Genomic DNA, 57,465 nt, shown 5'->3' on the forward strand with positions numbered 1-57,465 from the left:
GCACGTCGTCGTCCAGGAACGCCACCCACTCGTGCGGCGTGGCCCGCCAGCCGACGTTGCGCGCCGCCGCCGGGCCCCGCGCCGGGCCGGGCAGCACGGTGACGTGCTCGGGCACCGCCAGCGGCTGCCGACGGTCGGCGCGGTCGTCGACGACGAGCACCCGCAGCGCGTCGTCGCGCAGCAGGTTCAGCAGGGGGGTCAGGCTCCGGCGGCCGAGGGTGGGCACCACGACCGTGATGTTCGCGCCGCTCACGCGCCGAACGCCCGGGCCCGGTGCACCGCGAACGGCCCGATCGCCAGCAGGTCGACGGGCGCGGAGCCGAACAGCTCCATCGCCTCACGCGGGGTGTCGACCATCGGACGGCCGGCGGTGTTCAGGGAGGTGTTGACCACCACGGGCAGGCCGGTGAGCTTCTCGAACTCGGCGAGCATCTCGGCGACCACCGGCTCGGTCTCGTGGTGCACCGTCTGCACCCGGGCGGTGCCGTCGACGTGCACGACCGCGGGGATCCGGTCCCGCCAGTCCGGTTTGACGCGGTGCACGAACAGCATGTGCTCGCTCGGGTAGACGCCGTCGAAGATGTCGTGGAAGCGCTCGGCGCGCACCATCGGGGCGATCGGGCGGAACTGCTCGCGGCCCTTGACATCGTTCATCCGGCGCTGGGTGTGCGCGTCGCCGGGGTGCGCGAGCAGGGAGCGGTGGCCGAGAGCGCGCGGGCCGTACTCGCTGCGGCCCTGGTACCACGCGACGATGCCGTTGCGGGCCAGCACCGCGGCGGCCTCGGCGGCGATCGAGGCGGGCCGGGTGTACGGCAGCGCCGCCCGCTTCAGCTCGGCCTCCAGCTCCTCGTCGGACCAGCCGCGGCCCAGCGCGGCGGTGGTGAACGGGATGCTGCGCCCGTGCACGGCCAGCGCGGCGCCGAGCGCGGTGCCCGCGTCGCCGGCCGCCGGCTGCACCCACACCCGGTCGAACGGGCCCTCGGCGGCGACCCGGGCGTTGGCGACGCAGTTCAGCGCGGTGCCGCCGGCCATAGTCAGGGTGCGCAGGCCGCCGGACGCGTCGTACGCCCAGCGGGCCAGGTCGAGGATGACCTCCTCCAGCCGGGTCTGCACGCTGGAGGCCAGGTCGGCGTGCGCGTCGGTGAGCTCGCCGCCCGGGGCGCACGGCTTGGCCAGGGCGTTCCAGTCGATGTGCTCGACGACGAACCCGCCGTCCCCGGTCGGCCGGACCAGCTCGCGCAGCTGGTCGAGGAAGCGTGGCGTGCCGTACGACGCCAGCGCCATCACCTTGTACTCGTCGCTGGAGTGCAGGAACCCCAGGTGCCGGGTCAGGTCCTCGTAGAGCAGGCCGAGCGAGTGCGGCAGCTCCTGGGTACGCAGCACGCTCAGCTCGCCGTCCCGGTACGCCCCGGCCAGGTGCCCGGCGACCTCGCCGCGCCCGTCGAGCACCAGCACCGCGTTGTCGTCGGGCACGGACAGCCCGGCGGACGCGGCGTGCGCGACGTGGTGCGGCACGAACCGCACCTGCTCGGGGTCGAGCCCGGGCAGCACGGTGGCCAGGAACTGCGGGGCCCGGCGGGCGTAGTCGACCCGCAGGTGGTCCCAGGGGTCGTCGAGGCCGAGGTCGGCGGCGTCACGGGTGATCGCCGGATCGAACGAGTAGGCCACCGCGTCCAGGTCCCCGGGGGTCAGCCCGGCCTCCTGCAGGCACCAGGCCGCGGACAGCTCCGGAAGCTCCCAGGCGGCGAACGGCACCGGGCGTTTGCCGTGCTTGCGGCGGCTGAAGCGCTCCTCCTCCGCGGCGGCCACCACCCGACCGTCCACGATCAGCGCGGCAGCCGGATCGTGAAAGATCGCGTTGATTCCCAGGATTCGCATGGGCGGCCGGATACCCATGCGGTCCCGCCTTACGCCCAAGATCGCAAAAAAACTTCGACCGTCGAAGTTTTTTCCTCCGTACGGTGTTTGCCCCGATCGGCACCGGGCAAGCGCGCGCCATGCACGAGGTCACCCAACTCATCTCCGGCGCCTGGGGCGCGGGCGGCTCCGGCCGCGACCTGACCGTTCTCAACCCCACCGACGACACCCCGGTCTCCCGGATCGCGGTCTCCGACGAGGCCGACGTCCACGCGGCCGTCGCCGCCGCCCGCGAGGCCGCGCCGGGCTGGGCACGGACCGCCCCGGCGCAGCGGGCCGCCGCCCTGCACGCGGCGGCCGACGCGGTCGAGGCCGGCGCCGGCGAGCTGGCCGCGCTGATCCACGCGGAGATGGGCAAGCCCGTCGCCGACGCCCGGGACTCGGTGCTGGCCGGCGTCGGCACCCTGCGGCAGTACGCCGAACTGGGCCCGGTCCACCGCGGCCGCACACTCGCCGGCGCCGACCAGGCGATCGACCTGATGGCGTACGGCCCGCGCGGGGTGGTCGCGGTGATCACGCCGTGGAACGACCCGGTCGCGGTGGCCTGCGGGCTGCTCGGCGCCGCCCTGGTCACCGGGAACACCGTGGTGCACAAGCCCAGCGAGCGCACCCCGGCCACCGGTCACCGGCTGGTCGAGCTGTTCGCCCCGCACTTCCCGGACGGCGTGCTCAATCTGGTCAACGGCGACGGCCCGGTCGGCGCCGCGCTGGCCGCCGCGCCCGTCGACGTGGTCGCGCACGTGGGCGCCACGGCCACCGGGCGCTCGATCGCCGCGGCCTGCGCGCGGACCGGCGCGAAGGCGCTGCTGGAGAACGGCGGCAAGGATCCCCTGCTGGTCGACGCCGGGGTGGACCCGGGGTGGGCGGCGGGGCAGGCCGCGCTCGGCGCGTTCGCCAACTCCGGGCAGATCTGCGTGGCGGTCGAGCGGATCTACGTGCACGCGTCGGTGGCCGACGCGTTCCTGGACGCGCTGGTCGCCGAGGCGGACGCCTGGGAGCCACGGATCGGTCCGCTGGTCGACCGGCGGCTGCGCGACGCCGTGGACGAGCAGGTGCAGCAGGCGGTCAAGGACGGCGCCACCGCGCTGCGCGGCGGCGCCGTACCGGCCGGCCCGGGCGCCTTCTACCCGCCGACCGTGCTGGCCGGCTGCACCGACGCGATGACCGTGATGCGCGAGGAGACGTTCGGCCCGGTCGCGCCGGTCGCGGTGGTCGACTCGTTCGAGGAGGGGCTGCGCCGGGCCGCCGACTCGACGTACGGGCTGGCGGCGACCGTGCTGACCGGCTCGATGAGCCACGCCCAGCAGGCCTGGCGCGCCCTGCCCGCCGGCACCGTCAAGATCAACGCGGTGTTCGGCGGCGCTCCGGGCGGCGCCGCGCATCCGCGCGGCCTCAGCGGTTCCGGGTACGGCTACGGCCCCGAACTGCTCGACGAGATGACCTGCACCAAAGCGGTCCACCTGGAGGCCCCGCCGTCGGGCTGGTGAGGCGTCCGGTCGGTTCCCGGCGGCACCCGGCCCACCGGGTGGGCCGCCGGGAAGCCGGCCGCCACGCGCCGCCGGACGGATCACTGCCCCAGGCGCCGCAGGGCGGATTCGACCGCGTCCGGCAGGCGGCGACGGTGCCGTAGCGCCCACGGCAGGTCGCGGGCGATGTCGGTGAGGGCGTCCGGCTGGGAGCGGGCCGCCTCGGCGAGAGCGCGCACGGCCACGGCCGGCGGGCGGCGCAGCAGCGCGGTCAGGACGCGGTTGCGGCACTCCCGGCGGGCACGGGCACGGGTGTCCCGGCCCGCCGGCTCGGGGAAGTGGCGCACGACCAGCTCGCTGACGTACGACAGCTGGTGCCCCGCGGCGGCCAGGTCCATCGCGAGCAGGGCTTCCTCGCCGTACACGAAAAGGCGTGGCTGGAAACCCCCGGCCGCGCGGAAGGCATCCCGCCGGACCACCACCGCGCAGGAGAGGAAGCCCAGCACCGACGGCCCGGCGGCGCCGGGCGGCACGCCGATCGGGGCCTCGGCCATGCCCGCCGAGATCGGGTCGAGGCGGCCCTGCGGGCCGATCAGCACCCGCGCGGTGAGCAGCGCCGCCCGGGGATGGGCGCGCAGGATCTCGGCGGCCCGCGCCAGGGCCCCGGGTTCCCAGTACGAGTCGTCGTCGGCGAACGCGACGAACGGCGTGCCCGCCCGCTCCACACCGACGTTCCGCGCCGCCGCGCCGATGTTCTCGCCGAGCCGGACCACCTCGGCGCCCGGCACCGCCAGCGGCTGATCGGAACCGTTGTCCACCACGATCGTGGCCGCCCGGTGCCGCGGAATCGTCTCGCGCAGCCGGTCCGGGCGGTTGCGGGTGGCGACCACCACGGTCACCTCGTCGGTCTCGACCGCGGCGGGCGCCGGCCTGTTGATCACTGACATGGCGCGCCGTGTACCCGTTCCGTCCGGATTCAGTCACGCCGGCGGCCCGGACGCCTCGAACGACGGAATCCCGCACCCGGCCCGGCCTCCGCCCCGGCAGCCCGACTCCCCCGTTCGGTATTCGCCCCGATGGCCCGACTCCCCCAGCCCCGCGTCCGCCCCGATGGCCCGACTGCCTCGGCCCGGTGGTGCACCCTCATAACCACCAGCAGTGCCAGCCGGACCCATGCGGCTGGCACCCAGCGTGGTTATCCGCCCCCGATAACCACCACCAACACCAGCCCGCCCCGCCCGGCTGGCACCCAACGTCGTTATTCACCTCCTACGACCACCACCAGCACCAGCCCAGCCCGCGCGGCTCGCGGTGAGTGTCGGTGATGAGGGCAATAAGCACCGTCAACACCAGCCGGCACCCGGCGGCTGGTGCGCGGGGTCGATATGCAGGGCGATAACCACCACCAACCCCAGCACCGGCGGCCGGAACTGTAAGAGAAACGGTGTAACTCCTGATCAAGGAGACACCAGCTGACCGTGACTATCGATGCCGCCGTGGATACTTCCGCCGAGGTTCCTGCGCCCTTTCTATGTAGCACAGTCTATTGGGCGCGTCTCGGACCTACCGGACGCCGAAACGGCTACATCCCGCGACTGGACCGTTGCGCTGAATGGCTCACTGGTCACCACGCGACCGGTGCGGAACATTTGGACGGCACCGGCCGCGGGACACCCACCGGTCGAATGAGAAATTAGGACATCGACCGTGCCGCAGCGCGGCCAGCTGCGTGCATCCACCGGCAACGCCCAGATCGCGCGGACGCGGCGTTCGAGCGAGCCGCCACCAAGAAAGAGCCACGCATTACTTCGTGGCTAGAAACGTCGCACCGGTGAGATTCTCGGAGATCTGCCAGATGCGCCGAGCGTCCTCAAGGCTGTGCAGGCGGGTGTAGACGGGCTGCTCAGCAGGGGGGCCGCTGAGGTGTGCCAAGCCACTCGGCCCGTAAAACCGGCCGCCTCGTGCGTTGGGTGAGGTGGCAGCCATCAGGGCCGGCAAAGCTGCCGACTCGGGACTGCCGGTCAGGATGCCACGGCGGGAGAGCGCGCGAATTAATCGCACTGTGACGGTGTCCTTGGTCCTGCCAAGCTCCGGCTGTGCGGCCAGCAGATTGGTCGGAGCGATGCCGGGATGGCAGATGTTGCTGGTGATGCCCCAGCCGCCGGCCTGACTGCGCCGGTCAAGCTCGAGACCAAATAGGCCGAGCGCAATCTTCGACTGGCTGTAGGCGGTGTTTCCGTTGTAAGACTGCTCCCAGTTCAGGTCGTTCCAGTTGATCGCGCCCTGGTTGGCGGACACGCTCAACTGCGATGTCACTCGGGCGCGCCCAGCCTGCAGCAGCGGCAGCACATGAGCCGTTAGCGCGAAGTGTCCGAGATAGTTACTGCCGAACTGAAGCTCGAACCCGTCGGCGGTGGTCATACGCTCGGGCGGAGTCATCACACCGGCGTTATTGATCAGGATATGAATCGGCCGCTGCTCATCGCGCAGCGTGGCCCCCAGAGCGGAGACCGAATCCAGCGACGACAGGTCGAGATCGCGCAACGACACGACAGCCTTCGGGTGCTCCTGCCTGATCCGCGCAATCGCCTTCTCACCCTTAACACGATTCCGTACGGGCATGACGACCTCGGCGCCGGCGCCGGCCAGTTGGGTTGCAATGCCGAGCCCCACACCATCGCTCGCTCCGGTGATCACGGCAATTTTTCCGGCAAGATTCGGAACCGAAAATTCGGTGGTGCTGCGTGTCATCTTCATGCCTCTCCTGCGATATCTGATTACCGTTCTAGTTTGTCTCGGATCTAAGTTCGTATCCACGACTTCCCGATCCCAGGCTGACGATGGACGAGGCGTACGGGCAGTCGAAGTCGTTGCGGGTCTGGCTCGAGGGCCACGACCGGGCGCATGTGGTCGCGACCCGCTGCAACGACTATGTGGTCACCACCAGCATGGGCCGGGCCCGGGTCGACGAGCTGATCGCCTCTCTACCCCGTCGGGCCTGGTCGCGGATCTCCGCTGGTCCAGGCGCTCATGGACCACGGGAGTACCGGGGGGCGCGGGTCCCGATCCGCATCTTCTGGCGACCGGGCCGCGGGCACTGGCTGACGGCCCGGCGCAACATGAGCACCGGCGAGCTGGCCTACTGCGTGTGTTACGGGCCGCGCAAGACGAGGTTGATGGACCTGGCCCGGATCGCCGGGCCCCGCTGGGCGGTCGAGGAATGCTTCCAGCAGGCCAAAGGCCAGGCCGGCTTGGATGAGTACCAGGTCCGCGATTGGCGGGCCTGGTATGCGCATGTCACCTTGTCCATGGCCGCTTACGCCTGGCTCGTCGTCGCCCGGACCCTGACCTCGCCAGAGCAAACAGCAGCAGTGACGACATGATGATCGGCTACACGGTACCGGAGATCCGGCGTCTGCTGGCCGCACTGTTCGTCCGCCGTCACCAGCCCAAACACATCTGGTGGTGGTCACGCTGGCGACGACGACGTCAACACCAGGCCCGCCTCAGCCACTGAGATGCTTCTATAGCTGTCAATTGGTGCTGGGGGCCAGGTTCGCGTCTTGCAGAGTCCGGAAGAGTTGTCTGCTGATGTAGCGCTTGAGGCTGCGCATGATCTCGCGTTTGGTGCGGCCTTCGCTGGTGAGGCACCTCCGTATTCATGGAGCTTCTTGATCATGGTCTGATGACCATGGGGAGGAAGTATCTGTGGCAGCACCGAAGAAGTACCCCGATGAGCTGCGGCAACGCGCCGTTCGACTGTATCGGGACTCGGACCCGAAGCCGTTGGCTGCGCAGGCCCACGGGGTGCGCGACACCGACGACTCGGGCGGCTCTCGTACTCGCGGAGCGGGCGTCGGTGCAGCGTCAATGTGCCGTGCACCTGCTCGACCACCCACCGCTTCGCGATCGGCACGAGCCCCGGCTGCACGGGCCCCGGCTATATGTCGGCGCGTTTGACCACCTCGGCGTCGACGCCCAGCAGCGTGCCGTGGATGCCCAGATCTTGCTTGACTACGGAGTCCCCCCACGCCCGCGTGACCGTCGGGTGTGCTCGTCGGCCTTGTCCAGCAGCCGCACGCCGACCACGGTGTCGGTGACGCTCGCGGCGGTCACCGCCACCGCGATGATCAGCCCGAGTGCGCCGACGGCCAGCCCTCGTTCGCGGCCGGGTACCTTCTTGCGGGTGGTCGCGGCGCGAACGTGGTTGGCGGCACGGATCGACTGGGTGTCCAGCACGACCGCGGGCGGTTCCTCCCGGCGGCATGTTCTGATCACAGCCGTTAGCCGTGCGCAAAGACCATCGGCCCGCAGTCCTGAACCCCGCTGATCTCGATGGCATGCCGGCGGATGGTCTGGGCCGCTTGTTCAGTCGTCACATCGGCCTCTTGCCCATCGCCGTCCACGACCCCGCGGGCCCGTCACCCGTTCGGGGTCAGGAGGGTTTGATTGCCGATGACCGAGAGCAGTTGCAATTTCTCGTAGCTCTCGCTGCCCGGAACGGCGGTGTAGACGAGCAGCAAGTGGGACTGGTCGGGGTCCAGCAGGCGCTGACACTGCAATTCCAGATCGCCCACCTCGGGGTGCACGAAACGTTTTGAATGGTCGTAGCCGATGCCGATTTCATGTTGGTTCCATACCGTACGGAATTCCTCGCTGCTCTCCAGCAGCAGGCCCTGCAGGTGGGCCGCATACGACTTCGGGCCGCGCAGCGTGACGACCCGGCGCAGGCCGGAGGCGAAGACGCGGGCGTGCAGCTCGTGGTCGTCGGGGTGGTAGAGGGCCCGTACGGCCGGGTCGGTGAAGTAGCGATAGCCGATGCTGCGCGATGGGCCGGTGTAGCGCATCATGTCGCCGGTGAGCGCCACGCCCAGTGAGGTCTGGCGCAGCGTCTCGCCGAGCTCAGTGACGATCTCGGCCGGGGTGTCGGTGAGTCGGTCGAAGATGCGCAGCATGCCGGGGCTGATGTGCTCGCTGGGGGTGCCGCGGGTCGGCGCGTTGTGCCCGGCCAGGCGGAACAGATGGTCGCGCTCATCGAGCGAAAGATGCAGGCCCTGGGCGATCGAGGCAATCATCTGCTCGGACGGGTGCGGGCCGCGCTCGCGTTCGAGTCGGCTGTAGTAGTCGGCCGAGATGTGACAGAGCGTGGCGACCTCTTCGCGGCGTAGCCCGGATGTGCGGCGGCGCTGACCGCGCGGGAGCCCGACGTCCTCGGGTTGCAGCGACTCCCGGCGGCGGCGCAGGAACTCGGCCAGTCCGGCTCGATCAATCATTGTTCGGTTCTACCACCGATCGCCGACCGCATCCTCGGCCTGCGGATCCCCCCTTGACGGACCGCGCAGCCTGGAATCGGCGGGCCGTGGTGACCCCCGCGGATCCGGTGCAGCCTGAGATGGTAATCAGGTCCTGCGGGAAAGGGGAGAAAATGACACGCACCACATCCGAGTTCACTATTTTCAACCACACCGTGAATGCGACATAAACCGGCTCAAACGCAACCGCGCCGTCGCCACCCGATACGACAAGCTGGCCGTCCGCTATGAGGCCACCGTAACCATCGCCGCGATCAACGAGTGGCTCTAACCGAATTTGATACAGGCCGTAATCCCCTGGTATGCGCTCGTTATGGACTGCCGGGCCGCTCGTGGTGTTCGCGAAGGGACGGCGAGCGTTCCACCACAGTTGCCAAGATCCTCTCCTTTTCCGTAGATCATCTTCTCACCAGCAAGCCTCTGGGGAGCGGATGGCGAGGGGGACGTTTCTACGGGATCGATATAACTTAAGAACCGGCGTACTGGCACGCGGGCCGGTTCTCAGTACGACATCGCAGGCTCGCTGAGAGTGGACCGCAAGACGTTCCGGCGTTACGTCGAGTCGGCGATGCGCCCACGGTAACGGACGGTGCCCTCCACGCGGGCGCCCACGCCGAGGTCGTTCTCCATCCAAAGTCCGCAGGGAAGCCTACAGGTCGGTTGCCGTCGTGCCGATAGTCATGATGATCGCCGAGGGGCACATTGCGGAGGTGGCCATTGTCCAAGGCGCGGGTGGGTGTACTAGCTGCAGTGGTGGCCGGTGTGCTGTTGCATGCGCTGTTCGAGGTCAACCAGAGCCCGGCTACCGCGACGCCGTTCCGTGTCGCCACGCACCTGTTGTTGGCCGCGGTGGCGTTGGTGGCCGTCCGCGGCTACGTGCGCTGCGCGCGGACCCGCACGGGTCGCAGCCGGGCCGGCTATACGTTCGCCGCAGCGACCAGCCTGCTGTGGGCCGTCAGCGAAGTGATCCGGACGAGTTCCGAGTCTGTCGTCCCCACCAGTTCGGCAGCAGTTGGCGCGGCCCTGCTCTCGCTCATGGCCGTGATATGTGCGATCGTCGGCTTCGGGATGGCTTTCCCGTCGTTCGCCGATACCGCCGTGCGGCTGCGCCGCACGATCGACGGACTGATGATCTTTTTCGCGTTGCTGCTCCTGGGCTGGTACACCGTCCTCGGGCCGACATTTCGTGCCACCGTCAGCCGCGGTGGTGAGGCGGGGCAAGCCATCCTGGTGCTGGCGGCGGTCGCGCTGTTGTGCATCACGATGGCATTGGCGCTGCTGGTGCTCTCCCGCACCGTGTCCGCCGGAATCAATCAGGTCAGCTTGCTCGCTGGCAGCATGTTGGTGTACGCCGCTGTGGGAATCGGCTACGGCTCGAATCTCGCCTTCGGGCGGGACTGGTGGGAACTCGGCGTAGGCGGCGGCCACCTTCTCGCGGGCCTGCTGTCGGCCATGGCCAGCCACATGCGTCCACCGGTGTCCTCTTCGATCGAGGACCAGCAGTCATCGCCTCGCGCGCTGTGGTTCCCGAACGTCCCGGTCCTCATCGCCTTCGGTATCGCCGCCATCCAACAGGCGACCGAGGGCACCATGGGGCCGGTCATCCCGTGGCTGGTACTCGGCGTGGCTGTCCTTGTGTTGGTTCGTCAGTTTCTCAATACCCAAACCAATCAGGCACTGCTGCGTCAGATAAGTTACCAGGCCAATCACGACATGCTCACCGGGTTGGGCAACCGGGCGCTGTTCACCACCAGGACCAATCAGGCCGCCGCGATGGCCGACGAGCACTCCGGGGTCGCCGTTATCCTGCTCGATTTGGACGGCTTCAAGGGGGTCAACGACACGTACGGTCACGCGGCTGGCGACGAACTACTGCGAACCGCCGCTGAGCGTATTCAGGTCAGCGTGCGTGAGGAAGACACCGTGGCCCGTCTCGGCGGCGACGAGTTCGTCATCATGCTTTCCGGACTTTCAACCGTGGAGCACGCCGTCCGTGTTGCCGAACGCACGATCGACGATCTCCGCCAGCCACTGGTCATCGCGGACACCGCGATGACTATTCGCTCCAGCGCTGGAGTGACCATCTCCCATGGTGGTGGTGACGACGTCGACAGCCTGCTCCACCAAGCAGACCTGGCCCTCTACCAGGCGAAGGCAGACGGTAAAGGCGTCGTCCGGCGTTATCACCCGGCCCTCCACCACGCGAACGTGCCCGTTCGCCCTGGGATGCGCCGCGACGATGCTGGGACGATTCTTCAGGCCGGGGCATGAGCGTCCTCAACGGTGGTCATCGCGTGCTGCTCATGAGAGGCCTGGGCGTGTGCTGGTGCGAGGCTGATGATGTCGGCGTTGTCGACCAAGATGTCGACCTGTCTACCAAGGCGGCTCAGCTTGCCGGCCAGGGCAACGGCGGCTCGTTCTTGGCTGAGCTCCTGCACGATGGTGAGGCGGCCACGAACAAAGACAAGGCGATCGGGACGGGGCGTCGGTCCAGCTGGTCTCGTTGCCTTCGATGATGGCGTACACCAGCGACCCGACGGCTACGCAGGTGGTGAGCGCACCGGCGATGTCGAAGCGCCCATGATGCTCTTCCTCGCGGGTGTCGGGCGCCAAGGCGAAGACCACGGTGCCGATGATCAGCACGTTGCGTCGTCCGTAACGGTCGCCGAGCGCGCCAATCGGCAGGATCAGAGCAGCCGAAGCCACGGGTATAACCGTCCGCGATCCAGGTCAGCTCACCGCTGGAGGCGTTGAGTGTAACCGCATGGTCCGCCAGCCCGAGGCCGAGCGCGGTCACCGAGGCCACTACGAGCACGACGGCGAAGACATAGAGATCAGCACACCGCGGGTGCCGGTTCGCCCGGTGGCCACCACGGTTGTCACGCTGTGTCTTGTCATGCGGCCTGTATCGGACGAGCACCACGCCGGCTGAAAATAGCCAAGCGGATCCGATGATTTGATCGGTTGTGGTCGCGTGCTTGTACTATCAGGCCGTGGGAATTGCGGCAGGACCCGCGGGTGCGACACCGCGGCGAGCGGACCGGCGTAAGGCACGCACTCGTGCGGCGCTGGTCAGGGCTGCCCAGGGTTTTCTCGCCGAAGGGCGCACGGGCGTCAGCATCCGTGACATCACGGATGCTGCCGACGTCGGGTTCGGCACCTTCTACGGCCACTTCGAGACCAAGGAACAGCTTCTCGAGGAGGCCGCGGGAGCAGCCCTCGATGGCTATGCCGCCATGCTGGCGACCCTCACCGAGGGGCTGACGGATCCGGCGGAGGTCTTCGCCGTCAGCTTCCGGATGGCGGGGCGCCTGCAGCGCCGCCACCCCGAACTGGTCCGCGTCATCTTGAACAGCGGCACCGCCATTCTGCTCAGCGACAGCGGGATGGTGCGTCACGCCCGGGCCGACATCGCCGCCGCGCAAGCGGCGGGCCGGTTCGACGGGGACGACCCGGACATCGCCCTCATGGCCGCCGGCGGCGCCATGCTCGGCGTGATGCAGATGCTCGACGCCAATCCCGAGCTGGACGCAGGCGCTGTCGCCGACCAGTTCGCCGTCCGGATCCTACGCATGCTCGGGATCTCCGCCGACGAGGCGGCGGCACTCTGCGCCACCGCTCCCCCGATGGTCCCGGAACTCCCCTAACTCGGAAGTAGACCTATTTCCTCCCGATTAGGGCCGCTTCGCGCAGCGTAGCGACAGCGACAGCGACTAACCCTCAGGGGCAGCGTCGGCCGCCGGCGAATCGACGCCACTGACGTGGCGCGATGCCGCACGTGCGCTGGCGTTCAACCCACTCCTCGCTCCTGCCGTCGCAGGCCGCCGTCGCGATCTGCTCACCGAAGGCACGGTGTTCCGCGCCGGCCTGAAACCGATCACATGATCGAAACCGACCGAGCTGTTGACGACTTCTCTTTACAAGCTGATACTTTGATCGGAAACGTTGAAAGGATCGGTTCCATGGCGACGAGCCCGAAGACCGCGCACGAGGGTCTGCACAGTGAGCAGGGCGCGCAGCGTGGTGACCACCCGGACCGAGCCGGTAATCCGGTGATCAAGGTCGAGGATCTGGCCTGGCTGGAGTTCGAGAAGCCGGATCTGGACGCCGCCGAGCGGTTCGCTCACGACTTCGGGTTCGCCACCGCTTTCCGGACCGGTAATGAGCTTCATTTGCGTGGCACGTTGCCCGGTTCGCAGTGCGTGATCATCCGCAAGGGGCCGAGGTCGCGGTTCGTGGCTCCGGCGTTCCGCGCCTCTTCCCGGGCAGATCTGGACCGGCTGACGCGGGCGGCCGACGGTACGGTTCGTGATCGGCGCGGCGCCGGTGGCGGCGCGGTCGTGGACCTGTGCGACCCGTCCGGGATGCCGGTGCGGGTCGTGACCGGCGTCGAGCAGTTGCCGCAGTTGCCGCGGCAGGAGCCGCTGGTGTTGAACTTCGGCCAGGTGCTGCGAACCAACGTGGCGCAGCGTCCGCCGCTAGCGCCGGCCCGCATCGAACGGCTGGGACACGTGGTGCTGGAGACGCCGCGGTTCGAGCGGACCGTGGACTGGTATCAGCAGAACCTGGGGCTGATCGTCAGCGACTTCCTGTTCTTCCCGGGTCAGCGCAAACGCGGTCCGACCATGGCGTTCATCCGCTGCGACCGCGGTGCCACACCCGCCGATCACCACACCCTGGCCATGCACCTGGGACCGTCCCGCCAGTACGTGCACTCGGCGTACCAGGTCGCCGACCTCGACGCGGTCGCCACCGGCGGCGAGTACCTCAAGAAGCGCGGCTATCACCGGGCCTGGGGCATCGGCCGGCACATCCAGGGCAGCCAGATCTTCGACTACTGGCGTGACCCGGACAGCGTGATGGTCGAGCACTTCGCCGACGGCGACATGTTCGACAACACCGTCGAGGCCGGGTGGGCTCAGATGAGCGCGAGCGGCCTTGCCCAGTGGGGTCCGTCGGTCACCCGGGACTTCCTCGGCGCGAAACCGTCGCCGCACCTGATCCGTGACGTCGTCACCGCGCTGCGCGCCGACGACAACGAGTTCGACATCCGGCGCCTGATCGGCCTTCTGAGAGTGGCTTCCGCATGAGCATCAACCTGATCCGCTTCGAATCCGCCGACGGCCCCCGCTGGGCCGTGCTGCGCGACGGCCTGGCGGTGCCGCTTCCCGCCGAGTACGTCAGCACCGCCGACGTGCTGGCCGACCGGGCCAAGACCGCTCGCACCGTGCTGGCCGACACCGCCATCGCCGGCATCCGGATCGACGGTTTGCGGCTGCTGGCGCCGGTCCCGGACGCCAGAATCCTCTGCCAGGGCGCGAACTACCGATCGCACATGATCGAGTCCGGGATGAACCCGGACCGGGCGTTCAACATGTTGTTCACCAAGTCCACCGCCTCCCTGACCGGCCCCGACGGCGAGATCGTACGGCCCGGCCACGTGCGGCTGCTCGACTACGAGGTCGAACTCGGCATCGTGCTCGGCGTCCCGATCACCGGCCCGGTCACCGTGACCGACGACGACCTGCACGCCTACATAGGAGCGTTCGTTCTGGCCAACGACGTCAGCGCCCGCGACGTCCAGCTGCCGCAGGGACAGTGGTACAAGGGCAAGAGCTACCCGACGTTCTGCCCGGCCGGACCGTACCTGTGCGTCCCCGACCCGGGCGAGGTCCGCCGCTGGCGGGAACTGCGGCTCACCCTGTCGGTCAACGGAAAAGTCCGGCAGGACGGCCTGGCCGGAGACATGGTCTTCGGGCCGGCGGCCACACTGACGGAGCTATCCGGCCTGGAGCGACTCGGCACCGGGGACCTGATCCTGACCGGCACACCGGGCGGCTGCGCGTTGCAACCGCCGGGCGCCGCCGCCCAGCGCATCGCCGGCCTGCTGCCGGAAGAGAAACGGTGGGACCTGTTCGTCAAGACTCAGTCCCGCAGCAGCGCCTACCTGCAACCGGGCGACCTCGTGGAGGCGTCCATCCGGACCGCTGACGGAAGGCTGGATCTCGGAGTCCAGCGGCACCGGGTGCACTGATGGACCACGTACCCGTGCTCGTGATCGGCGCCGGTCCGACCGGCGCCACGGCGGCGATCATGCTGGCTCAGCGGGGTGTCACCTGCCTGGTCCTCGACCGCTGGCCGCAGGTGTACCCGTTGCCGCGGGCGGTGCACTTCGACGACGAGGTGTTCCGCGCCCTAGCCGGGCTGGGCATCGAGGATCGCCTCCGGGAGATCTCCCGGCCGGCACCGGGAATGCAACTGGTCGACAACCAGTTGCGGGTGCTGGCCGAGTTCACCCGCGACCCGGTCGGCCTCCTCAACGGCTACCCGCAGGCCAACATGTTCGACCAGCCGGACCTCGAACAGGTCCTGCGCGATCGGCTGGCCGAACTCGCCGGCGTTCAGCTGCGCGGCGGCGTCGAGGTGTACGCCATCGACCAGGTTCCCGGCGGCCCGGGAGCGGTGCGGGTCCGCTACCGCGAGCTGGCCACCGGCGCCGAGCATGAGGTGTGGGCCGATGCGGTCCTCGGCTGCGACGGCGCCAACAGCTTCACCCGCACCAGCATCGGCGCCGGCCTGCACGACCTGGGGTTCGTCCAGCAGTGGCTGATCGTGGACGTCCACAGCCCGCAGCCGCTGAACGCCTACGCGGGCGCGCAGCAGGTCTGCGACCACGACCGCGCCGCCTCGTACATGATGGTCACCCCGGGTCGCTATCGGTGGGAGTTCCGGCTGCGCCCGGGCGAGCAGGCCGACGACGTCACCGAGGCGCAGGTCATCGGCCTGATCCGGCCCTGGCTCGGCCCGATCGACCCGGCGACTCTGACGATCCTGCGCCGCACCTGGTACACCTTCCGCGGCGCGGTCGCCGACCGGTGGCAGGACCGACGGGTGTTCCTGCTCGGCGACGCCGCGCACCTGACCCCACCGTTCATCGGCCAGGGCATGGGCGCCGGCATCCGCGACGCCGCGAACCTGACCTGGAAACTCGCGCTCGTGCTCGCCGGCCGAGCTGATGACCGGCTCCTGGACACCTACGAAGCCGAGCGCCTTCCGTACGCCCGCCGCATGATCCAAATGGCCATGCTGATCGGCTGGATCATGACCGGAGGCAGCGCCCGGACCGCCCGGCTACGGCGAGCGGCACTGGCCGCCATCGCCCGCCTGCCGGGCGTGGAACGCAAAGTCGTGGAATCGGCCTGGCCCGCCTACCGCTGCGGCCCGCTGGTCGCGGCCCGTGACCGGGCGGCCGGACGGCTCTGCCCGCAGCCGCGCCTCGACGGAGAACTGCTCGACCGGTCGCTGGGCACCGGATTCGCGATCATCACCAGAGGCCCGGGCCTGCCCGCCTATGAGCCGGCGATCCGCGCCTGGTTCGACGCGCTGGGCCTGACCCTCGCCGACGCCAGCACCGATCCCAGCGGCGTCCTCACCCGGCTACTCGACCAGCACGCCGCGGACGCCCTGCTGATACGACCTGACCGGATCATCGCGGCCAGCGGCGACCGCCCGGACCTACGGGCATGGCAACGCCTCCTGCAAGCCGCGGGGATCAAGGCCCTCAGCGAAAGGCAGATCGCATGAGCACCGCCACCACCACAGCGACGTCGGTCGGCGCGCGGCTTCAGCAACGCTGCGCCCATTTCGGCGACAGCCCCGCCTTCCGCTACCCCGACCCCGGCCTTGACGGGGCCTGGCAGAGCTTGACGTGGACCGAACTCGCCGCCCGGGTCACCGAACTCACCGCAGGTCTGCTGGCCCTCGGCGTGACACCCGGGCAGCGGCTGGCGATCGCCGCCACGACCCGGATCGAATGGGTCCTCGCCGACCTGGCGATCATGAGCGCCGGGGCCGTCACCGTCACCGTCTATCCCAACACCAACGCCGACGACGTCGCGCACATCCTTGACGACAGCGGCGCTGTCCTGGTCTTCGCCGAGAACGCGGCGCAGGTCGCGAAGCTGCGCACCCCCGATGGCGGCTGGATCGCCGGGGTCCGGGACGTCATCACGTTCGACCCTGCCGGGGATCCATCGGTGCGCAGCCTGCGCGAGATCATGACACTTGGGGTCGAGGTCCTCGACCATGATCCCGGCCGGGTGCACCGGGTCTTGGAGACGATCACGCCCGACCAGCTGGCGACGATCGTCTACACCTCCGGTACCACCGGCCGGCCCAAGGGCGTCGAGCTCACCCACGCCAACTGGCTCTACCTGGGCGCAGCCACCGCCGCCGAGGACTTCATGCGCCGCGACCACCTGCACTTCCTGTGGCTACCGCTGTCGCACGTCTTCGGCAAACTGCTGCTGGCCAACCAGTACGAGGTCGGCTACGTCACCGCAATCGACGGCCGCATCGACCGGATCATCGACAACCTTGCCGCCATCCGGCCCACCGCCATGGCCGCCGCACCCCGAATCTTCGAGAAGATCTACGCCCGCGTCACTGCCACCGCCACGGCCGGCGGCGGCTTGAGCGCCGCGCTGTTCCGCTGGGCCATCCGCGTCGGGGCGACCCGGCAAGATCCGTCCCGGCCCTGGTGGCAGCGCCTGCAGTTGGCGGCTGCCGACGCTCTGGTCTTCACGAAGGTCCGAGACCGGCTCGGCGGCCGGCTGGAGCTATTGATCTCCGGCAGCGCCCCGCTCGCCCCGCAGATCAGCAGCTGGTTCGCCGCCGCGGGCTTGCCCATCATCGAAGGCTACGGCCTCACCGAAGCCACCGGTGTCTCGTTCTTCAACCGCCCCGGCCGGCTGCGCATCGGCACCGTCGGCCAGGCCCTGACCGGCACCGAGGTACGCATCGCCGACGACGGCGAGATCCTGCTGCGCGGCCCCAGCATCATGCGCGGGTACCGGCACCTGCCCGACCAGACCGCCGACATCATCGACGCCGACGGCTGGCTCGCCACCGGCGACATCGGCGAACTCGACGCCGACGGCTACCTGCGCATCACCGACCGCAAGAAAGATCTCGTCAAGACCAGCGGCGGCAAATACATCGCCCCGAGCGCCATCGAGTCCGCGGTCAAAGCCGCCTGCCCCCTGGTCAGCGCCGCCATCATGATCGCCGCCGGCCGTAACTTCGCCAGCCTCCTGGTGACCATCGACCCGGACACCAGCCGGGACATGAGCGCCGACCAGGTGCGCGCCACGGTGGCTGCCGCCGTCGCCGAAGTCAACGCCCGCCTCAACCCGTGGGAGACCATCAAACAATTCCGGATCCTGCCGCGCGAGCTCAGCGTCGAAGCCGGCGAAGTCACCCCCAGCCTCAAGGTCAAACGCGCCGCGGTCAACCGGAACTACGCTGACCTCATCGACGCCATATACCGCGGAGAACAAGCAGGACCACCGCCTGCGTGATCCTCAGCGCGCTCGTATTTCACCGGGCTCGGGATAGCCGGGCTCGCCGCCGTCCCGCCGATGCGCGACGCCGCCTGTCGGCGTAAAGGTTCCAGTGGTTCTGGCAAGATTGGCTCGTCGTCTGTACTGCGAGAACAACCTTCGTCACGACGGCCAAGGCGCGCCCCGAGACCTTGGGGCGGCCGTTCACCCGGTGGAGCATCCGCAAACCCGCCGAATACCTGAACTGGCAGCCCGCCCGGTCCATCGAGATCGGGCGGGAACGGCTACGGCAGATCCTGCACGCGTCCTGGGCCAACCCCATCGAGGCGCAGTTCGGGCCGCTACGCACGTTCGTGATCACCGGCTCGAACCACTCGAACCACACCGTCCTGGCCAGCAAACTGCACGCCTACCTGCGCTGGCGCAACACCCACGCCCGTCACCCCGACGTCCTGGCCGCTCAACGCCGCGACCAGGCGTCTGATCTCGGGTACGGTGTAGCCGATCATCTGCCTGTCGTCGCCGCTGGTTCCCCTTCTGACATCCTGGTTTTGGCGACGACGAGCCAGGCGAGAGCGGCCATGGACAGCGTGATGTGGGCGTGCCAGGGCCGCCAGTCACGGACCTGGTACTCGTCGAGACCAGCCTGGCCTTTGGCCTGCTGGAAGCACTCTTCGATCGCCCAGCGGGCGCCGGCGATGCGGGCCAGGTCCATCAGCCGCGTTTTGCGGGGGCCGTAGCAGACGTAGTAGGCCAGCTCGCCGGTGGTGCGGTTGCGGCGGGCCAGCAGCCAGTGCCCGCGGCCGGGCTGCCAGCAGATCCGAATCGGGACCCGGGCCCGGTCGTATTCGCGGGGACCGTGAGCGCCGGGGCCGGCGGAGATGCGCGACCGGGCCCGCCCTGGCAGGGCCGCGATCAGCTCGTCGGCGCGGGCGAAGCCCATGCTGGTGGTGATCATGTCGTCGTTGCGGCGGGTCGCCACCACATACGGCTGATCATGTTTCTCGAGCCAGACCCGCAGCGATTTCGACTGGCCGTAGGCTTCGTCCATGCTCACCCAGCCCGGCCGGATCCCGGCGGCGAACGCCCGGCCTAGCGTGCTGCGGGCGATCTGCACCTTGGTGGCGAACTCGACGTCGTCCGGGACGCCCGCGGCCCGGCACCGGTCGCGGTCGTCGGTCCACGCCGCGGGCAGATACAGCTGCCGGTCGATCAGGGCGTGACCTTTGCCGGAACGGTAGGCCGCGAACACGCCGACCTGGCAGTTCTCGATCCGCCCGGCGGTGCCGGAGCACTGCCGGGCCACACCGGCCGATCTGACGCCCTTCAGGAACCCGGTGTCGTCGATGATCAGCACGGCTTGCGGGTCGTGCAGGTGCTCGACGACGTAGTCACGCACGTCGTCACGCGCCGGGTCGACGTCCCAGTCCGCCCATCGCAGCAGGCGTTGCATGCCGTCGGGTGAGACGTCACCGGCCTGCTCCGCGAGCGTCCACCCGTTCTTACGGTCCAAGCCCGCGACCAGCCCTGCCAGGTACTGGCGGGCCCGCCGCCGCGGCTCCGAACGCGCGAACCGGGCATGAAGACGGTCCAGCTCCGCCGACCAGTCCGACACATCGACGTCCACCATGACCGGCTCAACGAACCGATCATCGATACGTTGTGCCTGCTTGCTGCCGTTGCACCACTAGATCGCTTCTTCCCCATACTGTCCGTGATGCTGGACATCCTCCCGGTGTCTCCACCAAGTCCGGGGCCTGCCACAGACCTGACCACGCAGCAAGCCCCGAGGCTGATATCTCACCGATTGCCCGGTGTCGCGGTGCCGGTGGGCAGGAGTGCGTCGAGTGCCGGGTCCAGCAGGACCAGTTCTCTCCGCAGTGATGCCGAGGTGGAATGGAGGGGCAACAGCTGCCCTTCGGCGGCATCCCGCAGGAGTTGATCGCCGACGGCGGCCCACGCTTCAGGGGTGTCTTGATCAACTCGCACTCTCGGCGCGGCGGCGAACACGGCGCGACCGGCGGAATTGCCGCTGACCTGGAAAGTTTCGCCATGCACCGTGGTGTCCTGATGGGCGAGCCAGGTGACGAAGGCAGCCACAGCGTGTGCAGGCAGGTTCTGCTCCACCGAAGCGCGTACGTCCTCGTGGTCGAACGCTCCGGCGCTCATCGCGGTCCAGGCCGTTGGGTGCAGGGTGCTGACCTGTACCCCGGCTTGGTCGCCCTCGACGCGAATGGCGTTGCCGAGACCCCAGACCGCGGCCTTGGCTGCGGCGTAGGCGGAAGCGAGGGGTTCGCCAAGCATGCCGCTGGAAGAAATGTTGATCAGGCGCCCGGTGCCGGAAGCAACGAGGTGCTTCCAGGCATAGCGGGAGATCTCGACGGTACCCTTCACGTGGGTGTCGAAGACCTGCCACCACTGTACGGGGGCCATCTCGGCGAAGGCGCCGAGCCGGACGATGCCAGCATTGTTCACAACGATGTCGAGCCGGCCGAACGCGTCGATCGCGCTCTGCACGATCTGGGCGGCGGCTGTGACGACATCGTGGACGTCAGCGACAGCGTCCCCATTCTGTCGACGGATGATGTCGACGGTCTCGGTGGCCGCAGCGTCCGCGAGGTCATTGACCACGACACGGGCGCCGCGCGAGGCCAGCATCTTGGCATACTCACGACCTAGGCCCGACCCGGCGCCCGTTACGATCGCCACGCGGCCGGCGAAGTCCAATGTGCTCATGGTCAAGCTCCCTGGTTCGTCAGGGCCGTCAGTAGGACGGCCATATCCTGGGCGTCGCGGACGGTGCTGTAGCCGCCTCAGAGGATTCGCCCAGGTGCGAAAACGCTACTCAAGTGGTACCTGCGTTTGTCGAGGTCAGCGTACATTCCGGATCCCGGCTCAGCCTGGGATCGTTAGGCCCTGGCAAACCTTGACGCCGTTGGCCACAGTTGACCGAATTCGCGCCGGCGGTCGTGGTCACGGAGTCCGGTGCATCCGTTGCTGATTCCCGGGAGAGCCTGTGAATTCAACTGATGATGTGAGCGACCGCGAGTCGGGTGTCTCACGCCGGACCGTTCTTGGCGGCACCGCGGCCGTCGCGGTGGCTGTACCGTTGGCCGCGAGGGCGGCGGACGCTGCGCTGTCGCCCGGCGCTGCTGCCGGGGTCGTGGTGACGGTGCGGGTCAGGGTGAACGGCGCTGTTCATAGGATGGAGGTCGACCCACGAGTCACCCTGCTCGACACTTTGCGTGAACGGCTGGATCTGACCGGCACGAAAAAGGGTTGCGACCGTGGCCAGTGCGGCGCCTGCACGGTGCACATCGGCGGCCGTCGAGTGCGATCCTGCCTGACCTTGGCCGCTACGACCGATGGGCGGGAAGTAACCACGATCGAAGGTCTCGCCAAGGGTGACCGGCGGCATCCCATGCAGCAAGCGTTCGTCGAACGCGACGGCTTGCAATGCGGTTTCTGCACCCCTGGCCAGATCATGTCGGCGGTCGGCATGGTGAACGAAGGCCACGCAAAATCCGACGATGATATCCGCGAGCGCATGTCCGGAAGCATCTGCCGCTGCAGCTGCTATCCGTTCATCGTCGAGGCGATCAAAGACGCGCAGAAGGTTATGCGCTGATGCACCCGTACACCTACAGCCGACCGCGGTCGGTGCACGATGCCCTCGCCGACGGCGCAGCGGACGCGGCCTTCCTGGCCGGCGGCACCACCCTGGTGGACTTGATGAAGCTTGGGGTGATGGCCCCAGCCGAAGTCGTAGATATCACCCGACTGCCGCTACGCGGAATTACCTTCGACCGCTCCGGTCTGCACATCGGCGCGCTGGAGACGATGAGCGACGTCGCCTCACATCGTATTGTGCGCGAGTCGTATCCGATGGTCGCCAAGGCCTTGGAGCTGAGTGCGTCCGGTCAGCTGCGCAACATGGCGAGCATCGGTGGAAATCTGCTGCGGCGCACTCGGTGCGGGTACTTCCGGGACATCTCGACGCCCTGTAACAAGCGTGAGCCGGGCAGCGGTTGCTCGGCGCTGACCGGGATCAATCGCATTCACGCGATCTTCGGTACCAGTGAGGCGTGTGTCGCTACCAACCCGAGCGACTTGGCGGTTGCGCTGGTGGCCCTCAGCTCTGACGTACACCTAGCCTCAGCACAGGGCTCGCGTACTCTGCCGCTTGAGGTGCTCTACGCCCTCCCGGGCACTACTCCCCATGTCGAGAACGTGTTACGTCCGGGTGAACTCATCACCGGGGTCACCATCCCGCGATCTCCGTGGGCCGCGAACTCTCTTTACCTCAAGATCCGCGATCGGCAGTCGTACGAGTTCGCCCTTGCCTCGGCGGCCGTTGCCCTGGAGCTTGACGGCCGTACTATCCGACACGCCAGGATCGCTGTCGGCGGGGTGGGAACCAAACCCTGGCGGCTACCCAGTATCGAACGCGCCCTGATGGGTCGGCGTGCTACCCCGGAGACGTTCGAGGCGGCGGTTCGCGACGCCGCGGATGGTGCCCGGCCACTGACCCACAACGCCTTCAAGCCCGCGTTGCTGCGACACACGCTGTTCCGGGCGCTGACCACGCTCGCGGCAGGAAGGTGAGCGACCGTGCTCGAACTCGCCCATGAACTTCTCCAGCGTTTCAAAACCGGCACTGCGTTCGTGGCCGCGACCGTGACGCACGTGAACGGCAGCGCTCCACGTCAGCCTGGCGCGTCACTGGTCGTCGACGCCGATGGTGCCGTGCTGGGCAACGTGTCAGGCGGGTGCGTCGACTCCGCCGTTTACCAGGCATGCGAAGAGATGCTGCTCGGCAACGACTGGGCGAGGACCGTCACGTTCGGATACAGCGACAGGGACGCGTTGGATGTCGGTCTCACCTGCGGCGGGACGATCGAGTTGATCCTGCACCACCTCGATCCGAGTCTGGAGCCGGAACTCGCCAGGGCGCTTGCCGACGCTGCGCGGGACAAGCCAGTGGCCGTAGCGATGGTAGTGCGGGGGCCGGAGCGATGTCTGGGACGGATGATCATCGTGCGGCCCGGCCAGCCCAGCATCGGGAGCCTAGATAACACGCACCTCGATCAGGCGGCGGTTGTGCAGGCAATCGCCATGCTGCACGCCGGCAGAACCGGGACCGTCGAGCTCGGGGTGGCGGACGGCTACTGCCAGGAGCCGATGACATTGCTGGTCGAAAGCAACACGCCAGCTCCCCGCATGCTCATCTTCGGTGCCACCGACCATGCTGCGGCGCTGGCCGGCGCCGGTAAGTTCCTCGGCTACCGAGTGACCATCTGCGACGCGCGCGCCACCTTCGCCGCCGCAGAGAGGTTCCCCCATGCCGATGAGATCGTCGTGGACTGGCCACACCGGTACCTGCGGGTTCAGAATCTGGGTGGCAGCGCCGTCATATGCGTACTCACCCACGACCCGAAGTTCGATGTGCCGCTGCTCACCGCCGCTCTACGACAGCCCGTGGCCTATGTCGGTGCCATGGGTTCGCGGCGCACCCACGAGGATCGACTGGTGCGGCTGCGCGAGGCCGGGCTGACCGACCACGAACTCGAGCGTTTGCACTCACCGATCGGCCTTGACCTCGGCGCCCGCAGCCCACAGGAAGTCGCGCTGTCCATCGCCGCGGAGATCGTCGCCCACCGATACGGCGGAACCGGCGCGCCGCTGCGGAACGCGGCGGCCATTCACCACGAAGGTTTCTTCCCCGACGCCGTACTACAAGGTCTGGACGTCGGCCACGACCCCGGCATCTCGCATACCTCTTCGCACAGTCAGGAGCCCGGATGACTGCCTCGCCACCCGGCCGTGAGATCGACCGCATCGACGACCGGTTGAAGGCCACCGGCGCCGCCACGTACTCGGCCGACCACCAAGCCGAGAACACGGCCTACGCCTGCGTGGTCACCAGTGCGATCGGGCTTTGAGGCACCCCCGTATTCATGGAGCTTCTTGATCATGGCCTGATGACCATGGGGAGGAAGCATCTGTGGCAGCACCGAAGAAGTACCCCGATGAGCTGCGGCAACGCGGGCGGGTCCGCGGCCGGCCTGCACGGGGCCGGGCCACCCGTACCTTGCCGAGCACAGGGATGAACTGCGGACTGTCGCCGCGTTGCCCGGCGGTCACCACCATCGCCATCGGCTTGCGGCCCTGTTCACAGGCCAGATGTGTCTTGGTCGTCCAGCCACCCCGTGAGCGGCCGAGGCCGTGATCGACGGGCTCGGCCAGCGGGCCACCTGGCGGTTCCTTCTGCAGGTGACCGTCGCGCCGGGCGCCGGCCGCGTGCTGATGGGCGCGGCTGATGGTCGAGTCCACGCTGATGCTCCAGCCGATCAGCCCGGCTGCGTCCGCGCGGGCCTGCAATGCTGCGAGGATCCGGGTCCAGACGCCGTCACGCTGCCACCGGCGGAACCACCGGTACAGGGTCTGCCACGGCGGATATACCGGCGGCACGTCCCGCCACGGTGAGCCGGTCCGGACCCGCCACCGGATCCCGTCGATGATCGTTCTCATGGTCCATCTTCGCGGCCGATCACGGCCCGTTCCCGCAGGCAGCGCCGGTTCAAGAACCGCCCACCGCAGGTCGGTCAGGTCGTGTCGCCTCTCTGCCGCCACGCTCGGCACGAGGTCTCCGGTGTGAAGTTCTGGCTTGGTCGCCGAACCACATACCGGAGACCTCTTCAGTTATCGAACACCGCCACGCCGCAACATCGACGGCGCTACGAAACACGGCCTAGCGGGCCGCTGCCTGAGCGTGTCCCGCGACCTGGCCCGGGTCCGCTGCTCGTATCGGACAGTCTTGGCGTTGCGGTGTGGCGGTCCAACGTCACATGTGGCCGCGCCAGTGGAGGATCTCCAGTGCGGCACCGACCTCCAGGGTGTTGTCGGTGAGCGGTCGTGGCAGTAGATGGTCGGCGCGAGCCAATCGTCGCAAGACGGTGTTGCGGTGGGTGAACAGACGCTCGGCGGTTCGGGAGGCGTTGCACTGCTCGGCGATGAAAGCGCGCACGGCTTCGATGATTTCCGGTGGCGCTGTTCGCAGATCGCCCAGCAGGCGGCTGACGAATCGGTCGGCGTTCTGCGGGCTGTGGGTGAGCAGCGCCACGAGTTCGATCTCCTCGTACGCGGCAACCTGCTGAGTCGACGCCAGCCGGGCGATGAGACGTTGGGTGGTGAGTGCGTCGAGATGGCTGCGGCGGAACCCGTCGACTCCCGACGCGGTAGAACCCAGCGCGACACGCACGGTGGGTAGGTCGGACAACGTGCGGTGCAGCATGCTGCTCTCCGGTCTGCCGTTGACCCACACCCAGCGGGTAGCCGCACTGGCCAGAATGCTCAACGACCGTGACCGGCCCGCCGCCGTAGCGAGCAGGTCGGCGGCGGCATCGAGCTGATTCAGGTCAGCGCCGGGCTCGTCGGTCCAGGCTACGGCGGCGGTATGCATGGTGGTCAGCGGGTACCGCAGCCGGGCTTCGGCTCGCTGGACGGTGATCGGGGCACCATCGAGCAGCAGTGTGACGGTCTCGCGTCGTTCGGCGTGGCTACCGCGGGTCAGCGCGCCGCGTTCGGTGCGCATGCGGTCGGAGATGGCGAAGACGGTGGCATCAACGAATGCCGCGATCGAGCGCAGGGATACGTCCAGCAGGTCCCGCAATTCCTCGGTGTCGCTGGTCAGTGTGCAGGCGATCTGGGTCCATAGCCGGATGACGACGCTTTCCGCGGCGCGATAGGCGTCCAGGGAGGACTCGTCCAGGCCGCGTCGGATGAGGTCTCTGGCGATGGTCAGAGGTGTCTCGGACTCGTTGGGCGCGACGGGTTCGCCGGGGGAACGAACGTTGGCGGCGGCCCAGAACAGGAGATTGGAGCGGTTTGAGCGCCGTACTGCGGCGGCGAGGACCGGATCTGCGGCGATTTGCTGCCATCGTGGTTCGTCGAGAGTCGCCGCGTCCAATTCTTCGAGCCAGGCCGCCGACGGCTGCAGTGCTATCTCGGCGCCTCGGCGGATCAGCTCTCGTGTGCGACGGGAGGGCAGCGGCCATGACATGCCTCGGATCGTACGGTGCATGTTGCACCACGCGTGACCGGGCGTGGTGCATCCTGTGCTTGGTTAGCGATCATCGAGGTCACACCATGGAGGAGCCGCTCCGCCCTCTCTCCCCGGAGATGCCTGTATGTCCGCTCCTGCCGTTGAACACCTCGATGTCGCGATCATCGGTGCCGGAATCTCCGGAATCGGAGCCGCGCGATATGTCAAGACGCACTTGCCGGCGAAGACGTTCGCCGTTCTGGAGGCTCGTGCCGCGTCCGGAGGGACCTGGGATTTGTTCCGCTATCCGGGTATCCGATCGGACTCAGATCTGCACACTTTCGGTTACGAATTCAAACCCTGGCGTGACAAGCAGGCGATTGCCGATGCCCCACGGATCTTGAACTACCTGCGGGAGGCGGTGGCAGAGAACGGCCTTGACGCGCACATACGCTATCACCGCAAGGTGACCGCGGCATCCTGGTCCAGCGTGACGGCGCGGTGGACTCTCGATGTCGAACACGTCGATACCGGGGAGCAGGTGCACCTCAGCGCCGGCTGGGTGTTCGTTGCCAGCGGCTATTACCGATACGACGAAGGCTTCACCCCCCGATTCCCGGGCCGCGAGCAGTTCACCGGAACCGTCGTACACCCACAGCACTGGCCTGACGACCTCGACTACACCGGCAAGAAGGTACTTGTCATCGGTAGCGGCGCCACCGCGGTGACCCTCGTTCCGGCGATGGCCGACACCGCCGCGCACGTAACCATGCTCCAGCGCACACCGTCGTACATCATGCCGATACCCCGCGAGGACGCCTTGGCCAACGCGATGCGCCGCATCCTCGGCGAAGACCTCGCCTACCGGCTGGTACGGCGCAAGAACATCACGCGCGGCCGTCTGGTCTGGCAGTTCTGCCAGCGATACCCCAAGCTGGCCCGCCGCCTCATCCGCCGGGTCAACATCAGCCAACTCCCGGCCGGTTATTCGGTGGACGAGCACTTCAACCCGCCGTACGACCCTTGGGACCAGCGCCTGTGCGCTGTGCCCGACGGGGATCTATTCCGCGCCATCCGCGATGGCCAAGCCACGATCGTCACCGACACGATCGACACCTTCACCGCAACCGGCGTACGACTGAACTCGGGCCGCGAGCTGCACGCCGACATCATCGTCACCGCTACCGGCCTCAACGTGCAGGCATTCGGAGGTATCCGGCTCACCGTCGACGGTGAGCCGGTGCATCTGCCCGACACCGTCGCCTACAAGGGCATGATGCTTTCCGGCGTCCCGAACCTCGCCTACGCGATCGGCTACACCAACTCCTCGTGGACACTGAAGATCGGCCTGCTCTGTGAGCACTTCTGCCGGTTGCTGGCCCACATGCAGACCCACGGCTACGACATCTGCCGGCCTGAGGTCACCGACCCCGCGATGCCGACGCGGCCGTTCCTCGACTTCGCCGCCGGCTACATCCAGCGCGCCATCGACCACTTGCCTCGCCAAGGCGACCGGATGCCTTGGCTGACCTCCATGGACTACCGCGGCGACGTCACTCTTTTGCGCACCGGCGCCGTCGCCGCCCCTGAACTGAGGTTCGCCCGAGCGGTCGCCACGAGCGAGGTCGCGTCATGACCGCGACCGCGGGACCGACGCCTGACGGCGTCCTGTCCGACGGCGCCGACCAGTTCGTCGACACGCCCGCCGGGCCCCGAATCTGCTACCGCGTCGACGGCGCCCCGCAAGGTGTGCCGCTGCTGCTGATCGCCGGGCTCGGCCTGGACCTCACCTCTTGGCCGGTCCGCATGGTGGACTCGTTCACCGCATCCGGTTTCCGCGTGATCCGTCTGGACAACCGCGACGCCGGCCGTTCGAGCCGCATCGACGCATCCCCGCCCAGCCTGCTCCGGCAACTGCTGGCCCGACCCCGCCCGGACGCCTACACCCTTGCCGACATGGCCGCGGACACCCTCGTCCGTCTCGCCCAGCCCGCCGCTCGGACAGTCGACGCCTCCGTCACACACCACCTGCGGATGCTCTCGCACATCAGCTCACCGACGTTCCCACCCGACGCCGAACTTGAGCGCACCTGGGCGGCGTCCGTATGGCAACGCCGTGGTGGCACCGGTGACGGCCCCGCGGTCGCGCGACAGATCGACGCCATCCGCGCATCCGGTGACCGCACCGCCGAACTGGGCCGGATCACCGCGCCCACGCTGGTGATCCACGGCGACCGTGACCGCATGGTGCATCCCAGCGGTGGCCGCGCCACCACCCGCGCCATTCCCGGCGCCCGGCACATCGAGATTCCCGGCATGGGACACCACCTCGCACCGGGACTGCTCGACCGTCTCTCGCAGCTCATCACCGACCACATCACCCACAGCACGTCGCCTCGAAGAGGAGATCAATCATGAGCAGCGTCCGCCGGGCAGGGAGCCGATCATGAACATTTTCGTCAACGGGATCGAGCACCGGCTCCACCTGGATCCGCGCACCACTCTGCTGGACGCGCTGCGTGAGCATCTCGGCCTGACCGGCGCGAAGAAGGGCTGTGATCACGGCCAGTGCGGGGCCTGCACGGTGCTGCTGGACGGGCGGCGGGTCAACAGCTGCCTGATCTTGGCGATCTCCCAGCAGGATGCCGAGATCACCACCATCGAGGGGGTCGACCACCCGGTGCAGCGGGAATTCCTCGAGCACGACGGCTTCCAGTGCGGCTACTGCACGCCGGGCCAGATCTGCTCGGCGGTCGGCATGCTGGGCGAGGTGGCCCGGGGCTGGCCGAGCGCGGTCACCCGCGACGGGGACGACCTGCTCAGCGACGCCGAGATCCGCGAGCGGATGAGCGGCAACCTGTGCCGCTGTGGCGCGTACCCGAACATGGTCCCCGCCATCCGGGCGGCGGCGCGGTGAAGACGTTCACCTACCGCACCGCGACCGAGGCCGCCGGCGGTCTGGAACCGGGCGCGACCTTCCTGGCCGGCGGCACGAACCTGGTCGACCTGATGAAGCTCGGCGTGGCCACGCCGGACGTGCTGGTCGACGTGACCCGGCTCGGGCTCGGGGAGGTCACCGGGCTCCCCGAGGGCGGCCTGCGGGTCGGCGCCGGCGTGCGCAACAGCGACCTGGCCGCCCACCCCCTGGTGCGCCGGGACTTCCCGGTGCTGAGCCAGGCGCTGCTGGCCGGCGCCTCCGGCCAGCTGCGCAACATGGCCACCACCGGCGGCAACCTGCTGCAGCGGACCCGGTGCCGCTACTTCATGGATCCCACGACGCCGTGCAACAAGCGCCGGCCCGGCTCCGGCTGCCCGGCCCGCGAGGGCGACCACCGCGACCTGGCCATCCTCGGCGCGCGGGACGACTGCGTCGCCACCCACCCGTCGGACATGGCGGTGGCGCTGGCCGCGCTCGGCGCCGTGGTGAACACGTCGGCCCGCGCCATCCCACTGGCCGAGCTGTACACCGACGAGGCGCCGGACGTGGACACGGTCCTCGACCACGGTGAGCTGATCACCTCGGTCGACGTGCCTCCGGTCAACGGTCGGCAGGCCTACCGCAAGGTGCGCGACCGGGCCTCGTACGCCTTCGCCGTGGCCTCCGTCGCGGCGGCGCTGGAGGTCGCCGACGGCCGGGTGACCGACGTCCGCCTCGCGCTGGGCGCGGTGGCACACAAACCGTGGCGCGCGTTGATCGCCGAGGAGACGTTGCGCGGCCGGCCCGCGACCCGCGAGAGCTTCCTGGCCGCAGCCGACGCCGAGCTCGCCGCCGCGGCGCCGCTGCGGGACAACGCCTTCAAGGTCCCGCTGACCCGCAACCTCGTCGCCTCGGTGCTGGAGGATCTCGCATGACCACCGTCGGGCAACCACTGCAACGTCTGGAAGGGCCGGACAAGGTCACCGGTGCGGCCCGGTACGCCGCCGAGTATCCCGTCGGCGACGACCTCGCGTACGCCTGGGTGGTGCAGTCCCCGGTGCCTCGCGGCGCCCTGAGGAACGTCGTGGCCGACCCGCTGCTCGACCCGATCGCGGTGCTGTGGCACGGCAACGCGCCGCGGCTCTCCGACAGCGACGACCCGGAGCTGGCCCTGCTGCAGTCCGGCCGGATCAGCTATCGCGGGCAGGCCGTCGCGCTGGTCGTCGCCCGTACCCTCGAGGCCGCCCGCCGGGCCGCGCAGGAGATCACCCTGGAGATCGAGGAGGAGCCGCACGACGCGGTGCTGCGGGCCGACCACCCCGGTCTCTACACGCCCGAGAAGGTCAACCCGTTCTTCCCGGCCGAGACGTCGGACGGTGACGTCGATGCCGCGCTGGCGCGGGCGCCGGTGACGGTCGACGTCACCTACGAGACGCCGGCCCTGCACAACAACCCGATGGAGCCCCACGCCACGACCGCGCTGTGGTCCGGCGACGACCTGACCCTGTACGACTCCAATCAGCACCCGGCCGGCGTCGCGGCCACGGTCGGCGCCGTCTTCGGCCTCGACCCGAGCCAGGTGCACGTGGTGACCGAGCACGTCGGCGGCGGCTTCGGTTCCAAGGGCATCGCCAGCCCGAACGCCGTGCTGGCCGCGATGGCGGCCAAGGTCACCGGCCGGCCGGTGAAGCTGGTCCTGCCCCGGCAGGCGATGTTCAGCATGGTCGGCTACCGCACGCCGACGATTCAGCGCGTCCGCCTGGGCGCCTCGGCCGACGGCGTCCTCACCGCCGTCGATCACCAGGCCATCTCGCAGAGCTCACGCCTGTTCGAGTTCGCCGAACAGACCGCCGTGGTCACCCGGCACATGTACACCGCGCCGAACCGCCGCACCGGCCACCGCCTGACCCGGCTCGACATGCCCACGCCGCGCTGGATGCGCGCGCCCGGCGAGGCGCCCGGCATGGTGGGCCTGGAGTGCGCGATGGACGAGCTGGCCGTCGCATGCGGCCTCGACCCGATCGAGCTGCGCGTGCGCAACGAGCCGGCGGTCGACCCGGAGTCGGGCCTGCCCCTCATCTCCCGCCACTATGTCGAGTGCCTGCGCCAGGGCGCCGACCGGTTCGGCTGGGCGGGCCGCGACCCGCGGCCCCGGCAGCGCCGTGAGGGTGACTGGTGGATCGGGACGGGCGTGGCCGGCGCGACCTATCCGACCATGGCCCTGCCCTCCACGGCCCGGGTACGGGATCTGGGCGACTCCCGCTACGAGGTGGCGATCGCCGCCGTTGATATCGGCACCGGCGCCCGCACGATCCTCACCCAGATCGCGGCCGACGAACTGGGCGTGCCGGTCGAGCAGGTCCGGATCCGCATCGGCGACAGCACGCTGCCGAAGGCCTCGATGGCCGGTGGCTCCACGGGCAGCGCGTCCTGGGGCTGGGCCGTGACCGGTGCCTGCCGTGAGCTGCGCGCGACGGGCAAGCTCGAGGTGACGTACGACAGCTCGGAGAGCGTCTCGGGCCAGAAGGCGGGCAAGCACGCCTTCGGCGCGCACTTCGCGGAGGTACGCGTCGACGCGGTCACCGGTGAGGTGCGGGTGTCCCGCCTGTTCGGCATGTACGCCTGCGGCCGCATCCTCAACCCGCGTACGGCCCGCTCGCAGTTCATCGGCGGCATGGTGATGGGCATGGGCATGGCCCTGTTCGAGGAGGGCGTCCTCGACCCCGCGATGGGCGAATGGGTCAACCACGACCTGGCCGGATACCACGTGCCGGCGCACGCCGACGTCGAGTCGGTCGACGCCGCCTGGCTCGACGTGCAGGACACCGAGGCCAACCCGATGGGCAGCAAGGGCATCGGCGAGATCGGCATCGTCGGCTCGCCGGCCGCCATCCTGAACGCCGTCTGGCACGCCACCGGCGTCCGCATCCGCGACCTGCCGGCCCGCCTCGACAAGATCCTGCCGGGCCTTTGACCGTCCACTGCGGAATGGTCGAGCCGCCCCGGCGCCAGGGCTCGGCGGCTGGCCTTTTGGGAACGGCAGGCCGGACGGCTTGACTGGGCCGCGCCGTTCAGCAGCGTTCTGGACTGGAGCGACGCGCCGTTCGCCCGTTGGTTCGTCGACGGCAAGCTGAACGTGGCCTACAACTGTGTCGACCGGCATGTCGGCAACGGGAACGGCGACCGGGTCGCGTTCCACTTCGTCGGCGAGCCCGGCGACGAACGCACGATCACCTACCAGCAGTTGTTCGAGCAGGTGTGCCGGGCGGCGAACGCCCTGCAGGAATTCGGTGTCGGCGCCGGTGACACGGTGGCGATCTACCTGCCGATGATTCCCGAGGCGGTGGTCGCGATGCTGGCCTGTGCACGGATCGGCGCCCCGCACACGGTCGTCTTCGGCGGGTTCAGCGCCGACGCCCTGCGCAGCCGGATCGTGGACTTCGACGCGAAGGTGGGATCACCGCGGACGGCGGTTACCGGCGCGGCGCGGCCTCGGCGCTCAAGCCGGCCGTCGACGACGCGGTGGCGCAGTGCCCCGGAGTGCGGACGGTCGTGGTGGTGCGCCGGACCGGGCAGCAGGTCGGCTGGGCCGAGGGCCGTGACGTGTGGTGGCATGAGGTGACCGAGCGGGCGTCGGCGGTGCACGTGCCGCAGGCGTTCGACAGCGAACATCCGCTGTTCGTCATGTACACCTCGGGCACCACCGGCAACCCGAAGGGCATCCCGCACACCAGCGGCGGCTATCTGGTCCAGGCGACGTTCACGTTCTGGTCGGTCTTCGACCACAAACCCGACGACGTGTACTGGCGCACCGCCGACGTCGGCTGGACCACCGGGCATTCCTACATCGTTTACGGGCCGCTGGCCGTCGGCGCGACGCAGGTGCTCTACGAGGGCACGCCAGACAGCCCGCACCGCGGCCGGTGGTGGGAGATCATCGAGAAGTACCGGGTGAGCTTGTTCTACACCGCTCCCACCGCTGTCCGGACCTGCATGAAGTGGGGCGCCGAGCTGCCCGCCGGCTACGACCTGTCCAGCGTGCGGATCCTCGGCTCGGTCGGCGAGTCGATCAACCCGGAGGCGTACCGCTGGTATCACCAGCACATCGGCGGTGCCCGGGCGCCGATCGTGGACACCTGGTGGCAGACCGAGACCGGTGGCCACATGATGAACGTGTCCGGGCACCGGCTGTCGACCGTCGAGATCGAATCGGCGCTGGTCTCGCATCCCCGCGTCGCCGAGGCCGCGGTGGTGGGCGCGGCGGATCCGATCACCGGGCAGGCGGTCATCGCGTACGTCATTCTCCGCGAGACCGGTGGCACGGCGTCAGGCGACGCCGGTCTGATCGAGCGGCTGCGGTTGCACGTCGGCACTCAGATCGGGCCGATCGCCAAGCCCCGGCACATCCACGTCGTGCCGGAGCTGCCGAAGACCCGATCGGGAAAGATCAAGGGCAGGTGTGGTGGCGCCCACGCACACCGACACCGGCACGCTGGTCTCGCCGAACCCGCCGAAGACCAGGGGGATGTCCCCGCCGCGTAGCGCGGAGGCGGCACGCAGCAGCAGAGCGGTGTCAGCGGCACGCAACATGGTCACCTCTTGCCCGGTCATGAGGAACGCCATGAGACCGGCAGCGCACAGGCCGGCCTGGAGGAGATGCCCGAGCCGCAGGCAGCCATCCGCGGACTCCGGAGCTGCGCCGCTTCCTCGAGGCGACCGACGCGCCACTCAACGTTCTTCCCAGCGTCGTCGACCAGGGCCTCCACACCGCGGACGACCAGCAGTTCGCCTTCATGCTCGACGTAGTCTTCCGCGGCTTGTCGGACTGGCTGCGGCATCCCGTGCGGCATGAGCAAGACTCCGGCCGCACCGGGTAGATACCCAGCTCACGCCGACGACCCGGCGAGGCTGTTGAGCGACGCGCTGAAGATGTACCGCCCGCCCCGACGGTCGGCTGCGCCCCGAGGGCAGGCTGACCTCCGCGGTGACGCCAGCCGGTACGGTGATCGTCAGCTCGAAGCCGAGGCCGGTCCGCCGTCAGGACGTCGCGGCACGCCGAATGGTGTCGACGGCGGCGCCGGCGTGGGTGATGCCACCACCGTCGATTCCGAGGTGATGAAAGCCGGGGAAGGAGAACCACGGTTGGTGCCAGTGTTCGGCGCCGTCGACAATGATCTCATCGCGCTGATGCCAGGGCTTGCGCACGGGCAGCGGAACGTTTCTGTCGTCGATCTCGTCGTCGGGGCCGAATAACTCGGCGTGGGGCAGCCGCACGGTTTGCCCTGGCTTGGAGGCCGCGGCACGCACCTCATGAGTCCCTCAGTGCTACTGGTCTGTGGCGACCGGGGCGAGGTGCGGTCGGAGCACCTGCGCCCAGGCGAGATATCCGGCGGGTAGAAGATGCAGGTTGTCCTTGGTGTACTCCCGCCGCAGGTTCTCGTTCTGGTCGGCGAAGGTGGGCCATAGGTCGACGTAGACGGCGCCGTTGTCGGCGGCGATGCGCCGGTAGTGCTCGTTGAGCTGCTTGATCCGTGCGGCGAATCCGGTCCGGGGTAGCACGCTGTTGAGCAGTAGCGGTGCTTCGGGCGCTCGTTGCCGGATCCGTCGCACGATGTGTTCGGTGCGCTGGGCGATGCCGGAGATGTCGCGACCACGGCGTGGGCCGTGCAGGTCGTTCGTTCCGATGAGCAGGGACACCGCCAGTGGTGACTGGATGGCGTCGTCGAGGCGTTCCAGCAGATCCGAGGTGGTTTCGCCGCCGATGCCCCGGTTCACGGTGGGCAGTTCCGGAAACAACTCGTCCCACCAGCCGTGCTCGGTGATGCTGTCACCGAGGAACACCACGCGCGCGGTGGGCGGTCGCATCGCGTCGAACATCCGGCGCCGCTGTGCGCCGGTTCGTCGTACCGCGGGGCGGATGACGGGAACCAGGATGCTGTAGATCTTATCGGTGTCCATTCTTTTCTCCTTCCTGTGGTGAGCTGGTCTGCCGGCTACGAACGGGGCGCGCGGTGCGACCAGCCGCGGAGACGCCGCCGTCGATGGCCAGGTCCGTGCCGGCGACGTAGGAAGCGTCCGGCCCGCGCAGGAACGCTGCCGCGGCGGCGATGTCACCGGGGGTGCCGAACCAACCGGCCGGTGACCGACATCGCGACGCTGGTCCGCATGTGCTCGCCGTGCTCGCCGGCCAGCTCGGTCTGTCCTATCGCGGTGAAGATGACGCGGGACTGATGCTGGTGACCCGGACGCCGCGATCACCCTAGGCCTTGGCGACGGCGGCCACGCGGACGTGGTTGGCGCTCTTGGAGATGACATGGAGAACAGCACACCGTCGGTACCGGCACGTCCAGTCGCCGCAGCCAGGGTCACGCCTAGCCGAGTCATGCCACTCCTATCGGATCCTCCGCCACCTTCTTAGAGCGTACGAGTGGTTCCGATCACCTGATCGGTTGCGGTCAAGCGACCGTATCATCGAGGCAGGGCACACGAGACAACAAGCGCGGGCGTAACGCCAGGTCGGGCGGATCGGCGTAAGGCCCGCAGCTGGGGGCGCTGGTGCGGGGCGCTCAGGGATTCCTAGCCGACGGCAAGGCCGGCGTGAGCATCCGGGACATGAGCGCGAATGCGCCGGTGCTAGCAGGCCTTGTCGCCCAGCACCCGGTACGGCCTGGTGGGTGGCCGGCCGTACCGTCCAATCCCGGCGTTCCGGACAGCGGCCGTTCAGCCCACGCCCAGGCCCCGGCGCAGCGCGGCGAGTTCGTCGGCGAGCATCCGCCGCGAGATCCCGGCGGCCTGGATCATTGACGAGCCGTGGAAGGCGCCCGGGTAGTGGTGCAGCTCGACGGCCACCCCGGCGTGCGCCAAGCGCTGCGCGTAGGCGATGTCCTCGTCGCGCAGCGGGTCGAACTGGCAGGCCGAGACGAAGGCCGGCGGCAGCCCGGCGAGATCGTCGGCCCGCGCGGGCGCGGCGTACGGCGAGACGTCGTCGCCACCCGGCTCGGCGCCGAGGTAGCTGGTCCAGCTGAAGACGGCGTTCGGCCGGTTCCACACCGGGGTGTCGACGTAGGCCCGCGCCGACGGCGTGTCGAGCCGGTCGTCCAACTCCGGGATACCGAGGTACTGGAAGCACAGCGCGGGGCCGCCGCGGTCACGGGCCAGCAGCGCCACAGCCGCGGCGAGGCCGCCGCCGGCGCTTTCCCCGCCGACGCCCAGCCGCTCCGGGTCGATGCCCAGTTCGGCGGCCCTGGCGGCGACCCAGGTCAGTGCTGCGTAGCAGTCCTCGACCGGGGCCGGGAACGGGTGCTCGGGCGCGAGCCGGTAGTCGACCGACACGATGACGATGCCGAGTTCGTCGGCCACGCGCAGCAGGTGCATGTGGAACATGTCGAGAGTCCCGAGCACGAACCCGCCGCCGTGGATGTAGAGCAGGCCCGGCACGGCGCCGTCGCGGTCCGCGGGGGTGTAAATCCGCACGGGAACGTCGGGGGCGTCGGACGGGCCGGGCACGGCGGTGTCCCGGACGTCGATGGCGCGCGTGGGCTCGTAGACGGGCTGGACCCCGCTGAGCTCGGCCATGGAGCGCGCGGCGACGAGGGAGTCGTAGTCGGTGTGGGGCCCCGAGGGGAGCATGTCGAGCCAGGGCACCAGCTCGGGATCAATCGCGTAGGTCATGAGTCGATCATCGGCGAGCGGCGCGGGCGGCCGCCACCGCCACGCGGCGGGCATCGGCGGCGCGGACCTCGCCAACCGGCGGGGGACGCCTATAGTGACGGAATGCAGGGCCTGTTGCTGAGGCTGTCCGGGCTCGACGCCGACGCCGAGAACGCAGTGCGGGTGATCGGGTTCTTCGACCGGCTGATCACCGCGCGGGCGAGCCTCGACACGCTGGTGTGCAACACGGCCCACCTCGCCGGCTGCCCGGTCGGGGTGGACGTGCCGGGGCAGGGTCTCGCATTGCGGGCGAAGCCGGATTCGCCGCAGGTGCGGTCCGGGCGGGTTCCGGCCGGGGCGGCGGCTCGTGCGCTCGAAGGCGGCGTGACGGTGTGGGTGGCCCGGTCGGGGCCGCCCCAGCCACTGGACGAGATGCTGCTGGAGCGGTTCGCGATCGCGACCGCCGTGCTGCTCGACCATTCCAGCGTGCCGCTGCCCGAACTAGGTGATCCGGCCCTGGTGGAGCTGGCGCTTTCGGCGACGGCGGGGGCGGCCGAGCGGTCCCGGGCGCTCCACCTGCTGGGCCTGGACACCTCGGCCGAGGTGCGGGTGCTGGCGTCGACGGGCCCGCTCCCCGGCCTGGCGGTGCCGCTGGGCGCGATGTGGGCGGTGCTGGCTGCCCCGGCCGTGATCCCGCCCGCGGGTGTCCGGTTGGGGGTGGGACCGATGGTATCGGCATGGGATGCACCGCGCTCCTGGCAGGCGGCGCGGACGGCGCTGCGGTTCACGGCGGACATCGAGCCGGTGGTGTGGTGGGACCGGTTGGGCAGCCTCGCCCCGCTGGCGGACAGACTGGATCGCGCGGAGCTGGACGGACTCGCGGACGTCCGCGCACTCGACCGGCTGGCGGCACACGGCGAAGACGCAGTCGCGGCGTTGGCGGCGCTGTGCACGACGGGCTCGGCGCGCAAAGCAGCGGCGGCGTTGCATCGGCACCACAGCACGATGCCCGCGCGGCTGGCGCGGGCGGAGGCCGTGCTGGGCTTCGAAGTCGACTCTCCCGCGGGGCGCTTCCGCCTCCAGTTGGCCTTAATGCTGCGCCGGCTTCGGGACAATTCGGAAGGCGGAGAAGAATAACGGGAGCCTGCGCCTTCAGTGTGGACCAGAAGTTCTCCACCAGCGCGTTGTCGTAGCTGTCGCCGACCGATCCCATCGAGGGCAGCATGCCGTTGTCGTACAAGCGTTCCGCGAACCGGAACAACGTGTAGTTCGAGCCCCTGTCGCTGTGGTGGATCAACTCGCCGTCGCGGACCTGACGCGGGTAGATCCCGTATTCCAGGGCGGCCAGGATCAGATCCGTGTCGCAGCGGGTCGAGGTTTTCCAGCCCACGATCCGGCGCGAGAACGCGTCGCGGACCGCGGCCAGCCAGAACACGCCCTCGGCACACGGGATGCGGGTGGCATCGGCCACCCAGAGCCGGTCCGGCGCCGACGCCCGCAATTGCCGGTTGAACAGGTCCGGGGCCGGCTCGCGGGTCGGATCCTGCGTGGTGCAGCCGCCGCGCCAGCCGCGCCGCAGGAACGCGCCCTGCCAGCCCTGGGCGCGCATCAGCCGCTCGACGCGCTTACGCCGACCCGGATCCCGTCACGGCGCAATACGCCGAGGCGGCTTTCAGGATCTCGTTGGCCCGGCGCAGCTCAACGTTCTCCTTCAACAGCCGCCGGTTTTTCTCGAGGATGTCGGTGGTCGGCCGATCCGCACGTTCGCCGGCGTCGGCCTCGGCCTGCCGGATCCAGTTCCGCAACGCCTCGGGATGCACGTTCAACTGCTCCGCGAGCCGCTTGATCACCGGCTTCGGGTCCGAGTCCCGATACAGTCGAACGCGCGTTGCCGCAGCTCATCGGGGTACTTCTTCGGTGCTGCCACAGATACTTCCTCCCCATGGTCATCAGACCATGGGGAGGAAGCTCCATGAATACGGGGGTGCCTCAGGCTCCCAGGGATTGCGGTGGCGGTCAGGCCAGTTGATCGACAGGCTTCCAGGCAGTGCCGAGCCGGCCGGGCGTCCTGGTCGGCCCGTCCCAGGCAGTGCGGAACCGGCCGGGCCGCCCGGTCGGCCCCCTCTCACGCAGCGGGAAACACTCGGGGGAGCTGCCCGGCCAGTTTCGGTAGCTGCGGGAACGGTCACCCAACCCTGGACGGCCGGGGTTCGGCAACTGCGGGAACGGTCAGGCGAGCTGCCTGGCCGGGCTCCGGCAGCTGTGGGAACGGTCAGGCGAGCTGCTCCGCGGGCACCAGCGGCTCCGGGTGCGGCAGGTGCAGCCGGCGGCCCTGGGCCCGGGCGATGGCGGCCGCCCCGGCCAGTGCCGCGGCCGTGGTCACCACGCCGCCGAGCAGCAGCGCGCCGCGCGGGCCGGCGGTGTCGCAGAGCCAGCCGACCGCCGGGGCGCCGAACATGCCGGACAGTGACGACACGATGCCGACCGCGGCCAGCACCCGGCCGCGCATGTCCTCGCGGGTGTCGAGCTGGATGCGGGTGGAGACGACGGTGTCGAAGACGACCGCGCCGGCGGCGATCGGCAGGATCAGGGCGGCGAACGAGGTGACGTCCGGGGCCAGTCCGGAGCAGATCTGCAGGACGCTGATGGCCAGACCGGTGCCGAGCAGCACGCGCAGCGTGGACCTGCCGGAGCCGGCCAGCAGCAGGCCGCCGAGGACGGCGCCGACCGCGAAAACCGTGGAGAGCAGGCCGTACGAGCCGGACGAGCCGTGCAGCGGGCCGGCCACCATGGCGGCCATGCTGACCTGGTAGTTGCGGCCCAGCGAGCCGAGCACGAACGACAGCGCGAGCACGATCAGGACCACCGGCTGCCCGGCGATGTACCGCAGCCCGGAGAGCACCCCGCGCTCACCGGCCGCCGCGGTCGGCAGCACCCGCAGCTCACCGGTGCGCATCGCGGCGAGCGCGCCGATCACGGCCAGGTACGACACCGCGTTGATCAAGAACAGCACGGCCGGACCGGTGACACCGACCAGCACGCCGCCGAGCGCCATGCCGCCGATCCGCCCGGCCGAGCTGAGCACCGAGCCGAGCGCGAGCGCCGAGCCGAGCGCGGACGGCGGGACCAGCGCCGACCCGAACCGGCCCAGCGCCGGCCCCTCGACCGAGCTGATCACGCCGGAGGCCAGGGCCACCGCGAAGATCAGCGGGTGGCCGCCGTGCGTGAGCAGGGCCAGGGCCAGCAGCGCGCGGACCGCCTGCGAGGCGATCAGCAGCGGGCGGGCCGGCAGCCGGTCGGCGAGCGCGCCGCCCCAGGTGCCGAGCACCAGCACCGGCAGCGCCTGCAGCATCACGACCAGGCCCATGGTGGCGGCTGAGCCGGTGTCCGACAGGATCAGCCAGTTCAGCCCGAGCACCTGCATCCAGGTACCGGCCGTCGACACCAGGTCGGCGGCGGCCCAGAGCCGGTAGTTGCGCTCCCGCAGCGGTGCGAACATCGCAGCCAAGACGGCGATCCTCCCGTTGAGGCACTCGGCGCCGGATCTCGGCGCCACTTGCCTCTTCGGGCAGTGCCTCGGGTCCGCTTCGGCCGGATCGGCACGCGCTCCCGGACCGCAACTGGTACGGTTGCCGCAAATTGCCATGTTTACCGCAACCCGGGGCGGGGTAATGCTCAGCGGTTCGGACTCGCTCCGAGTCCCGGGGGTTCGAAGGGTGTGGCATGCGGGAAACCGACCGGCTGGACCCGCTGGAGGATCTGGACGTGCTCGCCGACCGGTACGCACGGGCACGGGACCGGGCCGACGACGCGACCAAGGACCGCCTGCGCGAGGAGTTCGTGCGGGAGGCCCTGCCGTTCGCCGGCCGGCTGGCCCGCCGGTACCGGGGCCGCGGCGAGCCGCCCGACGACCTGGAGCAGGTGGCCCGGCTGGGCCTGGTCAAGACCGTGGACCGGTACGAGCCGGAGCGCGGGTCGTTCACCGCGTACGCGATCCTCACCATCACCGGCGAGATCAAGCGCCATTTCCGCGATCACACCTGGGGCGTCCACGTGCCCCGCGGCCAGCAGGACCGGGTGCTCGAGTTCGTGCACGCCAAGGCGGTGCTGACCAGCGAGCTGGCCCGCACCCCGACGGTGGCCGAGCTGGCCGGGCGCCTCGGGGTCGACGAGGGCGAGGTGCTCGGCGCGCAGACCTCGGCGGCCGCGCACAGCACCGAGTCGCTGAACGCGCCGCTGGGTGACAGCCCGGACGGCGCCGAGCTGGGCGACCTGCTCGGCGGGGTGGACGGCGACCTCACCCTGGTCGACGACCGTGCCACGGTGGAGAGCCTGCTGTGCGAGCTGCCGGCCCGCGAGCGCCGGCTGCTGGCGCTGCGGTTCTGGGGCAACCTGAGCCAGGTGGAGATCGCCGAGGAGCTGGGCATCTCGCAGATGCACGTGTCCCGGCTGCTCAGCCGTACCCTGGCCTGGCTGCGCGAGGCGATGCTGTCGGACGCCACGCCGGCCTGGACCGGCTCCGGCAGCCCGGACCACCGGGTGACGATCACCGCGACGTCGGATGGCGTCCGGGTCGCGGTGCACGGCGAGATCGACCGCGACAACGCCAATCAGGTACGCCGTGAGCTGCTGACCGTCGCCAGCACGTGCGGCCGGGACCGCCGCTTGTCGGTGGACCTGTCCGGCGTGCCGCTGCTGAGCGCGGCCGGTATCGCGATGATGACCGCGGTGCGTGAGGCGGCCCGCGGGCACGGGGTGCGGCTGGTGCTCACCGGCGTGCAGCCGTACGTGGCCCGGGTGCTGGCCATCGCCGGCCTGCGCGAGCTGATCGCCGAGGCGGACCGCCCCTGAACCGGCTCGGGGCGGGCGGGACGGTTCGACCGGGCCCGTCGAAGCGGGCCGGGACGGTTCGGCCGGGCCCGTCGAAGCGGGCCGGGACGGTTCGGCCGGGCCCGTCGAAGCGGGCCGGGACGGTTCGGCCGGGCCCGAGCGGGTACTGCCCTGCGGTGCCCGCCGCCACAGTCGCCGTGATCACCGGAGCCTCCAGCGGGGTGGGGCGAGCCACCGCGCTCGCGTTCGCCCGCACCGGCGCCCGGCTCGTCCTGGCCGCCCGCTCCCGGCCCGCCCTCGACCTGGTCGCCGAGTCCTGCCGGGCGCTCGGCGCGCCGGTACGGGTCGCGGTCGCCGACGTCACCGAGCCGGCCACGGTGGAGGCCGTGGCCGAGGCCGCCATCAGCGCCTACGGCCGTCTCGACGTATGGGTGCACACGGCGGCGGTGATGGCGTACGGCAGATTCGAGGACGTCCCTGCCGAGGTGTTCGAGAGGGTGGTGACCACCGACCTGATCGGCGCCGCCACGGTGGCCCGCGCCGCGCTGGCCCGGTTCCGGCCGCAGGAGCACGGCGTGCTGATCTTCGGCGGGTCGCTGCTGGGCACCGTGGTCACGCCGTACACCAGCTCCTATGTGACCAGCAAGTGGGGTCTGCGCGCACTGGTCCGGGCACTGCGGCTGGAGACCCGCGACGCGCCCGGCATCCACGTGTGCCTGGTCGCGCCCGGTTCGGTGGACACCCCGATCTACCGCACCGCCGCGAACTTCGCCGGCCGCTTCGGCCAGCCGCCGCCGCCGGTGGACTCCCCGGAGAGGGTGGCCGCGGCGATCGTGCGCTGCGCGCGGCGGCCCCGCGCCACCGTCACGCTCGGGCTCGCCAGCCGGATCATCCGGTTCGGGTTCGTGGCCACGCCCGCGCTGTACGACGTGCTGGTCGGCCCGCTGATGCGGATCGCCGGGCTGTCCCGGGAGCGGGTGGCCCCGCACACCGGCAACGTGTTCGCCCCGGCGCCCCAGCCGCCCGGACCGGCCCGCCCGGCGCCCGCCCGCCCCGGGTGGTGGCCGGCCGCCGCGCTGGCCGGTGGCCTGCTGGCCTGGCAGTCGGTGCGACGCTCCCGCCGCACCGGGGCGTCTACGCTGACCCGGTGATCCGAGCCGTGATCGTCGACGTCGACGACACCCTGTGCCTGACCGAAGCCGCCTCGTTCGAGCTGGAGAACGAGGTGCTGGCCCGGATGGGCCGGGAGCCGATGACCCGGGAGATCCACCTGGCCACCTGGGGCGAGATCCTGCTGGACGCCATGCCGCACCGCTCGCCGGGAGTGGACCTGGACCGGTTCGCTCGGCTGTTCGCGGTCCTGCACCAGCGGTACCTGGCCGACGGCCGCCTGGACGTGATCCCGCCGGAGAACCTGCGCGCCCTGGACGAGCTGGTCGAGGACGGGCGCTCCGTGCTGCTGCTCACCTCCCGGACCGAGGCGGAGGTGCGGCACCTGCTGCAGCCCGACCACGTGCTGGCCGGCCGGGTCACCGGCGCGTACCACCAGGGCAACACCCGGTACCGCAAACCGGATCCGCGGGCGTTCGACGAGCTGCTGGCCGAGACCGGGTTCCGGCCGCACGAGTGCGTCTATGTCGGGGACTCGCCGGGCGACGCGGTCGCCGCCGGCGGCGCCGGCATCCGGTTCGTCGCCTGCCTGCAGAGCGGCGTGCGCCGGCTGGACGAGTTCGATCCGCGGTACGTCACCGCCGCCGTGCCCGCCTTTCCGGACATCCTGCCGGTGATCCGGGGGCTGCGTGGCGAGGCCGCCGCCTGACCGCCCACCCGGCGGCCCGGCCCGCCGCTCGGGGGTGGGCTCGCGGTTCTGTCGTACCCCTCCGGTATCAAGGTCACTGTCATCGCGAGACCGACGAAAGAGTGCCCTGATGCCTGCCCAGCCCGAGATCGCCCCGGTCGTCGACGCGGCCCACGCCGAGCCGTTCCGCACCGCCGACGACTACCGCGCGGCGATCGACCGGGTCCGGGCGGCCGCGGCGGCGTACTACGCGGGCGCCGACCTGGCCATGGACGACGCGACGTACGACGCTCTGCTGGCCCGGGTCACCGCGACCGAGGGCGCGCAGCCCGGCTGGGTGGTGGCCGGCTCCCCCACCGGGGTGGTCGCGGCCGGCGGCGGCGTGACCGGCGACGTCGCGCACAGCACCCCGATGCTGAGCCTGGCCAACGTGTTCGACGAGGACGAGTTGCGCGCCTGGGCGACCCGTCTGGACCGGGTGCTCGGCCGTCCCGCCGCCGGCTACACGGTCGAGCCGAAGATCGACGGCATGGCGATCGCCGCGCGCTACGCCGAGGGCCGGCTGGTGCGGGTGGCCACCCGGGGCGACGGGCGGGCCGGCGAGGACGTCACCGCTCAGGCCCGCGCGGTCGCCGGCCTGCCCGCCGAGCTGGCCCGGCCGGTCACCGTGGAGGTGCGCGGCGAGGTGTTCATGACCGACGACGACTTCGCCCGGGCGAACGAGCTGCGCACCGCGCACGGCGGGCAGCCGTTCGCCAACCCGCGCAACGCCGCCGCCGGCACGCTGCGCGCGCAGGACCGGGCCTATCTCGCCCCGCTGTCCTTCCTCGCGTACGCGGTGCACGACCTGCCCGGCGGCGAGGGCCTGACGCACAGCGCCGCGATGGCCGCGGTCGCCGAGCTGGGCGTCGCCACCACCGGCGGGTCGGCGGCCGGCATGGCGGTGTGCGCCACCGTGGAGGAGCTGCTCGACGCGATCGCGCGGCTCGGCGCGCTGCGCGACAAGCTCGGCTTCGACATCGACGGCGTGGTGATCAAGGCGGACTCCCCGGCCGACCGGGACGCCGCCGGCTCGTCCAGCCGGGCGCCGCGGTGGGCGGTCGCCTACAAGTTCCCCGCCGACACCCGTACCAGCCGGCTGACCGCGATCGAGGTGCAGGTCGGCCGTACCGGCGTGATCACCCCGGTGGCGGTGATCGAGCCGGTGCAGGTCGGCGGCGTGGTGGTCACCTCCGCCACCCTGCACAACTTCGACGACCTGGTCCGGCGCGACGTGCGCGTCGGTGACACGGTGTTCGTCCGGCGGGCCGGCGAGGTGATCCCGGAGATCACCGGGGCGAAACTCGACGAGCGGCCGGAGGGCGCCGAGCCGTTCGCCGCGCCGCTGCTGTGCCCGCGCTGCGGGGGCGACATCGACCGTACGCAGAAGCGCTGGCGCTGCGTGCAGGGGCGGGCGTGCGGGGCGGCCGAGTCGCTGGCGTACTTCGCGGCCCGTGACTCGATGGACATCGAGGGCCTCGGCGACAAGGTGATCCGCGCGCTGGTCGCGGCCGACCTGGTCACCGACCCCGCCGATCTGTACGACCTGGACGCGGAGACGGTGTCCCGGCTGGAGCGACTGGGGCGCACCTCGGCGGCGAAGCTGATCGCGAACATCCAGGGGTCCAAGGCGCAGCCGCTGTCCCGGGTGCTGACCGGGCTCGGCGTCCGGATGACCGGCCGGTCCATGTCCCGCCGCCTGGCCCGGCACTTCGGCTCGATGGAGGCGCTGTGCGCGGCCACCGTCGAGCAGCTGCAGGAGGTGGCGGCGGTCGGGCCGGAGCGGGCCGCGACGATCGCCGCCGAGCTCGCCGACCTGGCGCCGGTGATCGCCAAGCTGGCCGCGCGTGGGGTCAACATGGTGGAGCCGGGCGTGACACCGTTCGCCGGCCGGGTCGTCGGCGCGGACGACCCGGCCGGCGCGGCCCGCCTGCCGCTGCGCAAGGGCGACGGCTCGCCGATGACCGTCGTGGTCACCGGCTCGGTGCCGGGCCTGACCCGCAACGAGGGCAACGAGGCGGTCGAGCGGCTCGGCGGCAAGTCGTCCGGGTCGGTGTCCCAACGCACCGACCTGGTGGTGATCGGCGACGGGGCCGGCGCGAAGGCGGCCAAGGCGGAGCAGTTGGGGCTGCGGATCATGCCGGCCGACCGCTTCGCGGCGCTGCTGGCGGCCCACGATGCCGGCGCCGGCCCGGCCCTCGAGGAGTTCTGAGCCCGGCCCGGCGCCGGGCCGGGTGCCCACGAGAGATTCGCGCTGTCACGATCGCCGCTCCGGCGACGCCCGGCAGCTGGCCGGCGGCACGGCGGCCCTCCCGGCGGGGGCGGTGCAGGACATGTCCTGCTTTCCTCCGGGCGTTTTAGACGTTTTGCCACGTAACTCCGTTTTATCGGCAAAGGCGGCGCCAACCGGGTGCCGCCGCCACGATCCGGGACGGGGACAACGTGGACATGTGCGCTCCGCTGATCAGTGCGGCGATCGGGCACCTGATCAGCCTGCTGGCGACCGGGCCCGGCGGGGAGGGCGGCAACCGCCTCCCCCGCACGGGTGGACGCGGCCGTGACCCGCGACGAAGGCCGTGCCCGCAGGTGCGGGTCACCTGGCGCGGCGGCGGAGCGGACGGGGCCTCGTGGTGACGCTGGCGAGGACCGAGGCGCCGGACGAGGACGGTGATCACGAGTCGCCGGAGAGCAGCTTCGCGGTGTTCTACCGGGAGGCGTTCCCCCGGCTGGTCGGCCGCGCGATGGTCCGCGGCCTGGGACGCCACGACGCCGCGGACGCGGCACAGGACGCGCTGGTCGGCGTCTACCGGCGCTGGGCGGTGCTGCACCCGCAGCCGAGCGAGTGCCGATTCCGGTACGCCTCGGCCGCGCTGGAGAACTCGGTGCAGAACGTGCGGCGCCGGTGGGGGCGCGACGCGGACCTGTCCGAGCGGCTCAGCCCGTTCGTGCGGTTCGCCGAGGACGACAGCGCCGGCGGTGACGCGCTGGAGCTGATCCAGGAGTTGCCGGAGCGCCAGCGCACCGTCGTGCTGCTGCTCGACGAGGGCTGGACCGCGAACGAGATCGCCACCCGGCTGCGGATCGGCGCCACGTCGGTGCGCACCCATCTGCAGCACGCGAGAAAGACGTTGAACGCAAAGCTCCAGGCCCGGAGGGGAAACGATCGTGGATAGCCCGATGCTGACGCCCGAGGAGAGGGCGCTGGTCGCGCAGGCGGAACGGCAGGCGGTGGCCGGGATGAGCTTCGACGCCGCGGCCGGGCTGGCCGACCTGCGGCGGCGGGCGCGGCAGGCCCCGCCGGCCAGAAACGGACGATCCCGTACGCCGGTGGCCTGCCGCCGGCCGATCCCGAAACCCCGCGGGTCGCAGCGGGCCGCCACCGGGAACCGGCTGCGCCCCGTGGTGATCGGGTTCGCCGGGGTGGTGCTCGCCGCGATGCTGGCCGTCGCGGTGGTGACCGGGCACTCGCGCGAGCACGGATACCTCGACGGCTCGGCCGCGCAGCCGCTCGGGTCCGGCCGGCCGGCGGCGGAGCCGGGCGGCTCGGTGACCGGCGACGGCCCGGCCGGCGCCACGGCCGGCGGCGCCACGGCCGGCGGCGGCCCGGCCGGCGGCGGCCCGGCCGGCGCCACGAACGACGGCGGCCCGACCGGGGCGGCGGGCTTCGGTGGGGACCGGGCGGGCGGCTCGGGCACCGCCGGAGGGCCGGACGTCTCCCGGACCCGCGCGCCGGGCACGCACTCGGGGGGTGCGGCGACCGGCCGGCCGGGGAACAGCGGTGTCACGACCGGCGGACGCGGGGTCGGCGGTGGCACGACCGGTGGGGCCGGCAACGGTGAGGGCACGCCCGGTGGACCGGTGGGCGGTGACTCCGCGGGCGGCGACCGCAGGGCAGGCCCCGCCGCCGGGGAACCCGGCAGCGGGGGCGGTCCCGGGGCCGGGAAACCCGGCAGCGGGGGTGGTTCCGCGCCCGGCGGATCCGGCAGCGGGGGCGCCACGACCGGCGGATCCGCCGATCCAGGGTCCACGACCGGCGGACCCGGCGCCGCAGGCGCCACGACCGGCGGACCCGGCGCCCCAGGCGCCACGACCGACAAAGCTGGGGACAGAGACGCCACGACGAGGGTGGCCGGTGACCCACGACCCGCGACCGACGGGCCCGGCGCCGCGGGCCCCGGGATCGGTGGACCCGTGAGCGGGGACGGCACGACCGGCGGGGCGATCCGCCGCGGGCCGGGGGGCGGTGCGGGCGCCGTCCGGGGGCCGGTAGCGGGCGGGACGTCGAGCGGCCGTCCCCGGCCGGGCGACGGCCAGCGGACCCGGGCCTCGGCGAATGCCGCACTCACCATGAGCGGCGTGCCCGGTCCCGCTCCGACGGCCGCGGGACCGGGTGCGGCGGACTCGTCGCGCACCCGGGCGCCGCAGGCGGGCGCGAGCCGTCCGGTGGCCGCGCCCACCGGACCGTTCCGGCCGCTCTACCGGGCGACCGAGGTGACCGTGGTGGTGGACGGCGCGAAGAAGCGGGCGATCTCGCTGACCCAGCCGCACCGGAAGGTCGCCGAGGGCGGCGGCGACGTGGTGGTCTCCCGGCAGACCGGCGTGCTGCACCTGGACGCGCTGCCCGGCGTACGCACGGCGACCGTGGCCGGCAGCGAGGCGACCCCGGCGCAGTGCCAGCGCGCCATCCGGGACCGGCCGACCGGGTCGAGCATCGAACTGCGCGAGGGCGAGACCTACTGTCTCATGACGTCGGGCGCCGGCCTGCCGGGTGCGGCGCTGGTCCGGCTCAACGTGGCGACGGCCGGCGACGGGCGCGAGGTGACGCTGAAGATGGCCGCATGGGACACCCCCGGCTGATCACGGACGGACACGGACGCCGGCGACCGGCGGACGCCGGCCGGTCACGCGCGGGGCCGACCGCGGGCGGGCGACCGCTGATGACGGGCGAGCGCGGGCCGATCGCGGCGCGCGGGCGCCGATGACGGGCGGGCGCGGCCGGCGATGCCGGGTCACCGCCCGCCCGTCACGCCTCGCTGAGCAGGCCGCCGGTCTCCGCGTACGACGCGCCGGTCTCCGGGCAGGTCCAGACGCCGTCGCCCTGGTGCGTCAGCGGCCGGCCGGCCCGCCCGACCCACCCGACCCGGCGCGCCGGGACGCCGACGACCAGGGCGAAGTCCGGCACGTCGGTGGTCACCACCGCGCCCGCCGCGACCAGCGCCCAGCGGCCCACGGTGACCGGGGCGACGCAGACCGCCCGGGCGCCGATCGCCGCGCCCTCGCCGACGGTCACGCCGACCGCGGTCCAGTCGTCACCGGACTTCAGCCGCCCGTCCGGGGTGACCGCGCGCGGGTACTCGTCGTTGGTCAGCACCGCGGCGGGTCCGACGAAGACGCCGTCGGCGAGCCGGGCCGGTTCGTACACCAGGGCGTGGTTCTGCAGTTTGACGTTGTCGCCGATGACCACACCGGGGCCGACGTACGCCCCACGGCCGATGGTGCAGTTGCGGCCGAGAGTGGCGTCCTCGCGGATCTGCGCGAGGTGCCAGATGCGGGTGCCCGCGCCGATCTCGGCGCGCGGGTCCAGGTCGGCGGTGGGCGCGACGGTCACGTCGTCACGGCCGGGCGGTGCGTCGGTCATCGCGAGCCTTTCGTGGTTCCGCCACCGGCCGGCGGATCCGGGCCAGGGTAGTGGCAACCGGACCGGCGCGATGTCAGGAAGCCGACGTGGCCGTCCAAAGTGACCGTTGGTCGGCTCGGGTGCTGGCCGACAGGCGTACCCGGGACGGCCGAACGGGTCGGCTTGGCCTCCGGCTCCGCCGGAAATCGGGCATCGATCTAGCGGCGTTCCTAAGGGGATCGATAGCTTGCCGGGAGGTCCGCCTCCGTGGGCCCGTCCGCCCCGCCTCCCTCCCAGAAACGGAAGTCTGTTGACTCCCACGCCGAATGCGTCCGAGCCGATCGGGATCGCCGTCATCGGGGCCGGTTACTGGGGCCCCAACCTCGTCCGCAACTTCCAGGCCAGCACCCGGTTCCGGCTGCGCTGGCTGTGCGACCTCGACGTCGAGCGGGCCCGCCGGGTGCTCGGTGGCTACTCGACCGTGCAGGTCACCGCCGACCTCGACGAGGTGCTCGCCGACCCGCGGGTGCAGGCGGTGGCGATCGCCACCCCGGCCGGCACCCACCTGACGGTGGCGCTGGCCGCGCTGCGGGCCGGCAAGCACGTGCTGGTCGAGAAGCCGCTCGCGGCCACCTACGACGAGGGCCGGCGGCTGGTCGAGGAGGCCGACGCGCGCGGCCTGACCCTGATGTGCGACCACACCTACTGCTACACCCCGGCCGTGCTGCGCATCCGTGAGCTGCTGCACTCCGGTGAGCTCGGCGAACTGCACTTCCTGGATTCCGTACGGATCAATCTCGGTCTGGTGCAGCGCGACATCGACGTGCTCTGGGACCTCGCGCCGCACGACCTGTCGATCCTGGACTTCGTGCTCCCGCCGGGGGTCACGCCGGTGGCCGTGGCGGCGCACGGCGCGGACGGCATCGGCGCCGGCCGGGCCTGCGTGGCGTACCTGACGCTGCAGCTGAGCAACGGCGCGATCGCGCACATCCACGTGAACTGGCTGTCCCCCGTCAAGATCCGCACGGCGATCTTCGGCGGTTCCAAGCGGACGCTGGTGTGGGACGACCTGAACCCCAGCCAGCGGCTGGCGATCTACGACCGGGGCGTCGACGTGGCGTCGCCGGACGAGCTCGGCGACGAGCAGCGCCGGGACATCCTGATCTCGTACCGCTCCGGCGACATGGTGGCGCCGGCGCTGACCGAGCGGGAGGCGCTGCGCACCATGGTCGACGAGTACGCGCGGGCGATCACCACGGGGACGCCCGCGCTCACCGACGGCCGCTCCGGCCTGCGCGTGCTGGAGCTGCTGCAGACCGCCTCGCGTAGCCTGACCGAGGGCGGCACGATGATCAAGCTCAACGAAGGGCGCATGGCGTGACGGCTGTATCGATCGAGGGCGCGCGCGCCCTGGTCACCGGCGGGGCGGGCACCATCGGCTCGCACGTGGTCGACGAGCTCATCCGCGGCGGGGCCGCCGAGATCGTCGTCCTGGACAACTTCGTCCGCGGGCGGCGGGACAACCTCGCCTGGGCCCTGGAGAACGGCCCGGTCACCCTCGTCGAGGGCGACATCCGTGACCGGGACCTGGTGCGCGAGATGACCGCCGGCAAGGATCTGGTGTTCCACCTGGCCGCGATCCGGATCACGCAGTGCGCGGAGGAGCCGCGACTGGCCAACGAGGTGCTCGTGGACGGCACCTTCAACGTCGTCGAGGCGGCCGCCGAGGCCGGCGTCAGGAAGGTGATCGCGTCGTCGTCGGCGTCGGTGTACGGCCTGGCCGAGCAGTTCCCGACCACCGAGCGGCACCATCCGTACCACAACGACACCTTCTACGGTGCGGCCAAGGCGTTCAACGAGGCCACCCTGCGCAGCTTCAAGGCCATGAAGGACCTGGACTACGTGGCCCTGCGCTACTTCAACGTGTACGGCCCGCGGATGGACATCCACGGCCTGTACACCGAGGTGCTGATCCGCTGGATGGAGCGCATCGAGTCGGGCACTCCCCCGCTGATCCTCGGCGACGGTCTGCAGACCATGGACTTCGTGCACGTGGCCGACATCGCCCGGGCCAACATCCTGGCCGCCCGCGCCGACGTCACCGACGAGGTGTTCAACGTGGCCAGCGGCACCGAGACGAGTCTCAAGGAGCTGGCCGCGGCGCTGAGCGCGGCGATGAAGTCGGATCTGGCGCCGGAGCACGGCCCGGCCCGCGCGGTCAACGGCGTCACCCGCCGGCTGGCCGACACCCGCGCGGCCGCCGAGCGGATCGGCTTCCGCGCCGAGATCGGCCTGCACGAGGGCCTGCGGGGTCTCGTCGACTGGTGGCGGTCGTCCCGATGATCCCGGTCATGATCCCCATGCTGGGCGAGGAGGAGGCCGAGGCGGCCGCCGAGGCGGTCCGCTCCGGCTGGGTCGCCCAGGGGCCCCGGGTGGCCCGCTTCGAGCGCGAGTTCGCGGCCACCGTCGGCGCCGGGCACGGCGTCGCGGTCAGCTCGTGCACCACGGCGCTGCATCTGGCCCTGGTCGTGCGGGCCGTCGGCCCGGGCGACGAGGTCATCGTCCCGTCGCTGTCGTTCATCGCCACCGCCAACGCGGTCCGCTACGTCGGGGCCACCCCGGTCTTCGCCGACGTGGACCTGGCCACCGGCAACCTGACCGTGGAAACGGTCGACGCGGTGCGGACCCCACGCACCCGGGCGGTCATCGCGGTGCACCAGGGCGGCGTGCCGTTCGACACGGCCGCGCTGCGCAAGGCCGCGGCCGGCTGGGGGCTGGCGCTGGTCGAGGATGCCGCGTGCGCGGCCGGTTCGACGGCGTACGGTCAACCGGCCGGCGCCGGGGCGGCGATCGCCGCGTGGTCGTTCCACCCGCGCAAGGTGCTCACCACCGGCGAGGGCGGCATGGTCACCGTCGACGACGCCGAGGTGGCCACCCGCCTGCGCCGGCTGCGCGAGCACGGCATGAACGTGTCCGCGGCCGACCGGCACGCCAGCGCCCAGCCGGTGCTGGAGGCGTACCTGGAGACCGCCTACAACTACCGGATGACCGACATCCAGGCCGCCGTCGGGCTGGTGCAGCTGGGCCGGCTGGCCGGGCTCGTCGCGCAGCGGCGTGAGCTGGCCGCCCGCTACCACGAGCTGCTGGCCGACATCGACGGCCTGGTGCCGGTTCGTGACCCGGCCTACGGACAGAGCAACTACCAGTCGTTCTGGGTGCTGCTCAACCCCGCGTTCCGGACCGGCCGCGACGAGGTGCTGGCCGAGCTGGCCCGGCGCGGCGTGTCGGCGCGGCGCGGCATCATGGCGGCGCACCTGGAGCCGGCGTACGCGGACGTCGCCCCGGGCCCGCTGCCGGTGACCGAGCGGATCACCCGGGACTCGCTGATCCTGCCGCTGCACCACCGGCTGACCGAGGACGACCAGAAGCACATCGTCGGGGTGCTGCGCGAGCTCGCCCACTAGGGCGGGCCCCACCGAATCGCTCGGAAACGGATTGCGCAATGCACGAGAAAGGCCATCGCCCGGTGCGGCGGTGGCCTTTTCACCGGATCCGGTCGCACGAATACCGGTCGATTCCGGCCCGGCGCCGACCGTACCCCGGAAATCGCTTTTTCCACCGGCGGAGAGGCTTGTCCGGGCTTTCCGGCGCGGCTGCCGGGCTCGGCGAGCAGGCGTGGGAAGGGCAGCGCCGGGTCCTCGCCGACGATCCGGCCCGGGCGCCGGGGAGGGCAGCGCCGGGTCCTGGCCGGCGCTCCGGCCCGGGCACCCGGGGACCGATCCGGTGGTCCCCGCGCGCCCGGACGCCTTCGGTGTGGCAGGCTCGGCGCCGTGGAGCACGTGATCGATGTGCCGGGCGGGTCGGTCTGGGCCGAGGACATCGGGGAGAGCCTGCCGCCGGTCGTGCTGCTGCACCCGGGAGTCGGCGATTCCCGGAACTGGAGCCCGGTTTGGGAGCGGCTCACCGGTCAGCACCGCCTGATCCGCTACGACGTGCGGGGCTTCGGCCGCTCCACGCCGCCGGCCGGGCGGTTCTCCCGGCTCGACGACCTGCGCCGGGTGCTCGACCGGCTCGGCGTCGGGCCGGCGCTGTTCGCCGGTTGCAGCATGGGCGGCGGCACCGCGCTCGACCTCGCCCTGGCCGAGCCGGACCGGGTCCGCGGGATGGTGCTGGCCTGCCCGGGCATCTCCGGCGCCCCGCCCGCCCACGACCCGGCCGACGAGCCGGACAGCCCCGACCCGGAGACCTTCGTCGAGCAGGGCGTCGCCCGCTGGGCCCGGGCCGGACGGGACCCGCTGGTCGTCGATCTGCTCCGCTCGGCGGTCCGGTTCTGGCTCGGCTGGGGCGACACCCTCGCCGACGACGGCGACGCGTGGTCGCGGCTGGAGGACGTCGCCACGCCCAGTGTGCTGTTGCTCGGTGATCAGGAACGGCCGTCGTTCGTCCCGGCCTGCGTCGAGGCCGCGCGGCGCATTCCCGGCTGCCGCCTGGTGCGGATACCCGGCGCCGACCACTTCCTGCCGCTGCGGGCGCCCGGCGCCGTGGTGGCGGCGCTGCGCTCGCTACCGCGCTGACCGGGCCGCCCCGAGCGGCCCCGCGGCGTTCAGCGGGTGGCGACGGCCAGCAGGTTGGTGAGGAAGGCGACCGTCGCCGGGGCGGGGGTGGCACGGCCGGCGAGCATGTCGTCGAGCCACGTCCCGTGGATCAGGCCGGTGGCGCGCAGCGGCGCGGTGAGGTCCGGTTCGGCTCGCCAGTGCGCGACCACCAGGGCGGCCATCTCGGCGGCGCCCAGCTGCGGCCGGCCCTGACCGCGCAGCCTCTGCCGGATCTTGCGGGCGGCCTTCCGCGCGGTCACCCGGTACGCCGCGGTGCGCGCGGCCAGGCCGGGCCGGCCGAGCCGGTTCGGCAGCAGACCCGAGTCGAGCGGGACGGCGGCCAGCGCCGGGTCGAGCAGGGTGATCAGGCGACCGGTGAGCAGGCCGTGACGTTTGTCTTCGGGCCGGACCGCGTGCGCCAGCTGGATGAACCGGCGGTCGAACATCGGGTTGACGAAGTGCCGGCTGGCCGCGGCGACCGAACCGTGCGCTCCGGACCAGCGTTGCATCCGCTGGTAGAGGTAGAAGTGGTCGGTCGCGGGCAGCCACTGCGACGGGTAACCCTCGAACGACGCGGTGATCAGGTCAAGGGCGTCGGCGCGGGCGGACGCGGCGAAGTCGGGCGCCAGCGCCGCGGTCTCGACGGCCTCGTTGGCGTAGAGCCGCCAGGTGGCCAGTTTCTCGATCAGTTTCGGTCCGGTGACGGCGTTGGCCGGCTGGCCGAAGTAGTAGAAGCCGCGGCAGGTCTCGCCGCCCAGCCCGGACAGCCGGTGCCCCTGATCCAGTTGGGACTCGGCGCGCAGCAGCGGCGCCAGGGCGAGCGGGCTGGCCATGCCGTCGAGCGCGCGGGCGGCCCGCACGGCCAGCTCGTACGCCTCGGCCGGGGTGACCGCCGGAGACTCGTCGAGCCAGTGGACGTGCAGTTTCATCCCGGTCATGGCGGCGAGCCGGTGGGCGAACCGGGAGTCCGTGCCGCCGTGCACGTCGAGGGTGAGCGCGGCCAGCCCGGCACGCAGCTCGGCGGGGATGGCGGCCAGCAGCACCCGGGTGTCCTGCCCGCCGGTCAGCTGCAGCACCGCATCGGGGTGGTCGCGCAGGTAGGCGCGGTGGAACTCGACCATGAGCTCGGCCTGTTCGGCCGCGGCGGCCTCGACCGAGAGCGGCGGCCCGTCCAGGGCCAGCGACTCCTCGACGTAGCGGTGCAGGGTGACCCGGCCGTCGTCGAGGATGGCCAGGCAGCCGGCCGGGACCTTGCCCACCCCGTCGAACAGGGTGCGCAGCCCGACCTGCCAGCCGACCAGGCTCTGCACGGCCAGGGCCGGCCGGTCCAGCCCGGCGCCGGCCAGCTCGGCGAGCGCGAGGGCGCTGGTGGAGACCGCCGCGACGCCCGCGCCCTGCCACCAGAAGAGCTGCTGGAAGCCGAGCCAGTCGGTGGCCGTGACGATCGGCGCGGCCGGCCCGTCGCGGTGCGCGGCGGCGAACGGGGGGACGAGGGCGGCAAGCGGGGCGCCGTCCACCTCGGCGCCGTCGCGCAGCAGCTCGCCGAGCGCGGCGGTGGAGACGTCGCCGGCGCGGGTGCGGGCGGTCCGGCCCAGGCGCACGGTGAAGCCGTCCCCGACCCGGTCGTCCGGGTCCGGGTCGCTCATCGCCACCCAGCCGCCGTCGGTGGCGCGCACCAGCGGGGCGCCGAGATGCGCCAGGACGGCGGGCGGCGGGGCCGCCGCGGACGCCCCGGAAACCGCGAGAAAAGACCTCACCGTGGAATTCCCGTCATGCCGTCACCCTAGTCCTCCCGGCCGCCGCGAGAAAGCGCCCCGACATCGGCGAAACCGACATCGAATCCCCATTTCCGGTACGACCGTTGTCATTCTTCCGACGCCCCGCACATGCATTCCGCGCGACTGATCCGCGCCCCGCGCCGGGCCGCCCGGCCGTCAGCGCACCACGGCGGGCGACCAGGCGTCCGGGACGAACAGCCGCGGCGCGCCGGTGCCGTCGGCCGGTACGGTCCACACGTCGCTGGCCGAGGGCCCGTTGCCGGCGCGCGGCAGGCCGTAGAGCACGTGCTCGCCGTCGAGCCACTCGATCTGGTCGTCCACGCTGTGCTTCTCGGCCAGCAGCGTGGAGCGGCCGGTGGCCAGGTCGTAGACGGCGATCATCCACTGTCCCTCGGGCCGGCCGTCGCGGGTCTTGAACGCCACCCGGCCGCCGTCCGGGGACAGCGACGGGCACTCGGCGTCCTCGCGCAGCGCGACCAGCTCCCGGCTGCTCAGGCTGCCGCGCACCAGCCAGGTGCGGTCGCCGGACGCCGCGGTGGCGTAGAAGCGGTCGCCGTCGGCGGCGAACGTGACGCCCCACATGTTGCGGTCCCGGGCGGTGTTGCGCCGGCCGTCGACCACCAGCGTGAAGTCGCTCTCCAGGTTCAGGCTCCGCCCGCCGCCGGTCAGCGGGGTGATCAGGGTCTCGGTGGAGAAGTCGCCCGGCGAGGAGTACGCGTGCCCGGAGACGAACGTGGTGGTGGCCGCCCACTCGCCGTCCGGCGAGAGCCGGGTGCGGCTGGGCACCCCGGACAGCGGCAGCGACCGGCGGATCGCCCAGCCGGCGTCCAGCACCTCGGCCCGGTACGTGGTGACGAACCCGGGCTTGGCGTAGAGGCAGACCGCCTCGCCGGCGTGGGCGTACACCCGGTCGCAGGACGCCTGGGTGAACGCCCGCGGGCCGGTCGGGTCGGTCAGCGGCACGGCGGCGACCCGACCGTACTCGTCGCCGATCGCGGTGCTGCGGAAGACGACGTGCGGCTGCCGGGTGACCGCGGCCAGGTCGGCGACCGGCACCGGCGGCGCCGCGGCGACCTGCTCGCGCCGCTGCTCGCGCAGGCGCAGGACGAAGGCGGCCGTACCGGCCACGGCCAGCACGAGGACGGCGGCGAACACCGCCAGCCGGGTACGCAGGCTCACGCGTCGATGCCTTTCAACAGCCAGGATGCGGCCCCGAGGCCGGCCGCGAGGCAGCCGGCGGCGAGGCACAGGGCGGACGCCGGCCCGATCGCCTCCCACAGGCCGGCGAAGGCCAGCGAGACGGCGAACCGGGTCAGCACGACGACGGTCTGCGCCGCGGCGATCCCGCTGCCGCGCGCCTGCGCCGGGACCCGCCGGCTGATCAGCGCGGGCAGCACGCCGTCGGTGGCCGCGTAGTACACGCCGAGCAGGGCCAGCGCCAGCAGGGTGGGCAGCACCCCGCCGCCGGAGCCGGCGGCGACCAGGTAGACGGCGAGCAGCGCGACGTGCCCGCCGACGAACACCCGGGCCCGCCCCGCCCGGTCGGCGAGCCGGCCCAGCGGGACGGCCAGCGCGAGGTAGACGAGGTTGGTGCCGACGTACATCAGCGGGAACCAGCGGGCCGCGAAGTCGCCGCTGTGCTGCAACGACAGGTAGAGGAAACCGTCGCCGACGGTGCACAGCCCGAGCAGCCCGGCGGCCAGCAGCGGGCGCCGCAGGCGCGGGGCGGCCAGCTCGGCGAACAGCCGCCGGACCGGCAGGCCGCCGCCGGCGGTGCGCCGGTCCGGCACGAACAGCACGAGTACGGCGACCCCGACGAGCCCGAACGCGAACGACGCCACGAACACCGCGCGGTAGCCGCCGGGCACGAGCAGCAGCAGCGCGAAGGCGACCAGCGGGCCGAGCGCGGCGCCGACGGTGTCCAGCGCCCGGTGCACGCCGAACGCCCGGCCCAGCGCCCCCGGATCGGAGGCGTCGGCGATCAGCGCGTCCCGCGGCGCGGTGCGGAAGCCCTTGCCGAGCCGATCGGCGGTGATGACGGCGGTGATCGCCGCGAAGGTGTGCGCCGGCACCAGCGCGATCCGGCTCAGCGCGGAGATGCCGTAGCCGGACACGGCGACCCACTTCGGCCGGTTCGTCCGGTCGTTGAGGTAGCCGCCGA

At 71.1% G+C, this 57,465-nt stretch carries 46 protein-coding genes and 7 pseudogenes (2 of these 53 only partly in view); 31 read left to right on the plus strand and 22 right to left on the minus strand.

Annotated features, from left to right (window positions below; genetic code table 11):
• Both ACTEI_RS19450 and ACTEI_RS19455 read right to left on the minus strand, forming a co-directional pair.
• Window positions 1-253, minus strand: partial view of a glycosyltransferase family 2 protein gene (locus tag ACTEI_RS19450; RefSeq protein WP_122978954.1) — the 5' end (the start) only. It extends 755 nt beyond the left edge of the window; only the first 253 of its 1,008 coding nucleotides appear in the window; its start codon is at window positions 251-253; its stop codon lies beyond the left edge, outside the window.
• The gene (locus ACTEI_RS19455; RefSeq protein ID WP_122978955.1) at window positions 250-1,878 is read right to left on the minus strand and encodes a carbamoyltransferase family protein; all 1,629 of its coding nucleotides are present in this window, start codon (window positions 1,876-1,878) and stop codon (window positions 250-252) included. The genes ACTEI_RS19450 and ACTEI_RS19455 overlap by 4 nt, the downstream gene beginning before the upstream one ends.
• A gap of 119 nt (window positions 1,879-1,997) precedes the next feature.
• On the opposite strand from ACTEI_RS19455, the gene ACTEI_RS19460 reads away from it, so the two are divergent.
• Window positions 1,998-3,404, plus strand: a complete 1,407-nt coding sequence (locus ACTEI_RS19460; protein WP_122978956.1) for an aldehyde dehydrogenase family protein — start codon at window positions 1,998-2,000, stop codon at window positions 3,402-3,404.
• 80 nt (window positions 3,405-3,484) lie between these two features.
• Here ACTEI_RS19460 and ACTEI_RS19465 read toward each other — a convergent pair whose 3' ends face one another.
• Window positions 3,485-4,330 carry a glycosyltransferase family 2 protein gene (locus ACTEI_RS19465; RefSeq protein ID WP_122978957.1) on the minus strand — a complete coding sequence of 282 codons (846 nt, stop codon included), beginning with the start codon at window positions 4,328-4,330 and terminating at the stop codon, window positions 3,485-3,487.
• A gap of 856 nt (window positions 4,331-5,186) precedes the next feature.
• On the minus strand, window positions 5,187-6,140 hold the full coding sequence (locus tag ACTEI_RS19470) for an SDR family oxidoreductase (RefSeq protein WP_239082409.1): 954 nt from the start codon (window positions 6,138-6,140) through the stop codon (window positions 5,187-5,189).
• 77 nt (window positions 6,141-6,217) lie between these two features.
• On the opposite strand from ACTEI_RS19470, the pseudogene ACTEI_RS19475 reads away from it, so the two are divergent.
• Window positions 6,218-6,766: pseudogene (locus ACTEI_RS19475) on the plus strand (IS701 family transposase); the annotation flags it as partial.
• A gap of 276 nt (window positions 6,767-7,042) precedes the next feature.
• Here the strand turns inward: ACTEI_RS19475 and ACTEI_RS39215 are convergent.
• A pseudogene (locus tag ACTEI_RS39215) lies at window positions 7,043-7,655 on the minus strand (transposase); the annotation flags it as partial.
• 149 nt (window positions 7,656-7,804) lie between these two features.
• Window positions 7,805-8,656: a helix-turn-helix transcriptional regulator gene (locus tag ACTEI_RS19485; RefSeq protein ID WP_122978958.1), complete on the minus strand. Its 852-nt coding sequence runs from the start codon at window positions 8,654-8,656 to the stop codon at window positions 7,805-7,807.
• A 196-nt stretch (window positions 8,657-8,852) separates the two neighbouring features.
• Between ACTEI_RS19485 and ACTEI_RS38480 the strand changes: the two are divergent.
• Together ACTEI_RS38480 and ACTEI_RS19495 are read left to right on the plus strand one after the other, a co-directional pair.
• Window positions 8,853-8,966: pseudogene (locus tag ACTEI_RS38480) on the plus strand (IS5 family transposase); the annotation flags it as partial.
• A gap of 482 nt (window positions 8,967-9,448) precedes the next feature.
• Window positions 9,449-10,966 carry a GGDEF domain-containing protein gene (locus ACTEI_RS19495; RefSeq protein WP_145831019.1) on the plus strand — a complete coding sequence of 506 codons (1,518 nt, stop codon included), beginning with the start codon at window positions 9,449-9,451 and terminating at the stop codon, window positions 10,964-10,966.
• A 102-nt stretch (window positions 10,967-11,068) separates the two neighbouring features.
• On the opposite strand, the gene ACTEI_RS37160 is transcribed toward ACTEI_RS19495, so the two are convergent.
• Window positions 11,069-11,401, minus strand: coding sequence for a hypothetical protein (locus tag ACTEI_RS37160; RefSeq protein ID WP_145831018.1), 333 nt, complete (start codon window positions 11,399-11,401; stop codon window positions 11,069-11,071).
• A gap of 287 nt (window positions 11,402-11,688) precedes the next feature.
• On the opposite strand from ACTEI_RS37160, the gene ACTEI_RS19505 reads away from it, so the two are divergent.
• The 6 genes and pseudogenes from ACTEI_RS19505 to ACTEI_RS39390 form a co-directional block, all read left to right on the plus strand.
• The gene (locus ACTEI_RS19505) at window positions 11,689-12,342 is read left to right on the plus strand and encodes a TetR/AcrR family transcriptional regulator (protein WP_203723667.1); all 654 of its coding nucleotides are present in this window, start codon (window positions 11,689-11,691) and stop codon (window positions 12,340-12,342) included.
• 234 nt (window positions 12,343-12,576) lie between these two features.
• Window positions 12,577-13,785, plus strand: coding sequence for a VOC family protein (locus ACTEI_RS19510; RefSeq protein ID WP_222942284.1), 1,209 nt, complete (start codon window positions 12,577-12,579; stop codon window positions 13,783-13,785).
• The gene (locus ACTEI_RS19515; RefSeq protein ID WP_122978962.1) at window positions 13,782-14,729 is read left to right on the plus strand and encodes a fumarylacetoacetate hydrolase family protein; all 948 of its coding nucleotides are present in this window, start codon (window positions 13,782-13,784) and stop codon (window positions 14,727-14,729) included. Before ACTEI_RS19510 ends, ACTEI_RS19515 begins: the two co-directional genes overlap by 4 nt.
• Entirely contained in the window at window positions 14,729-16,279 is a 1,551-nt protein-coding gene (gene mhpA / locus ACTEI_RS19520; protein ID WP_122978963.1) for a bifunctional 3-(3-hydroxy-phenyl)propionate/3-hydroxycinnamic acid hydroxylase MhpA, read from the plus strand. The genes ACTEI_RS19515 and mhpA overlap by 1 nt, the downstream gene beginning before the upstream one ends.
• Entirely contained in the window at window positions 16,276-18,054 is a 1,779-nt protein-coding gene (locus tag ACTEI_RS19525) for an AMP-dependent synthetase/ligase (protein WP_203723666.1), read from the plus strand. Before mhpA ends, ACTEI_RS19525 begins: the two co-directional genes overlap by 4 nt.
• Before the next feature lie 284 nt (window positions 18,055-18,338).
• Window positions 18,339-18,515 (plus strand): annotated as a pseudogene (locus ACTEI_RS39390) (IS630 family transposase); the annotation flags it as partial.
• A gap of 26 nt (window positions 18,516-18,541) precedes the next feature.
• Here ACTEI_RS39390 and ACTEI_RS19535 read toward each other — a convergent pair.
• Complete coding sequence (locus ACTEI_RS19535; protein WP_122978965.1) at window positions 18,542-19,666, minus strand: IS701 family transposase; 1,125 nt, start codon at window positions 19,664-19,666, stop codon at window positions 18,542-18,544.
• A gap of 170 nt (window positions 19,667-19,836) precedes the next feature.
• The gene (locus ACTEI_RS19540) at window positions 19,837-20,772 is read right to left on the minus strand and encodes an SDR family NAD(P)-dependent oxidoreductase (RefSeq protein WP_122978966.1); all 936 of its coding nucleotides are present in this window, start codon (window positions 20,770-20,772) and stop codon (window positions 19,837-19,839) included.
• A 469-nt stretch (window positions 20,773-21,241) separates the two neighbouring features.
• On the opposite strand from ACTEI_RS19540, the gene ACTEI_RS19545 reads away from it, so the two are divergent.
• From ACTEI_RS19545 to ACTEI_RS37165, 4 genes are read left to right on the plus strand one after another with little or no spacing between them, the layout of a single operon-like run.
• The gene (locus ACTEI_RS19545) at window positions 21,242-21,664 is read left to right on the plus strand and encodes a (2Fe-2S)-binding protein (RefSeq protein ID WP_239082412.1); all 423 of its coding nucleotides are present in this window, start codon (window positions 21,242-21,244) and stop codon (window positions 21,662-21,664) included.
• On the plus strand, window positions 21,664-22,641 hold the full coding sequence (locus ACTEI_RS19550) for an FAD binding domain-containing protein (RefSeq protein WP_122978968.1): 978 nt from the start codon (window positions 21,664-21,666) through the stop codon (window positions 22,639-22,641). Before ACTEI_RS19545 ends, ACTEI_RS19550 begins: the two co-directional genes overlap by 1 nt.
• Window positions 22,642-22,647: 6 nt before the next feature.
• Window positions 22,648-23,841, plus strand: coding sequence for an XdhC family protein (locus tag ACTEI_RS19555; RefSeq protein WP_122978969.1), 1,194 nt, complete (start codon window positions 22,648-22,650; stop codon window positions 23,839-23,841).
• The gene (locus ACTEI_RS37165) at window positions 23,838-23,978 is read left to right on the plus strand and encodes a hypothetical protein (RefSeq protein WP_164466025.1); all 141 of its coding nucleotides are present in this window, start codon (window positions 23,838-23,840) and stop codon (window positions 23,976-23,978) included. Before ACTEI_RS19555 ends, ACTEI_RS37165 begins: the two co-directional genes overlap by 4 nt.
• A 103-nt stretch (window positions 23,979-24,081) precedes the next feature.
• Here ACTEI_RS37165 and ACTEI_RS19560 read toward each other — a convergent pair.
• Both ACTEI_RS19560 and ACTEI_RS19565 read right to left on the minus strand, forming a co-directional pair.
• Window positions 24,082-24,678: pseudogene (locus ACTEI_RS19560) on the minus strand (IS5 family transposase); the annotation flags it as partial.
• Window positions 24,679-24,880: 202 nt separating this feature from the next.
• Window positions 24,881-26,098: a PucR family transcriptional regulator gene (locus ACTEI_RS19565; protein WP_122978970.1), complete on the minus strand. Its 1,218-nt coding sequence runs from the start codon at window positions 26,096-26,098 to the stop codon at window positions 24,881-24,883.
• 127 nt (window positions 26,099-26,225) lie between these two features.
• On the opposite strand from ACTEI_RS19565, the gene ACTEI_RS19570 reads away from it, so the two are divergent.
• The 6 genes and pseudogenes from ACTEI_RS19570 to ACTEI_RS19595 form a co-directional block, all read left to right on the plus strand.
• Complete coding sequence (locus ACTEI_RS19570; protein ID WP_122978971.1) at window positions 26,226-27,716, plus strand: flavin-containing monooxygenase; 1,491 nt, start codon at window positions 26,226-26,228, stop codon at window positions 27,714-27,716.
• Window positions 27,713-28,498 carry an alpha/beta fold hydrolase gene (locus tag ACTEI_RS19575; protein WP_122978972.1) on the plus strand — a complete coding sequence of 262 codons (786 nt, stop codon included), beginning with the start codon at window positions 27,713-27,715 and terminating at the stop codon, window positions 28,496-28,498. The genes ACTEI_RS19570 and ACTEI_RS19575 overlap by 4 nt, the downstream gene beginning before the upstream one ends.
• Before the next feature lie 28 nt (window positions 28,499-28,526).
• Window positions 28,527-28,997 carry a 2Fe-2S iron-sulfur cluster-binding protein gene (locus ACTEI_RS19580; protein WP_122978973.1) on the plus strand — a complete coding sequence of 157 codons (471 nt, stop codon included), beginning with the start codon at window positions 28,527-28,529 and terminating at the stop codon, window positions 28,995-28,997.
• Complete coding sequence (locus tag ACTEI_RS19585) at window positions 28,994-29,932, plus strand: FAD binding domain-containing protein (RefSeq protein WP_122978974.1); 939 nt, start codon at window positions 28,994-28,996, stop codon at window positions 29,930-29,932. The genes ACTEI_RS19580 and ACTEI_RS19585 overlap by 4 nt, the downstream gene beginning before the upstream one ends.
• A complete protein-coding gene (locus tag ACTEI_RS19590) occupies window positions 29,929-31,971 on the plus strand; it encodes a xanthine dehydrogenase family protein molybdopterin-binding subunit (protein WP_122978975.1) in 2,043 nt (680 codons plus the stop codon). The genes ACTEI_RS19585 and ACTEI_RS19590 overlap by 4 nt, the downstream gene beginning before the upstream one ends.
• Before the next feature lie 33 nt (window positions 31,972-32,004).
• A pseudogene (locus ACTEI_RS19595) lies at window positions 32,005-33,404 on the plus strand (AMP-binding protein); the annotation flags it as partial.
• A gap of 630 nt (window positions 33,405-34,034) precedes the next feature.
• On the opposite strand, the gene ACTEI_RS19600 reads toward ACTEI_RS19595, so the two are convergent.
• From ACTEI_RS19600 to ACTEI_RS19615, 4 genes are all read right to left on the minus strand, one after another.
• Complete coding sequence (locus ACTEI_RS19600) at window positions 34,035-34,304, minus strand: family 78 glycoside hydrolase catalytic domain (protein ID WP_122978976.1); 270 nt, start codon at window positions 34,302-34,304, stop codon at window positions 34,035-34,037.
• An 18-nt stretch (window positions 34,305-34,322) separates the two neighbouring features.
• Complete coding sequence (locus ACTEI_RS19605; RefSeq protein WP_122978977.1) at window positions 34,323-34,955, minus strand: GDSL-type esterase/lipase family protein; 633 nt, start codon at window positions 34,953-34,955, stop codon at window positions 34,323-34,325.
• Entirely contained in the window at window positions 34,942-35,106 is a 165-nt protein-coding gene (locus ACTEI_RS39395; RefSeq protein ID WP_425321057.1) for a hypothetical protein, read from the minus strand. The genes ACTEI_RS19605 and ACTEI_RS39395 overlap by 14 nt, the downstream gene beginning before the upstream one ends.
• 611 nt (window positions 35,107-35,717) lie before the next feature.
• Window positions 35,718-36,668, minus strand: coding sequence for an alpha/beta hydrolase (locus ACTEI_RS19615; RefSeq protein ID WP_122978978.1), 951 nt, complete (start codon window positions 36,666-36,668; stop codon window positions 35,718-35,720).
• Window positions 36,669-36,770: 102 nt separating this feature from the next.
• On the opposite strand from ACTEI_RS19615, the gene ACTEI_RS19620 reads away from it, so the two are divergent.
• A complete protein-coding gene (locus ACTEI_RS19620; protein WP_122978979.1) occupies window positions 36,771-37,784 on the plus strand; it encodes a helix-turn-helix domain-containing protein in 1,014 nt (337 codons plus the stop codon).
• Window positions 37,785-37,902: 118 nt separating this feature from the next.
• Here the strand turns inward: ACTEI_RS19620 and ACTEI_RS39400 are convergent.
• From ACTEI_RS39400 to ACTEI_RS19635, 3 genes and pseudogenes are all read right to left on the minus strand, one after another.
• A pseudogene (locus ACTEI_RS39400) lies at window positions 37,903-38,256 on the minus strand (DDE-type integrase/transposase/recombinase); the annotation flags it as partial.
• Between the two features lie 16 nt (window positions 38,257-38,272).
• A complete protein-coding gene (locus ACTEI_RS19630) occupies window positions 38,273-38,497 on the minus strand; it encodes a transposase (protein WP_164466026.1) in 225 nt (74 codons plus the stop codon).
• Between the two features lie 422 nt (window positions 38,498-38,919).
• The gene (locus ACTEI_RS19635; RefSeq protein WP_122978981.1) at window positions 38,920-40,146 is read right to left on the minus strand and encodes an MFS transporter; all 1,227 of its coding nucleotides are present in this window, start codon (window positions 40,144-40,146) and stop codon (window positions 38,920-38,922) included.
• Between the two features lie 224 nt (window positions 40,147-40,370).
• On the opposite strand from ACTEI_RS19635, the gene ACTEI_RS19640 reads away from it, so the two are divergent.
• The 6 genes from ACTEI_RS19640 (at window position 40,371) to ACTEI_RS19670 (ending at window position 48,171) form a co-directional block, all read left to right on the plus strand.
• Window positions 40,371-41,498, plus strand: a complete 1,128-nt coding sequence (locus tag ACTEI_RS19640) for a sigma-70 family RNA polymerase sigma factor (RefSeq protein WP_122978982.1) — start codon at window positions 40,371-40,373, stop codon at window positions 41,496-41,498.
• Between the two features lie 155 nt (window positions 41,499-41,653).
• Window positions 41,654-42,628, plus strand: coding sequence for an SDR family NAD(P)-dependent oxidoreductase (locus ACTEI_RS19645; RefSeq protein WP_122978983.1), 975 nt, complete (start codon window positions 41,654-41,656; stop codon window positions 42,626-42,628).
• On the plus strand, window positions 42,625-43,296 hold the full coding sequence (locus tag ACTEI_RS19650; protein ID WP_239082407.1) for an HAD family hydrolase: 672 nt from the start codon (window positions 42,625-42,627) through the stop codon (window positions 43,294-43,296). The genes ACTEI_RS19645 and ACTEI_RS19650 overlap by 4 nt, the downstream gene beginning before the upstream one ends.
• Before the next feature lie 109 nt (window positions 43,297-43,405).
• Window positions 43,406-45,526: an NAD-dependent DNA ligase LigA gene (ligA, locus tag ACTEI_RS19655; protein ID WP_122978984.1), complete on the plus strand. Its 2,121-nt coding sequence runs from the start codon at window positions 43,406-43,408 to the stop codon at window positions 45,524-45,526.
• Between the two features lie 418 nt (window positions 45,527-45,944).
• On the plus strand, window positions 45,945-46,487 hold the full coding sequence (locus ACTEI_RS19665; protein ID WP_145831016.1) for a sigma-70 family RNA polymerase sigma factor: 543 nt from the start codon (window positions 45,945-45,947) through the stop codon (window positions 46,485-46,487).
• A 4-nt stretch (window positions 46,488-46,491) separates the two neighbouring features.
• The gene (locus tag ACTEI_RS19670; RefSeq protein WP_122978987.1) at window positions 46,492-48,171 is read left to right on the plus strand and encodes a hypothetical protein; all 1,680 of its coding nucleotides are present in this window, start codon (window positions 46,492-46,494) and stop codon (window positions 48,169-48,171) included.
• A gap of 166 nt (window positions 48,172-48,337) precedes the next feature.
• Here the strand turns inward: ACTEI_RS19670 and ACTEI_RS19675 are convergent, their stop codons facing one another.
• Window positions 48,338-48,952, minus strand: a complete 615-nt coding sequence (locus tag ACTEI_RS19675) for an acyltransferase (RefSeq protein WP_122978988.1) — start codon at window positions 48,950-48,952, stop codon at window positions 48,338-48,340.
• 289 nt (window positions 48,953-49,241) lie between these two features.
• On the opposite strand from ACTEI_RS19675, the gene ACTEI_RS19680 reads away from it, so the two are divergent.
• The 4 genes from ACTEI_RS19680 (at window position 49,242) to ACTEI_RS19695 (ending at window position 53,505) form a co-directional block, all read left to right on the plus strand.
• The gene (locus ACTEI_RS19680; RefSeq protein WP_203723663.1) at window positions 49,242-50,312 is read left to right on the plus strand and encodes a Gfo/Idh/MocA family protein; all 1,071 of its coding nucleotides are present in this window, start codon (window positions 49,242-49,244) and stop codon (window positions 50,310-50,312) included.
• Window positions 50,309-51,274, plus strand: a complete 966-nt coding sequence (locus tag ACTEI_RS19685) for an NAD-dependent epimerase/dehydratase family protein (RefSeq protein WP_122978989.1) — start codon at window positions 50,309-50,311, stop codon at window positions 51,272-51,274. The genes ACTEI_RS19680 and ACTEI_RS19685 overlap by 4 nt, the downstream gene beginning before the upstream one ends.
• A gap of 8 nt (window positions 51,275-51,282) precedes the next feature.
• Window positions 51,283-52,395, plus strand: a complete 1,113-nt coding sequence (locus tag ACTEI_RS19690; protein WP_122982270.1) for a DegT/DnrJ/EryC1/StrS family aminotransferase — start codon at window positions 51,283-51,285, stop codon at window positions 52,393-52,395.
• Window positions 52,396-52,761: 366 nt separating this feature from the next.
• Window positions 52,762-53,505 carry an alpha/beta fold hydrolase gene (locus ACTEI_RS19695; RefSeq protein ID WP_164466027.1) on the plus strand — a complete coding sequence of 248 codons (744 nt, stop codon included), beginning with the start codon at window positions 52,762-52,764 and terminating at the stop codon, window positions 53,503-53,505.
• A 29-nt stretch (window positions 53,506-53,534) separates the two neighbouring features.
• On the opposite strand, the gene ACTEI_RS19700 is transcribed toward ACTEI_RS19695, so the two are convergent.
• The 3 genes from ACTEI_RS19700 to ACTEI_RS19710 all read right to left on the minus strand — a co-directional run.
• Window positions 53,535-55,283 carry a class II glutamine amidotransferase domain-containing protein gene (locus ACTEI_RS19700; RefSeq protein WP_145831015.1) on the minus strand — a complete coding sequence of 583 codons (1,749 nt, stop codon included), beginning with the start codon at window positions 55,281-55,283 and terminating at the stop codon, window positions 53,535-53,537.
• A gap of 177 nt (window positions 55,284-55,460) precedes the next feature.
• Window positions 55,461-56,483, minus strand: coding sequence for a TolB-like translocation protein (locus ACTEI_RS19705; protein WP_122978992.1), 1,023 nt, complete (start codon window positions 56,481-56,483; stop codon window positions 55,461-55,463).
• Window positions 56,480-57,465, minus strand: partial view of an MFS transporter gene (locus tag ACTEI_RS19710; RefSeq protein WP_122978993.1) — the 3' portion only. 241 nt of this gene lie beyond the right edge of the window; 986 of the gene's 1,227 nt are visible here — the last part of the coding sequence; its start codon lies off the right edge, out of view — the gene reads right to left on this strand; it ends in the stop codon at window positions 56,480-56,482. The genes ACTEI_RS19705 and ACTEI_RS19710 overlap by 4 nt, the downstream gene beginning before the upstream one ends.

It is taken from the genome of Actinoplanes teichomyceticus ATCC 31121 (assembly GCF_003711105.1).
Lineage (GTDB): Bacteria > Actinomycetota > Actinomycetes > Mycobacteriales > Micromonosporaceae > Actinoplanes > Actinoplanes teichomyceticus.

Excerpts from the sequence above, each read along its gene's own strand:
- ACTEI_RS19535 (WP_122978965.1), bottom strand. The coding sequence starts at position 19,666 with ATGGTGGACGTCGATGTGTCGGACTGGTCGGCGGAGCTGGACCGTCTT.
- ACTEI_RS19670 (WP_122978987.1), top strand. The coding sequence starts at position 46,492 with ATGCTGACGCCCGAGGAGAGGGCGCTGGTCGCGCAGGCGGAACGGCAG.
- ACTEI_RS19485 (WP_122978958.1), bottom strand. The coding sequence starts at position 8,656 with ATGATTGATCGAGCCGGACTGGCCGAGTTCCTGCGCCGCCGCCGGGAG.
- ACTEI_RS19550 (WP_122978968.1), top strand. The coding sequence starts at position 21,664 with ATGCACCCGTACACCTACAGCCGACCGCGGTCGGTGCACGATGCCCTC.
- ACTEI_RS19515 (WP_122978962.1), top strand. The coding sequence starts at position 13,782 with ATGAGCATCAACCTGATCCGCTTCGAATCCGCCGACGGCCCCCGCTGG.
- ACTEI_RS19635 (WP_122978981.1), bottom strand. The coding sequence starts at position 40,146 with ATGTTCGCACCGCTGCGGGAGCGCAACTACCGGCTCTGGGCCGCCGCC.
- ACTEI_RS19580 (WP_122978973.1), top strand. The coding sequence starts at position 28,527 with ATGAACATTTTCGTCAACGGGATCGAGCACCGGCTCCACCTGGATCCG.
- ACTEI_RS19465 (WP_122978957.1), bottom strand. The coding sequence starts at position 4,330 with ATGTCAGTGATCAACAGGCCGGCGCCCGCCGCGGTCGAGACCGACGAG.
- ACTEI_RS19545 (WP_239082412.1), top strand. The coding sequence starts at position 21,242 with ATGGAGGTCGACCCACGAGTCACCCTGCTCGACACTTTGCGTGAACGG.
- ligA (WP_122978984.1), top strand. The coding sequence starts at position 43,406 with ATGCCTGCCCAGCCCGAGATCGCCCCGGTCGTCGACGCGGCCCACGCC.
- ACTEI_RS19565 (WP_122978970.1), bottom strand. The coding sequence starts at position 26,098 with ATGTCATGGCCGCTGCCCTCCCGTCGCACACGAGAGCTGATCCGCCGA.
- ACTEI_RS19470 (WP_239082409.1), bottom strand. The coding sequence starts at position 6,140 with ATGAAGATGACACGCAGCACCACCGAATTTTCGGTTCCGAATCTTGCC.
- ACTEI_RS19640 (WP_122978982.1), top strand. The coding sequence starts at position 40,371 with ATGCGGGAAACCGACCGGCTGGACCCGCTGGAGGATCTGGACGTGCTC.
- ACTEI_RS19615 (WP_122978978.1), bottom strand. The coding sequence starts at position 36,668 with ATGACCTACGCGATTGATCCCGAGCTGGTGCCCTGGCTCGACATGCTC.
- ACTEI_RS19690 (WP_122982270.1), top strand. The coding sequence starts at position 51,283 with ATGATCCCCATGCTGGGCGAGGAGGAGGCCGAGGCGGCCGCCGAGGCG.
- ACTEI_RS19590 (WP_122978975.1), top strand. The coding sequence starts at position 29,929 with ATGACCACCGTCGGGCAACCACTGCAACGTCTGGAAGGGCCGGACAAG.
- ACTEI_RS19620 (WP_122978979.1), top strand. The coding sequence starts at position 36,771 with ATGCAGGGCCTGTTGCTGAGGCTGTCCGGGCTCGACGCCGACGCCGAG.
- ACTEI_RS19455 (WP_122978955.1), bottom strand. The coding sequence starts at position 1,878 with ATGCGAATCCTGGGAATCAACGCGATCTTTCACGATCCGGCTGCCGCG.
- ACTEI_RS19605 (WP_122978977.1), bottom strand. The coding sequence starts at position 34,955 with ATGGACACCGATAAGATCTACAGCATCCTGGTTCCCGTCATCCGCCCC.
- mhpA (WP_122978963.1), top strand. The coding sequence starts at position 14,729 with ATGGACCACGTACCCGTGCTCGTGATCGGCGCCGGTCCGACCGGCGCC.
- ACTEI_RS19460 (WP_122978956.1), top strand. The coding sequence starts at position 1,998 with ATGCACGAGGTCACCCAACTCATCTCCGGCGCCTGGGGCGCGGGCGGC.
- ACTEI_RS19675 (WP_122978988.1), bottom strand. The coding sequence starts at position 48,952 with ATGACCGACGCACCGCCCGGCCGTGACGACGTGACCGTCGCGCCCACC.
- ACTEI_RS19575 (WP_122978972.1), top strand. The coding sequence starts at position 27,713 with ATGACCGCGACCGCGGGACCGACGCCTGACGGCGTCCTGTCCGACGGC.
- ACTEI_RS37165 (WP_164466025.1), top strand. The coding sequence starts at position 23,838 with ATGACTGCCTCGCCACCCGGCCGTGAGATCGACCGCATCGACGACCGG.
- ACTEI_RS19540 (WP_122978966.1), bottom strand. The coding sequence starts at position 20,772 with ATGAGCACATTGGACTTCGCCGGCCGCGTGGCGATCGTAACGGGCGCC.
- ACTEI_RS19510 (WP_222942284.1), top strand. The coding sequence starts at position 12,577 with ATGATCGAAACCGACCGAGCTGTTGACGACTTCTCTTTACAAGCTGAT.
- ACTEI_RS19570 (WP_122978971.1), top strand. The coding sequence starts at position 26,226 with ATGTCCGCTCCTGCCGTTGAACACCTCGATGTCGCGATCATCGGTGCC.
- ACTEI_RS19525 (WP_203723666.1), top strand. The coding sequence starts at position 16,276 with ATGAGCACCGCCACCACCACAGCGACGTCGGTCGGCGCGCGGCTTCAG.